The organism is Curtobacterium sp. WHRI 8282, assembly GCF_040223925.2.
Classification (GTDB): Bacteria; Actinomycetota; Actinomycetes; order Actinomycetales; family Microbacteriaceae; genus Curtobacterium; species Curtobacterium flaccumfaciens.
Genome location: NZ_JBEHCD020000003.1, coordinates 567,469 through 624,163 on the forward strand (window position 1 = coordinate 567,469; position 56,695 = coordinate 624,163).

General features: G+C 71.0%; 49 protein-coding genes and 2 tRNA genes (2 of these 51 running past the window's edge). 20 read left to right on the forward strand and 31 right to left on the reverse strand.

Going from position 1 to position 56,695, the window contains the following annotated elements; genetic code table 11:
• The 5 genes from ABRP24_RS13575 to rplU all read right to left on the reverse strand — a co-directional run.
• Window positions 1-648, reverse strand: partial view of a glutamate-5-semialdehyde dehydrogenase gene (locus ABRP24_RS13575; RefSeq protein ID WP_214558645.1) — the 5' portion only. Its footprint begins 618 nt before the window's first position; the window shows 648 of its 1,266 coding nt (coding positions 1-648); its start codon is at window positions 646-648; its stop codon lies beyond the left edge, outside the window.
• A 578-nt stretch (window positions 649-1,226) separates the two neighbouring features.
• Window positions 1,227-2,045 carry a glutamate 5-kinase gene (proB, locus tag ABRP24_RS13580; RefSeq protein ID WP_217499638.1) on the reverse strand — a complete coding sequence of 273 codons (819 nt, stop codon included), beginning with the start codon at window positions 2,043-2,045 and terminating at the stop codon, window positions 1,227-1,229.
• 7 nt (window positions 2,046-2,052) lie between these two features.
• Window positions 2,053-3,615 carry a GTPase ObgE gene (gene obgE, locus ABRP24_RS13585; RefSeq protein WP_071245029.1) on the reverse strand — a complete coding sequence of 521 codons (1,563 nt, stop codon included), beginning with the start codon at window positions 3,613-3,615 and terminating at the stop codon, window positions 2,053-2,055.
• A gap of 104 nt (window positions 3,616-3,719) precedes the next feature.
• Window positions 3,720-3,971, reverse strand: a complete 252-nt coding sequence (gene rpmA / locus ABRP24_RS13590) for a 50S ribosomal protein L27 (RefSeq protein ID WP_017885976.1) — start codon at window positions 3,969-3,971, stop codon at window positions 3,720-3,722.
• A 12-nt stretch (window positions 3,972-3,983) separates the two neighbouring features.
• Entirely contained in the window at window positions 3,984-4,292 is a 309-nt protein-coding gene (rplU, locus tag ABRP24_RS13595) for a 50S ribosomal protein L21 (protein ID WP_027464715.1), read from the reverse strand.
• Window positions 4,293-4,471: 179 nt separating this feature from the next.
• Between rplU and ABRP24_RS13600 the strand changes: the two genes are divergently transcribed.
• Window positions 4,472-4,744 (forward strand): DUF4031 domain-containing protein, encoded by a 273-nt coding sequence (locus tag ABRP24_RS13600; protein WP_349847862.1) that lies wholly within the window; start codon window positions 4,472-4,474, stop codon window positions 4,742-4,744.
• 196 nt (window positions 4,745-4,940) lie between these two features.
• Here ABRP24_RS13600 and ABRP24_RS13605 read toward each other — a convergent pair whose 3' ends face one another.
• Together ABRP24_RS13605 and ABRP24_RS13610 are read right to left on the reverse strand one after the other, a co-directional pair.
• Window positions 4,941-5,762: a hypothetical protein gene (locus ABRP24_RS13605; RefSeq protein WP_349847863.1), complete on the reverse strand. Its 822-nt coding sequence runs from the start codon at window positions 5,760-5,762 to the stop codon at window positions 4,941-4,943.
• 1 nt (window position 5,763) lies between these two features.
• Window positions 5,764-8,775 (reverse strand): Rne/Rng family ribonuclease, encoded by a 3,012-nt coding sequence (locus ABRP24_RS13610; RefSeq protein ID WP_349847864.1) that lies wholly within the window; start codon window positions 8,773-8,775, stop codon window positions 5,764-5,766.
• A 347-nt stretch (window positions 8,776-9,122) separates the two neighbouring features.
• On the opposite strand from ABRP24_RS13610, the gene ABRP24_RS13615 reads away from it, so the two are divergent.
• Window positions 9,123-9,725 (forward strand): vitamin K epoxide reductase family protein, encoded by a 603-nt coding sequence (locus tag ABRP24_RS13615; protein ID WP_071245032.1) that lies wholly within the window; start codon window positions 9,123-9,125, stop codon window positions 9,723-9,725.
• 31 nt (window positions 9,726-9,756) lie between these two features.
• On the forward strand, window positions 9,757-10,620 hold the full coding sequence (locus ABRP24_RS13620; protein WP_349847865.1) for a thioredoxin domain-containing protein: 864 nt from the start codon (window positions 9,757-9,759) through the stop codon (window positions 10,618-10,620).
• A 70-nt stretch (window positions 10,621-10,690) separates the two neighbouring features.
• Here ABRP24_RS13620 and ABRP24_RS13625 read toward each other — a convergent pair whose 3' ends face one another.
• The 5 genes from ABRP24_RS13625 to ileS are packed head-to-tail and all read right to left on the reverse strand — an operon-like array spanning window position 10,691 to window position 17,169.
• Window positions 10,691-11,539, reverse strand: coding sequence for a thioredoxin domain-containing protein (locus tag ABRP24_RS13625; protein WP_152377601.1), 849 nt, complete (start codon window positions 11,537-11,539; stop codon window positions 10,691-10,693).
• A 14-nt stretch (window positions 11,540-11,553) separates the two neighbouring features.
• Window positions 11,554-11,973 (reverse strand): nucleoside-diphosphate kinase, encoded by a 420-nt coding sequence (ndk, locus tag ABRP24_RS13630; RefSeq protein WP_017885984.1) that lies wholly within the window; start codon window positions 11,971-11,973, stop codon window positions 11,554-11,556.
• Between the two features lie 35 nt (window positions 11,974-12,008).
• Entirely contained in the window at window positions 12,009-12,425 is a 417-nt protein-coding gene (locus tag ABRP24_RS13635; RefSeq protein ID WP_051596525.1) for a DUF4233 domain-containing protein, read from the reverse strand.
• Window positions 12,422-13,915 carry a folylpolyglutamate synthase/dihydrofolate synthase family protein gene (locus ABRP24_RS13640; RefSeq protein WP_181440201.1) on the reverse strand — a complete coding sequence of 498 codons (1,494 nt, stop codon included), beginning with the start codon at window positions 13,913-13,915 and terminating at the stop codon, window positions 12,422-12,424. Before ABRP24_RS13640 ends, ABRP24_RS13635 begins: the two co-directional genes overlap by 4 nt.
• The gene (ileS, locus tag ABRP24_RS13645) at window positions 13,912-17,169 is read right to left on the reverse strand and encodes an isoleucine--tRNA ligase (RefSeq protein WP_349847866.1); all 3,258 of its coding nucleotides are present in this window, start codon (window positions 17,167-17,169) and stop codon (window positions 13,912-13,914) included. Before ileS ends, ABRP24_RS13640 begins: the two co-directional genes overlap by 4 nt.
• Window positions 17,170-17,414: 245 nt before the next feature.
• On the opposite strand from ileS, the gene ABRP24_RS13650 reads away from it, so the two are divergent.
• Window positions 17,415-18,437, forward strand: a complete 1,023-nt coding sequence (locus ABRP24_RS13650; protein WP_349847867.1) for a cation diffusion facilitator family transporter — start codon at window positions 17,415-17,417, stop codon at window positions 18,435-18,437.
• Window positions 18,438-18,699: 262 nt separating this feature from the next.
• On the opposite strand, the gene ABRP24_RS13655 is transcribed toward ABRP24_RS13650, so the two are convergent.
• Window positions 18,700-19,299, reverse strand: a complete 600-nt coding sequence (locus ABRP24_RS13655; protein WP_027464707.1) for a TetR family transcriptional regulator — start codon at window positions 19,297-19,299, stop codon at window positions 18,700-18,702.
• A 32-nt stretch (window positions 19,300-19,331) separates the two neighbouring features.
• On the opposite strand from ABRP24_RS13655, the gene ABRP24_RS13660 reads away from it, so the two are divergent.
• From ABRP24_RS13660 to ABRP24_RS13675, 4 genes are read left to right on the forward strand one after another with little or no spacing between them, the layout of a single operon-like run.
• Window positions 19,332-20,951 carry an ABC transporter substrate-binding protein gene (locus ABRP24_RS13660; RefSeq protein WP_349847868.1) on the forward strand — a complete coding sequence of 540 codons (1,620 nt, stop codon included), beginning with the start codon at window positions 19,332-19,334 and terminating at the stop codon, window positions 20,949-20,951.
• A 5-nt stretch (window positions 20,952-20,956) separates the two neighbouring features.
• Window positions 20,957-21,952, forward strand: coding sequence for an ABC transporter permease (locus ABRP24_RS13665; protein ID WP_349847869.1), 996 nt, complete (start codon window positions 20,957-20,959; stop codon window positions 21,950-21,952).
• Window positions 21,949-22,848: an ABC transporter permease gene (locus ABRP24_RS13670; RefSeq protein WP_027464704.1), complete on the forward strand. Its 900-nt coding sequence runs from the start codon at window positions 21,949-21,951 to the stop codon at window positions 22,846-22,848. The genes ABRP24_RS13665 and ABRP24_RS13670 overlap by 4 nt, the downstream gene beginning before the upstream one ends.
• Window positions 22,845-24,590: an ABC transporter ATP-binding protein gene (locus ABRP24_RS13675; protein WP_349847870.1), complete on the forward strand. Its 1,746-nt coding sequence runs from the start codon at window positions 22,845-22,847 to the stop codon at window positions 24,588-24,590. The genes ABRP24_RS13670 and ABRP24_RS13675 overlap by 4 nt, the downstream gene beginning before the upstream one ends.
• Window positions 24,591-24,740: 150 nt before the next feature.
• Here ABRP24_RS13675 and proP read toward each other — a convergent pair whose 3' ends face one another.
• Window positions 24,741-26,306, reverse strand: a complete 1,566-nt coding sequence (gene proP, locus ABRP24_RS13680; RefSeq protein ID WP_232536609.1) for a glycine betaine/L-proline transporter ProP — start codon at window positions 26,304-26,306, stop codon at window positions 24,741-24,743.
• A gap of 287 nt (window positions 26,307-26,593) precedes the next feature.
• Between proP and valS the strand changes: the two genes are divergently transcribed.
• Window positions 26,594-29,188: a valine--tRNA ligase gene (valS, locus tag ABRP24_RS13685; protein WP_301601360.1), complete on the forward strand. Its 2,595-nt coding sequence runs from the start codon at window positions 26,594-26,596 to the stop codon at window positions 29,186-29,188.
• Between the two features lie 65 nt (window positions 29,189-29,253).
• A complete protein-coding gene (locus ABRP24_RS13690; RefSeq protein WP_349847871.1) occupies window positions 29,254-29,505 on the forward strand; it encodes a hypothetical protein in 252 nt (83 codons plus the stop codon).
• Between the two features lie 131 nt (window positions 29,506-29,636).
• Here ABRP24_RS13690 and ABRP24_RS13695 read toward each other — a convergent pair whose 3' ends face one another.
• On the reverse strand, window positions 29,637-30,476 hold the full coding sequence (locus tag ABRP24_RS13695) for an alpha/beta hydrolase (protein WP_349847872.1): 840 nt from the start codon (window positions 30,474-30,476) through the stop codon (window positions 29,637-29,639).
• Between the two features lie 122 nt (window positions 30,477-30,598).
• Between ABRP24_RS13695 and ABRP24_RS13700 the strand changes: the two genes are divergently transcribed.
• Together ABRP24_RS13700 and ABRP24_RS13705 are read left to right on the forward strand one after the other, a co-directional pair.
• Window positions 30,599-31,180 carry a TetR/AcrR family transcriptional regulator gene (locus ABRP24_RS13700; RefSeq protein WP_027464700.1) on the forward strand — a complete coding sequence of 194 codons (582 nt, stop codon included), beginning with the start codon at window positions 30,599-30,601 and terminating at the stop codon, window positions 31,178-31,180.
• 274 nt (window positions 31,181-31,454) lie between these two features.
• On the forward strand, window positions 31,455-33,479 hold the full coding sequence (locus tag ABRP24_RS13705; RefSeq protein WP_214521676.1) for a M3 family metallopeptidase: 2,025 nt from the start codon (window positions 31,455-31,457) through the stop codon (window positions 33,477-33,479).
• A gap of 279 nt (window positions 33,480-33,758) precedes the next feature.
• Here the strand turns inward: ABRP24_RS13705 and clpX are convergent, their stop codons facing one another.
• Entirely contained in the window at window positions 33,759-35,039 is a 1,281-nt protein-coding gene (gene clpX / locus ABRP24_RS13710) for an ATP-dependent Clp protease ATP-binding subunit ClpX (protein WP_017886000.1), read from the reverse strand.
• A gap of 236 nt (window positions 35,040-35,275) precedes the next feature.
• On the opposite strand from clpX, the gene ABRP24_RS13715 reads away from it, so the two are divergent.
• Both ABRP24_RS13715 and ABRP24_RS13720 read left to right on the forward strand, forming a co-directional pair.
• Window positions 35,276-36,010 carry a YcnI family protein gene (locus ABRP24_RS13715; protein WP_301566805.1) on the forward strand — a complete coding sequence of 245 codons (735 nt, stop codon included), beginning with the start codon at window positions 35,276-35,278 and terminating at the stop codon, window positions 36,008-36,010.
• 50 nt (window positions 36,011-36,060) lie between these two features.
• A complete protein-coding gene (locus ABRP24_RS13720; protein ID WP_176708406.1) occupies window positions 36,061-36,669 on the forward strand; it encodes a copper resistance CopC family protein in 609 nt (202 codons plus the stop codon).
• Window positions 36,670-36,732: 63 nt separating this feature from the next.
• Here the strand turns inward: ABRP24_RS13720 and ABRP24_RS13725 are convergent, their stop codons facing one another.
• The 5 genes from ABRP24_RS13725 to ABRP24_RS13745 all read right to left on the reverse strand — a co-directional run bounded on the left by ABRP24_RS13725 (window position 36,733) and on the right by ABRP24_RS13745 (window position 40,025).
• Window positions 36,733-37,392, reverse strand: a complete 660-nt coding sequence (locus ABRP24_RS13725) for an ATP-dependent Clp protease proteolytic subunit (protein ID WP_027464696.1) — start codon at window positions 37,390-37,392, stop codon at window positions 36,733-36,735.
• A gap of 26 nt (window positions 37,393-37,418) precedes the next feature.
• Window positions 37,419-38,048: an ATP-dependent Clp protease proteolytic subunit gene (locus ABRP24_RS13730; protein ID WP_035807635.1), complete on the reverse strand. Its 630-nt coding sequence runs from the start codon at window positions 38,046-38,048 to the stop codon at window positions 37,419-37,421.
• A gap of 169 nt (window positions 38,049-38,217) precedes the next feature.
• On the reverse strand, window positions 38,218-39,525 hold the full coding sequence (tig, locus tag ABRP24_RS13735; RefSeq protein WP_027464695.1) for a trigger factor: 1,308 nt from the start codon (window positions 39,523-39,525) through the stop codon (window positions 38,218-38,220).
• 53 nt (window positions 39,526-39,578) lie between these two features.
• Window positions 39,579-39,655, reverse strand: a tRNA-Pro gene (locus ABRP24_RS13740).
• A gap of 94 nt (window positions 39,656-39,749) precedes the next feature.
• A complete protein-coding gene (locus ABRP24_RS13745; protein ID WP_349847873.1) occupies window positions 39,750-40,025 on the reverse strand; it encodes a hypothetical protein in 276 nt (91 codons plus the stop codon).
• A 54-nt stretch (window positions 40,026-40,079) separates the two neighbouring features.
• Here ABRP24_RS13745 and ABRP24_RS13750 point away from each other — a divergent pair.
• A tRNA-Gly gene (locus ABRP24_RS13750) sits at window positions 40,080-40,153 on the forward strand.
• Between the two features lie 11 nt (window positions 40,154-40,164).
• Here the strand turns inward: ABRP24_RS13750 and ABRP24_RS13755 are convergent.
• The 7 genes from ABRP24_RS13755 to ABRP24_RS13785 all read right to left on the reverse strand — a co-directional run bounded on the left by ABRP24_RS13755 (window position 40,165) and on the right by ABRP24_RS13785 (window position 49,338).
• Entirely contained in the window at window positions 40,165-40,455 is a 291-nt protein-coding gene (locus ABRP24_RS13755) for a DUF1905 domain-containing protein (RefSeq protein ID WP_349847874.1), read from the reverse strand.
• Window positions 40,456-40,733: 278 nt separating this feature from the next.
• The gene (locus ABRP24_RS13760) at window positions 40,734-41,699 is read right to left on the reverse strand and encodes an endo-beta-N-acetylglucosaminidase H (RefSeq protein WP_349847875.1); all 966 of its coding nucleotides are present in this window, start codon (window positions 41,697-41,699) and stop codon (window positions 40,734-40,736) included.
• A 40-nt stretch (window positions 41,700-41,739) separates the two neighbouring features.
• A complete protein-coding gene (locus ABRP24_RS13765) occupies window positions 41,740-44,766 on the reverse strand; it encodes a glycoside hydrolase family 38 C-terminal domain-containing protein (RefSeq protein WP_349847876.1) in 3,027 nt (1,008 codons plus the stop codon).
• Window positions 44,767-44,780: 14 nt separating this feature from the next.
• Window positions 44,781-46,178 (reverse strand): glycosyl hydrolase, encoded by a 1,398-nt coding sequence (locus ABRP24_RS13770; RefSeq protein WP_349847877.1) that lies wholly within the window; start codon window positions 46,176-46,178, stop codon window positions 44,781-44,783.
• Window positions 46,178-47,155, reverse strand: coding sequence for a carbohydrate ABC transporter permease (locus ABRP24_RS13775; RefSeq protein ID WP_196783367.1), 978 nt, complete (start codon window positions 47,153-47,155; stop codon window positions 46,178-46,180). The genes ABRP24_RS13770 and ABRP24_RS13775 overlap by 1 nt, the downstream gene beginning before the upstream one ends.
• Window positions 47,152-48,030 carry a carbohydrate ABC transporter permease gene (locus tag ABRP24_RS13780; RefSeq protein WP_027464687.1) on the reverse strand — a complete coding sequence of 293 codons (879 nt, stop codon included), beginning with the start codon at window positions 48,028-48,030 and terminating at the stop codon, window positions 47,152-47,154. The genes ABRP24_RS13775 and ABRP24_RS13780 overlap by 4 nt, the downstream gene beginning before the upstream one ends.
• Window positions 48,031-48,063: 33 nt before the next feature.
• Window positions 48,064-49,338 carry a sugar ABC transporter substrate-binding protein gene (locus ABRP24_RS13785; RefSeq protein ID WP_349847878.1) on the reverse strand — a complete coding sequence of 425 codons (1,275 nt, stop codon included), beginning with the start codon at window positions 49,336-49,338 and terminating at the stop codon, window positions 48,064-48,066.
• Window positions 49,339-49,456: 118 nt separating this feature from the next.
• Here ABRP24_RS13785 and ABRP24_RS13790 point away from each other — a divergent pair, with 118 nt between their 5' ends.
• From ABRP24_RS13790 to ABRP24_RS13805, 4 genes are all read left to right on the forward strand, one after another.
• Window positions 49,457-50,488: a LacI family DNA-binding transcriptional regulator gene (locus ABRP24_RS13790; protein WP_301600296.1), complete on the forward strand. Its 1,032-nt coding sequence runs from the start codon at window positions 49,457-49,459 to the stop codon at window positions 50,486-50,488.
• Between the two features lie 230 nt (window positions 50,489-50,718).
• Window positions 50,719-52,290 (forward strand): sensor histidine kinase, encoded by a 1,572-nt coding sequence (locus tag ABRP24_RS13795; protein ID WP_349847879.1) that lies wholly within the window; start codon window positions 50,719-50,721, stop codon window positions 52,288-52,290.
• A 39-nt stretch (window positions 52,291-52,329) separates the two neighbouring features.
• The gene (locus ABRP24_RS13800) at window positions 52,330-52,992 is read left to right on the forward strand and encodes a response regulator transcription factor (protein ID WP_027464682.1); all 663 of its coding nucleotides are present in this window, start codon (window positions 52,330-52,332) and stop codon (window positions 52,990-52,992) included.
• A 13-nt stretch (window positions 52,993-53,005) separates the two neighbouring features.
• Complete coding sequence (locus ABRP24_RS13805; protein WP_349847881.1) at window positions 53,006-53,863, forward strand: EamA family transporter; 858 nt, start codon at window positions 53,006-53,008, stop codon at window positions 53,861-53,863.
• A 67-nt stretch (window positions 53,864-53,930) separates the two neighbouring features.
• On the opposite strand, the gene ABRP24_RS13810 is transcribed toward ABRP24_RS13805, so the two are convergent.
• Both ABRP24_RS13810 and ABRP24_RS13815 read right to left on the reverse strand, forming a co-directional pair.
• Window positions 53,931-54,083, reverse strand: coding sequence for a hypothetical protein (locus ABRP24_RS13810; protein WP_017886018.1), 153 nt, complete (start codon window positions 54,081-54,083; stop codon window positions 53,931-53,933).
• A gap of 101 nt (window positions 54,084-54,184) precedes the next feature.
• Complete coding sequence (locus ABRP24_RS13815; RefSeq protein WP_035807629.1) at window positions 54,185-54,514, reverse strand: hypothetical protein; 330 nt, start codon at window positions 54,512-54,514, stop codon at window positions 54,185-54,187.
• A gap of 146 nt (window positions 54,515-54,660) precedes the next feature.
• Here ABRP24_RS13815 and ABRP24_RS13820 point away from each other — a divergent pair, with 146 nt between their 5' ends.
• The gene (locus tag ABRP24_RS13820; protein WP_349847883.1) at window positions 54,661-55,242 is read left to right on the forward strand and encodes a hypothetical protein; all 582 of its coding nucleotides are present in this window, start codon (window positions 54,661-54,663) and stop codon (window positions 55,240-55,242) included.
• 18 nt (window positions 55,243-55,260) lie between these two features.
• On the opposite strand, the gene ABRP24_RS13825 is transcribed toward ABRP24_RS13820, so the two are convergent.
• Window positions 55,261-56,695 carry the 3' portion of an ABC transporter ATP-binding protein gene (locus ABRP24_RS13825; RefSeq protein ID WP_349847885.1) on the reverse strand. It continues 227 nt past the right edge of the window, so only the last 1,435 of its 1,662 coding nucleotides appear in the window; its start codon lies beyond the right edge, outside the window; the stop codon is at window positions 55,261-55,263.

Sequence of the window (56,695 nt, forward strand, 5' to 3'; positions counted from 1 at the left end):
GGTCTGGATGAGTGCGGCGCTCCCCCGCGGGATCAGCACGTCGACCAGGCCGCGTGCGCGCATGAGCTCGGTGGCACCGGCGCGGCCGAACTCGTCGATGGTCTGCACCAGGTCGCGGGGCAGGCCGACCGACTCGACCGCGTCCTGGATCCGGGCGACGAGCACGGCGTTCGTGTGCTGGGCCGCCGATCCGCCACGGAGCACGACGGCGTTGCCCGACTTGAGCGCGAGCGAGGCGATGTCGACGGTGACGTTCGGGCGTGCCTCGTAGATCGCCCCGACGACACCGAACGGCACGCGCACCTGGGTGAGCTGGAGTCCGTTCGGCAGCTGCGACCCGCGCACGTGCTCCCCCACGGGGTCGGTCAGCCCGACGACGTGCTCGACCGCGGCGGCGAGGGCTTCGATCCGGCCGGGGTCGAGTCGCAGCCGGTCGAGCAGCCCGGACGAGAGTCCGCCGTCCTCGCCGGCGATGAGGTCGTCGTGGTTCGCGGCGACGATCTCGTCGGTCGCGGCACGCACAGCCGCGGCGATCGCGCCGAGGGCCGCGTCCTTGACGGCGGTCGTCGCGGTCGCGAGCGCCGACGAGGCGGCCCGAGCGGCCACGAGCTTGTCGGTCAGGGTCGGGGCGGGCGCGATCGACGACATGGACCGATTGTAGGTCCGCCCCTCGGTTCGTGACGGGCGTTCCGGACACTCGCCGTGCCTCCGGGCCCAGTCCGCCGCACCGACCGGTCACGACACGTCGCCCCCGCCCGCCGAGCGGTCACAGATCGTCGCTCCGCGCCGCCCGCACCGACGGTTCCCGACCACACGAACGCGTCGCGACGGTGAGTCGTGACCGCCTGGAGGCCCGCCACCGGTCCCGGGGACCCACACCGGGCCTCCAGGCGGTCGCGTCCACCCCGTGGGTCGGTCACGACACGTCGTCCCGCACCACGCGAGCGGTCGCAGATCGTCGCTCCGCGACGCCCGCACCGACGGTTCCCGACCACACGACCGCGTCGCGACGGGGAGTCGTGACCGCCTGGAGGCCCGCCACCGGCCCCCGGGACCCGCACCGGGCCTCCAGGCGGTCGCGTCCACCCCGTCGGTCGGTCAGGACACGTCGTCCCGCACCACGCGAGCGGTCGCAGATCGTCGCTCCGCGACGCCCGCACCGACGGTTCCCGACCAGTCGGCACCGGGCCGACGGCGAGTCGTGACCGCTCCGGGCGCAACCCGTCTCAGGGACGCGGCGCGGCGTGGAACCAGGTGCCGAGGTGTTCGCCCGCCAACGCGCGGTCGACCAGCGCCGTGTCGGTCACGAGCACCGCGGTGCCCGCCTCGGCCGCGAGCCGCGCGGCGGCGACCTTGGTCCCCGCTCCCCCGGTGCCGACGCCGGCGGTGCCGATCGAGCCGAAGGTGACCCCGGCCAGCTCGTCGCCGAACGGCACCTCGTCGATGCGGGTCGCGCCGGGCTGCTCCGGGGGTGCCGTGTAGAGCGCCTCGACGTCGGAGAGCAGCACGAGGGCGTCGGCCCCGAGCAGCCGGGCCACCAGGGCCGCCAGCCGGTCGTTGTCGCCGAAACGGATCTCGTGCGTGGCGACGGTGTCGTTCTCGTTCACGATCGGGAGCACGCGCAGGGCGAGCAAGCGGTCGATGGCGCGCTGGGCGTTCACCCGGTGTGTGGGGTTCTGCAGGTCACCGGCGGTGAGCAGGATCTGCGCCGCGACGACGCCGTGCCGATCGAGTTCCTTCTGGTACCGGAACATCAGGACGTTCTGCCCGGTGGCCGCCGCAGCCTGCTGCGTGGCGAGGTCGTCCGGACGGCCCTCGAGTCCGAGGAACGGGAACCCGGTCGCGATCGCACCGGACGACACGAGCACGACCTCGGTCCCCCGACCGTAGGCGGCGGCCAGGGCGTCCACCAGGGGGCCGATCTGGCCGGCGGCGTCACCGCTGACCGAGGACGAGCCGACCTTGACCACGATCCGCCGCGCACGCGGGATGTCCTCTCGCCGGGTGACGGGTCCGAGGTCGGTGCGGGCGGTCGTGTCGGTCATGCCGTGGTCAGTCCTTCTGGTCGCTGGTCTCGACCTGCTCGCTGGTGCCGAGCTGGTCGCTGGTCACCACGTCGTCGTCCACCCAGAGCCCGGAGACGCGCTCCTGCTCGAGCTCGGCACGGGCGGCCGCCTTGGCGTCCATCCGCTCGAAGTACTCCTCGCGCCGCTCGTTGCGGGTCGGACGCGAGGTCGCACCGATGCGGGCGTCGGTGCCACGGGCGCTCGTGATGAGCTCCGCGGTCGACGTGAGCGTGGGCTCCCAGTCGAACACCATGCCGCCGTCGCCACCGATGACGACGGTCGAGCCGGCGACGGCTCCGGCCTTGAACAGGCCGTCCTCGACGCCGAGCTTCGCGAGCCGGTCGGCCAGGTAACCGATCGCCTCTTCGTTGGTGAAGTCGGTCTGCTGCACCCAGCGCTCCGGCTTGGCGCCGCGGACGCGGTAGAAGCGGTGCTCCTCGCCACCCTCGGCGCGCACGGTGAACGGCTTCTCGTTGACCGAGCGGGGGCGGAGCACGATGCGCTCCGGCACGGGCTCGGCCGCACGGGCGGCGCGGGCCTGCTCGACGATGTCGGCCAGGGCGAAGGTCAGCTCACGGAGCCCCTTGCGGGACGCCGTGGAGATCGGGAAGACGCGGTAGCCGCGGCCCTCGAGCTCGGCGGTGACGAACTCGGCGAGCTCCTGCGCCTCGGGTACGTCGATCTTGTTCAGGGCGATGAGCTGCGGGCGCTCGAGCAGCGGCACCTGGCCCTCGGGGACCGGGTAACGCTCGAGCTCACCGAGGATGACGTCGAGGTCGCTGATCGGGTCGCGGCCCGGGTCGAGCGTGGCGCAGTCGATGACGTGGAGGAGCGCCTCGCACCGCTCGACGTGGCGCAGGAACTCGAGGCCCAGGCCCTTGCCCTCGGACGCGCCCTCGATCAGACCGGGGACGTCGGCGACGGTGAACCGGGTGTCACCGGACTCGACGACACCGAGGTTCGGGGTGAGGGTCGTGAACGGGTAGTCCGCGATCTTCGGCTTGGCGGCGGAGACGGCTGCGATGAGCGAGGACTTGCCGGCGCTCGGGAACCCGACGAGGGCGACGTCGGCGATGGTCTTCAGCTCGAGGCTGATGTCCCCCGCCCAGCCCTCGGTGCCGAGCAGCGCGAAGCCGGGGGCCTTGCGCTTCGTGGTGGAGAGCGCCGCGTTGCCGAGGCCGCCCTGTCCACCGGGGGCCACGACGACGCGCATGCCGGGCTCGGTGAGGTCGGCGATGACGTCGCCGGACTCGTCGTACACCACGGTGCCGACGGGCATCGGGAGCTCGAGGACCTCGCCGCTGACACCGCTGCGGTGGTCGCCCATGCCGGGCTGCCCGTTCTTCGACGAGCGGTGCGGGGAACGGTGGTAGCCGAGCAGCGTCGTCACCTGCGGGTCGGCGACGAGCACGATGTCACCGCCGTCACCGCCGTTGCCGCCGTCGGGCCCGGCGAGGGGCTTGAACTTCTCACGGCGGACCGACACGCAGCCGTTGCCGCCGTGCCCCGCGCTGAGGTGCAGGGTCACGCGGTCGACGAAGGTCGCCATGGGTCCACTCCTGGTGTTTCGTTGTGCCGACGGGATCGTCGGCGGGAAAAGCGAAGGAGGGGCGGGCACTCGGCCCGCCCCTCCAGCTGCAGTCGTTCGAACGACTACGCGTTGACGATGTTGATGACCTTGCGGCCACCCTTGGTGCCGAACTCGACCGAACCGGACGAGAGGGCGAACAGCGTGTCGTCGCCACCGCGGCCGACGTTGGCGCCCGGGTGGAAGTGGGTACCGCGCTGGCGGACGATGATCTCGCCGGCGTTGACGACCTCGCCACCGAAGCGCTTCACGCCGAGGCGCTGTGCGTTCGAGTCACGACCGTTGCGAGTGGAACTCGCACCCTTCTTGTGTGCCATGAGTTGACTCCCTTACGCGATCTTGGTGATCTTGACGCGGGTCAGCTCAGCGCGGAAACCCTGGCGCTTCTTGTACCCGGTCTTGTTCTTGAACTTCTGGATGATGACCTTGGGACCACGGAGGTCGTCGAGCACCTCGGCGGTGACGGTCACGTTCGCGAGCTCGGAAGCCGCCGACGTGATCTTGTCACCGTCCACGAGGAGCACGGGGGCGAGGTCGATGTTGCCCTTGTCGTCCGCCTTGGCACGGTCGATGGTCAGGATGGTGCCGACCTCGACCTTCTCCTGACGGCCGCCGGCGCGCACTACTGCGTAAACCACGTGGAAATCCTTACGTAACTCTGCTTGAGGGAAGTCTCGGGTGCCCACTTCTGCACGAGCGGCTCCCGGAAGGCCGGGCCCGATCGGCGACGCAGGCAGAACGGCCCGCTGACACCAGGGACCGAGAATACTCGATCACCCTGGGTCCGGTCAAACGGCGACACCCGTACGATTGCACGGTGACCGTGTTGATCGACCCACCGACGTGGCCCGCCCACGACACACTGTGGTCGCACCTCGTCAGTGATGAATCCTACGCGGAACTCCACGCGTTCGCTGCGCGGGCCGGTGTGCCGCGCCGTGCGTTCGACCACGACCACTACGACGTCCCGCTCGAGCGGTACGACGAACTGGTGGCCGCGGGCGCCTCGGCGGTGACCGGTCGCGAGCTCGTGCTGCGGTTGATCCGCAGTGGGCTGCGCGTGGCGCAGCGGGACAAGCGCAGCGGCTGACAGCGCGTCAGGGCGGCCGGGAGGCTCGGTTCGGGTCCGCCCGCGCGGCACCTCGCACGGCGCGTCGCCGGCTCGCAGGGCCGCGCGCACGGTGCGAGGTTCCGTACTCCGTGCGACGCGGAGACGGGCGCACCGAGTACGGAACCTCGCACGGGTCGGCGGAGGCCTCGCACCGTGCGAGGGGCCGCGGGCGGGCTCAGCGGGGCGCTGGACCGCCCCAGGGGTTCGCCGGGGGCTGCTGCTGGGGCTGCTGCTGGATCGTCGACGGCGGCACCGCGTCGGCGGGTCGGACGGTGCCCGGCATGCCCGGGGTCGTCGACGGGCCTCGTCCGCGGCGCGGTCGACCGAGCCAGAGCCAGGCCGCCGTGGCGGTCGCCAGGAGCATCACCGTGAACGGCAGACCGTTCTGCAGCGGCCGCGTGACCACGTCGATGACGAGCTGGGAAGCGCCTGCGGTGGTCGCTCCGAGCGACCCGGTGAAGACCCCGACGAGCATCAGGGCCACCGTGCCAGCGGCGCCGGCGAGGACCACGCGGAGCAGGAGCCTCGGCAGCGGACTGCGGCGGTCGATCGGCGTCAGGAACGCCAGGGCCAGGAAAGCCCCGACGTAGTACGGGAACGGCGCCACGAAGACCCCGGTCGTGAAGCTGCCGAGCAGGCTCGTGCCGGCGCCGTAGTGCCGGAACGGACTGACCACGAGCGAGGTGCCGAGCAGCCCGAAGAGCCCGGAGACGAACTCGACGAGCACCAGCGCCACCACGGCGATGAGCGCGCCGGCCGTGTTCGTCACCGAGGCTCCGGGCGCGAAGGCCCGACGCGGGTCTGCCGGGGCACGGGGCGGCCGCGGCGGGGCGTACGGCGCACCGGCACCGGGCTGACGCCCGTACTGCGGCACACCGCCCTGCTGCGGCGGCACGGGGCCACCGGGCTGCTGGGCACCCGGGCCGGGCGGTTCGGGCTGGGACCAGCCCGCACCGTAGTACCCACGCTGCTGCTGCGGGTCGCCCGGGTTCGTCACGTCAGTTCCCCAGGATCACTGCGCCGTCGGAGCCGTCGGCGTCGTCGGTCGACTCCTCCGTCGGCGTGGCCGGAGCGCTGATGCTCGGCGACGAGACCCGGCGGGAACGCGAGCGCCCCTGTCCGGGCTGCTTCGGCTCCGGGAGCGCCTGGAGCACCGAGTCGAGCAGGGACTCGGCGTCCGGGGCGACCGCACGCGGCTCGCGCTTGGGCGCCGCGGCGATCGGGATGTCCAGGATCGCGACGGTGTTGTCGGTCGGGGTCACGGTGGCGCTCGAGCTCACGCGACGGCGGGCCGGGGCCTTCGCCTTCGGTGCGGCAGCGGGCTCCGTGACGGCCGGAGCAGCGGCCTTCGGCGCGCGCGCCTCGGGCTCGACGACCACGGCGGGCTCGGCGGTTGCCGAGGACTCCGGTGCGTCCGACTGCTCGGCGGCATCGGCGGCCCCAGCCGGCGCGGCGGCCTGCTGGTCACCGTTCTGCTGGTCGCCGTTCTGCTGGTCTCCCCCGCGGCTCCCACGGCCACGACGACGACGCTTCGAACCGGTCGGCTGTTCGCCACCCGTGCTGTCCGTGCCGGTCGACGCGTCGGCCGACGACGGTGCCGTGGTCTCCGTCGCGGTCACGGCAGCCGCCGCTGCCTCTTGCTCGTCGTGCGACAGGGTCGAGGCGGCGATCCGCGACAGCGCGTTCTTCACGTCGTCCGTGATCTGGTGCGCCTGGCTGGACGCGCCGTGCGACGACCCCGACGACCCCGACGAACCGGAGTTCCCGTTGCCGTTGCCGCCGTTCCCGCCGTTGCCGGACCGGCCGTTCTCGTTGCCGTTCCCGCCACGGCCCTTGCGGCGACCCTTGCTCGGGCCCGGGTCGGCGTTGTTGTCGTTGATCTTGGCGTTGACCTCGTCGAGGGACTCGCGCAGACCGACACCGATCTTCTTGCGGGTCATCTGCACGAGGCCGAGCGAGGTGATCTCGGCGACCTGGTGTTTCGTGCGGTCACGGCTCAGGCACTCCACCAGGCGGCGGAGCACGAGGTCGCGGTTCTCCTCGAGCACCATGTCGATGAAGTCGACGACGATGATGCCGCCGATGTCCCGCAGGCGGAGCTGCCGGACGATCTCCTCGGCGGCCTCGAGGTTGTTCTTCGTGACCGTCTCCTCGAGGTTGCCGCCGGAGCCGACGAACTTGCCCGTGTTGACGTCGACGACCGTCATGGCCTCGGTGCGGTCGATGACGAGCGAACCACCGGAGGGCAGCCAGACCTTGCGGTCGAGCGCCTTGTCGATCTGCTCGTTGAGGCGGAACTCCTCGAAGGAGTCGGGGCCCTCGTACCGGACGACGCGGTCCTTGAGGTCCGGGGCGACGGCCGACAGGTACTCGTCGATGGTGCCGCCGGCGGCCTCGCCGTCGATGATCAGCTTCGTGAAGTCCTCGTTGAAGACGTCGCGGACGATCTTGATGAGCAGGTCGGGCTCGGAGTGCAGCATCACCGGGGCGTGGCCACCGGCGACCTTCTTCTGGATGGCCTCCCACTGGCTGGTCAGGCGCTGCACGTCGCGGGTGAGCTGCTCCTCGGTCGCACCCTCGGCAGCGGTGCGCACGATGACGCCCGCGTGCTCCGGCAGGACCTCCTTCAGGATCTTCTTCAGTCGGGCACGCTCGGTGTCCGGCAGCTTGCGCGAGATCCCGTTCATCGAGCCGTTCGGCACGTAGACCAGGTAGCGACCCGGCAACGAGATCTGGCTGGTGAGGCGGGCACCCTTGTGGCCGACCGGGTCCTTCGTGACCTGCACGAGGACCTTGTCGCCCGGCTTGAGCGCTGCTTCGATGCGGCGACCGTGGTTGCCGGTCTCGACGGAGTTCCAGTCGACCTCACCGGCGTAGAGCACGGCGTTCCGGCCACGACCGATGTCGACGAACGCCGCCTCCATCGAGGGCAGGACGTTCTGCACCTTGCCGAGGTAGACGTTGCCGATGAGCGACACGTTCTCGGACTTGGTGATGTAGTGCTCGGCGAGGATGCCGTCCTCGAGCACGCCGATCTCGATCGTCGACGAGCTGGAGCGGACGATCATCTGGCGGTCGACGCTCTCGCGGCGGGCGAGGAACTCGTCCTCGCTGACCACCTGACGGCGGCGTCCGGCATCGCGGCCGTCACGACGGCGCTGCTTCTTCGCCTCGAGCCGGGTCGAGCCCTTGATGCGCTGCGGCTCGGTGATGAGCTCCGGCTCGCGGCGGCGCGGCTCCTGGTGGTCGCGCGGCTCGCGGGCCTCGCGGTCGGCGCTCGAACCACGGCGACGCGAGCGACGGCGCGAGCCGCCCTGGTCGTCGCGGTCGTCACGGTCGCGATCGCGGTCGAACCGGTCCTCGCGGTCGTAGCGGTCGTCCTCGTCACGGTCGCGGTCGCGGTCACGATCACGATCACGATCACGATCACGATCACGATCGAACCGGGGCGCGCGCTGCGGCAGCTCCGGCAGCACCGGCGCGTGGAAGATCAGGCTGAGCGTGCTCGTGGCCTTCGGCACGAACGGCTCGTCAGCGGGTGCTGCGTCGTCGCTCGCCTCGGCCGTCGGTGCGGCATCGGCCGGACGGGAGGCGCGGTCCGCGTCCGCCCCGTCGGTCGCGGTCGCCGACTGGTCGCCCGTCACGACCGGCAGGTCACCGGTCAGCGTGCTCACGTCGTGCGGCTCGGCACCGCTGTCGGCGACGGCCTCGACCGCGACGGAGACCGCCCCGGTGTCGGTCGGCTCGACGGGCGACGCCGGCGAGGCCGGGGAGTCGGGCGAGTCCGGCGAATCGGGAGAGTCCGGCGAACCGGCCGACGCGACGCTGGCCGCGGGACGGGCGTCAGCGCCGCCCGTCAGCGCGAGGGTCTCGTCGGCGTGGGGTGCTTGCTCGGCGCTCCCACGGGCCTCCTGGCCGGACGACCGGGCGCGGCGACCGCCGAACAGGCGGCTCCGGCGCTTCGGCGCGTTCTCGTCGTTGGTCGTGTTGTCGTTGTTCTGCTCCACCATGGACTGGTGCACTCCTCGGCCCCACTCGCACCCTTTCGGGTGGCGGGAATTCTGTGTCGTGGCGGGCGGCGTCGACGCCCCCGCGCTCGCTGTCTCGTGATCGGTCCGCGTCAACTTCTCGTTGCGTCCGCGCCCGTTCCGGTCCGGGCACCCGGCCCGGTCCGGCTCGGCGTCGGAGTGACGCTGCCCGACCACAGTGCGCTCTCACCGCACCTGATCGTCCGGGTTCGGCCCGGTGGGGCGTCACTCGGAAAGCTCTCTTCGGTGTGCGGTTGGCCGCACGACCTCCAGGCATTATCGCATGCCGCACCCGGAAAGCACCGGAACCCGCATGCGATGATGACCGCGTGACCGCGTCTGCCCCTGCCCCCCGTCGTCCGATCGCGATGGCGGTCTTCCTGCTCGTCACCGGGATCGTCGGCCTGTTCGGCTCGTTCCGGCTCGTCCTCGACGAGTTCACGAAGTACCAGAACCCGAAGGCCGTCCTGAGCTGTGACGTGAACCCGTTCATCAACTGCTCCGACGTGATGGCCAGCTGGCAGGGGCACCTGTTCGGGTTCCCGAACCCGTTGCTCGGCGTCATGGGGTTCGTCGCCCCGATCGCCGTCGCGGTGCTGCTGCTCGCCGGGTTCCGGAACGGTTCGCGCTGGTTCTGGATCGTCTTCAACGCCGGGGTCTTCCTGGCATGGGTCTTCGTGACCTGGCTGTTCACGCAGACCGTCTTCGTCATCGGTGCCCTGTGCCCGTGGTGCATGCTCGTCTGGTCGATGACCATCCCGATGTTCTGGGTGTTCACCATCTGGAACACGGCGCAGGGTCGCTTCGGCGCCGGGGCGCAGCGCGTCGGGCGGTCGCTCCTGCCCTTCAGCTGGGCGTTCGCGCTGGCGAACTACCTGGTCATCATCGTCACGATCATCATCAAGTTCCCCGCGGTCCTCACCAGCTTCTGAGCCGTCCCCGCTGCCCCTACGCTCGGGATCGATGAGCGAGCACGAGAGCAGCAGGGCACGCCGGGACGCCGCACGGGAACGTGCGCGAGCGGCGCGGGCCGCGGAGCAGTCTCGACGCCGGCGCCTCCGCACACTCGGCATCAGCGGGATCGTCGTCGGTGGCCTCGCGGTGGTCGCGGTCGTCGTCCTGGTGATCGCGAACTCCGTGCAGCCCGCCGGGCCGGGTCCGCGGAACGCGGCGAGCGACGGCGTCCTGCTCACCGGGGTGCACGGCAGGATCGTGCCCGTCGAGACCCGGGCGGTGCCCGATGGTGGGACCCCGACGCCGACCGAGCAGGACGGCTCCAAGGCCGCGATCACGATCTACGCGGACTACATGTGCCCGTACTGCAACCAGTTCGAGACGGCCCAGATGCCCCGGATCCGACAGTGGGTCGAGGACGGCACCGCGACCCTCGAGCTGCATCCGCTCGGGCTGCTCGACCGCGTGTCGCTCGGATCGCGGTACTCCACCCGGTCGGCTGCGGCTGCCGCCTGTGTGGCGGACCACGACCCGGACGCGTTCCTGGCGTTCAACAGCTCGCTCTACGAACACCAGCCCTCGGAGAGCACGCGCGGACTCACGAACGACGAGCTGGCGTCCCTCGCGCGCCAGGCCGGGGCGACGGATCCGGCCGTGGCGCCGTGCATCACCCGGCAGGACTTCGCCGGGTGGGTCGCCGACGCCACGAACCGGGCGATGAACGACCCGGTGCCGAACTCGTCGCTCGACGGGATCACGAGCACGCCGACGATCATCGTCGACGGCGAGCAGTACAACGCGGACGGCGCGGCGTCCCTCGCCGACGTCGACGCGTTCGCGGCCTTCGTCCGGAAGCACGGCAGGGCGTCCTAGCCTTCCCCGCTCACGACGAACGGCCCCCGCTCCCGGATGGGAGCGAGGGCCGTCGGTCGTTCGGGGAGTGCTACTTCGCCGCGGCGTCGATCGCGGTGATGACGGTGCTCAGGTCGTCCAGGCGCTTGCCGTCGACGACGATCGTCGGCGTGCCGAAGCCCTGCGTGCCCGCGAGCGCCTCGTTCGTGGTGACGGCCTGCGTGGACTTCGTCACCCAACCCTTGAACTGCTCGGACGACAGGCACTCGGACAGGTCCGAACCGGTCGCGCCGCCCGCCTTGACGAGCTTCGCGATCTCGGAGTTCGTCAGGCCCTTGGTGCCCTCGGCCGGCTGGTTCTCGAAGAACTGCGTCTGCACGTCGAGGAACTTGTCCGGCGCGTAGTTCGCCACGCACATGGCGGCGTTCGCGGCACGGCTGGCGTAGCGGGAGCCCGCGTAGCTGCGGTCGAGGATCGACACCGGCTGGATCGCCAGGGTCGCGTCGCCCGACTTCACCTTGTCGAGGATCTGGTCGGAGTAGGCCGCCTCGAACTGCTTGCAGACCGGGCAGGCCCAGTCGACGTACTCGGTGACCGTCACGGCGCCGTCGCTGTTCGCCGTCGGGACCGGCGAGGCCGAACCCGTCGCGGAGACGGCCGGCGTGGTCACCGGGGTGACCTTGCCGTCCTGGCCGGTGAACTGGATCGCGCCGGTGGCCATGTTCTTCGGCCCGGCTGCGGACACCACGGGCGCGTTGTTCACGTTCACCGCGACGATCGCGATGATCGCAGCGATCGCCAGGATGCCCAGGCCGATGCCACCCTGCAGGAACCACTTGTTGCGGCGCTTGCGGCGCTTCTCGGCGTCGGCGCGCTGCCGTGCGACCTCTCGGGCGTGCTGACGCCGCTCGTTCTTGGTGGGTCGGTCGTTGTTCGTCACGTCGTCCCCGTCGCTCAGGCGAACCAGAGCGCGAGCTCGCGCGCGGCCGACTCGGGGCTGTCCGAACCGTGGACCAGGTTCTGCTGCACCTTGAGGCCCCAGTCGCGGCCGAGGTCACCACGGATGGTGCCGGGCGCGGCCGAGGTCGGGTCGGTGGTGCCGGCGAGCGAGCGGAAGCCCGCGATCGCACCGTTGCCGGCGACGCGCACGGCGACGACGGGACCGGACTGCATGAACTCGACGAGCGGCTCGAAGAACGGCTTGCCCTGGTGCTCCTCGTAGTGCGCGTCGAGCAGGTCGCGCGGTGCGGTGAGCATCTTCAGGTCGACGAGCTCGTAGCCCTTCGCCTCGATCCGGCGGAGGATCTCACCGGTCAGCTGGCGGGCGACGCCGTCGGGCTTGACGAGGACGAGGGTCTCTTCGAAGTCGGACACGCAGTACTCCCTGTGTTCGGGGTCGAATGTGGTGGTCAGTCCTCGCCCATGGCCGCTCGGCGCGCGGCGTTCTGACGGTCCAGTTGACCGCCCTTGACGAAGCAGAAGACCCACAGCGCCAGGAACACCACGGCGACCGCGAACATGAACGGTTCGATGAACCCGGTGGCGAGGATGGCCGCCTGCAGCAGCCACCCGAACCATACACCGGCCCGGTTGCCCGTCAGACGTGAGGCAGCTGCGAGGACGATGATCGCGCCGATGCCGCCACCGAAGGCCGCGGCGGGCGGCAGCGTGCCCTTGCCGAAGACGACGAGCATGGGGAAGAAGAACATGATCGCCTCGAGCACCAGCGTGATCGAGAGCAGGCTCTCCTGCGCCCCGCGTTCGCGGCGCGGCTTCCGGGTGCGCGGTGCGCGGCCCGGCCGGGAGGCCCGTGGTGCGTCCGTCACTTCGCCTCGCCTTCGCGGTGCACGAGGTCCATGACCGCGCCCACCATCACGATGGAGCCAGCGACGAGCACGAGGGCGTCCTCGGCGTCCGCCTCGTCGGCCAGGCTGCGCGCTTCCTGCAGTGCGGATGCCAGGGACGGCTCGACGACGACGCGGTCCTCGCCGACCTCGTCGACGACGACCCGGGCGAACTCGTCCGCGTCGAGCGCCCGCTCCCCCGGCGGCTGCGTCACGACGAACGTCGCGACGGTGTCCTTGAGCGCGCGGACGAACCCGCGGGCGTCCTTGTCGCCGAGGATCCCGACGACGCCGACGACGTGCTCGGACGGGAACGCGACCGGCAGCGCCTCGGCCAGGGCCTTCGCACCGTGCGGGTTGTGCGCGGCGTCGACGACGACGGTCGGGTCGGTCGCGATGGGCTGCAGGCGACCGGGGCTGGTCGTGCCGGCGATGCCCTCCGACAGGACGTCCTCGTCGAGGGCCTGGGCCCCGCGGCCGAGGAACGACTCGACCGCCGCGATCGCCACGGCGGCGTTCTCGGCCTGGTGCCGGCCGAACAGCGGCAGGAACAGGTCGTCGTAGCGGCCGGCGATGCCCTGCACGGTGATGAGCTGTCCGCCCACGGCCGGGGTGACGTCGACGACGCTGAACCCCGTACCCTCGACGGCCAGGGTGGACTCGGTGAGCTCGGCGGCGCGCTCGAGTTCGGCGAGGGCCTCGGGGACCTGTCGGCTCGACACGACGGCGGACGACGGCTTGACGATGCCCGACTTGGTGCGGGCGATCTCGGCCACGGTGGCACCGAGCTGCTTCGCGTGGTCGATCGCGATCGGCGTGAACACCGACACCTGGCTCTGCACGACGTTGGTGGAGTCCCACTCGCCGCCCATCCCGACCTCGATCACGGCGACGTCCACCGGCGCCTCGGCGAAGCACGCCAGGGCGAGCACGGTGAGCGCCTCGAAGAAGGTCAGCGGGAGTTCGCCCTTGTCGGCGAGCTCGCGGTCGGTGATCTCGAGCACCGGGGCGATGTCGTCCCAGTTCTCGACGAACCGGTCCGCGGCGATCGGCTGGCCGTCGACCACGATGCGTTCCCGGATCGACACCAGGTGCGGGCTCGTCATCAGACCGGTGCGCAGACCGTGTGCCCGGACGATGCTCTCGATGGTGCGCGCGGTCGACGTCTTGCCGTTCGTGCCCGTCACGTGGATCACCGGGTACGCCAGGTGCGGGTCGCCGAGCAGCTCGACGGCGCGGCGGGTGGCGGTCAGCCGGCGCTCGGGGGCCTGTTCGCCGATGCGGGCGTACAGGGCGGCCTCGACGCGGCGGACCTCGTCGTCGTCGCCGCCGTAGGGCACGGCGTCGGCCGGAGCGTCTCCGGAGGGGCCGACCGGGATCCGGATGCCGTCCTCGTCGCGACCGTCGAACTCGTCGTGTCCGACGAACTCCTCGTTCGCCTCGTGGCCGTCGTACTGGTCGTCGTCACTCATGCGCGTGCTACCTCCACGGATACCTTCGCACCGTCACCGACGTCGGTGGTGGTGTCGTCCGCCCCGAGGGGCTCGATCTCGACGCTCGTCGCCAGGGTCTCCCCCGCGATGAGCTCCTGGTGCGTGCGGACCGCGCCGTCGGCCGTGTCGTCCACCCGGAGGGTCAGGGCGATGCGGTCGCTGACGTCGAGGTCGGCGTCGCGGCGGGCCTGCTGGACGGCGCGGACGACGTCGCGGGCCAGCCCCTCGGCCTCGAGCTCGGGCGTGGTCACGGTGTCGAGCACGACGAAGCCGCCCTCGTCGAGGAACGCCACGGCCACCGAGGCGTCGGCCACCGTGAGGTCGAGCGAGTACTCGCCCTCGATCAGGTCGACGCCGCCGACGGTCACGCCGGAGTCGGTCGCGGTCCAGTCGCCCTTCTTGGCGGCCGGGATCACCTGCTGCACCTGCTTGCCGATGCGGGGGCCGGCGACGCGGGCGTTCACGGTGAGCTTCCGCTCGATGCCGTACTGCGCCAGCGACTCCTCGGCCTGGGCTTCGAGCACCACGCGCTTGACGTTGAGCTCGTCGCGCAGGATGTCGGCGAACGGTTCGACCGCGGCCGGGTCCGGCACCACCAGGGTCAGGGTGGCGAGGGGCAGGCGGACGCGCTTGCCGGTGGCCTTGCGGAGCGCCAGGCCCTTCGAGGCGACGTCGCGCACACGGTCCATCGCGTCGACGAGGGCGTCGTCGGCGGGGAACTCGTCGGGGTCCGGGAAGTCCGCCAGGTGGACGCTGCGCCCGCCGGTCAGGCCCTTCCAGATCTCCTCGGTGACGAGCGGCGCGAGCGGGGCGGCGACCCGGGTCAGGGTCTCGAGCACGGTGTACAGCGTGTCGAACGCCGCACGGGTCTCGGCTCCGGCGTCCGCGTCGGCCCCGGTCCAGAACTTGTCGCGCGAGCGGCGGACGTACCAGTTCGTCAGCACGTCGGCGAAGTCGCGGACGGCCTGGGCCGCGAGCGGGGTGTCGAGCGCGTCGAGGTGCGTCCGGACGTCGGTGACGAGGACCCGGGTCTTCGCGAGCAGGTACCGGTCGAGCACGTCGGTCGAGTCGGTCCGGCGCTGGGCCCGGTAGCCGTCGGGACCCGAGGCGTTCGCGTAGAGGGTGAAGAAGTAGTACGTCGACCACAGCGGAAGCATGAACTCGCGGACGCCCTGGCGGATGCCCTCTTCGGTGACGACCAGGTTGCCGCCGCGGATCACCGACGAGGACATCAGGAACCAGCGCATGGCGTCGGCGCCGTCGCGGTCGAAGACCTCGGAGACGTCCGGGTAGTTCCGGAGCGACTTCGACATCTTCTGGCCGTCCGAGCCGAGGACGATGCCGTGGCTGATGACGTTCTGGAACGCCGGCCGGTCGAACAGCGCGGTGGAGAGCACGTGCATGACGTAGAACCAGCCGCGCGTCTGCCCGATGTACTCGACGATGAAGTCGGCCGGGCTGTGCGACTCGAACCACGCAGCGTTCTCGAACGGGTAGTGCACCTGGGCGTACGGCATCGACCCGGAGTCGAACCACACGTCGAACACGTCGGTGATCCGGCGCATCGTCGAGTTGCCGGTGGGGTCGTCGGGGTTCGGCCGCGTCAGGTCGTCGATGAACGGCCGGTGCAGGTCCACTTCACCCTCGGCGTTCACCGGCAGGCGACCGAAGTCGCGCTCGATGTCGGCGAGCGAGCCGTACACGTCGGTGCGCGGGTACTCGGGGTCGTCGGACTGCCACACCGGGATCGGCGTGCCGAAGTAGCGGTTGCGCGAGACCGACCAGTCGATGGCGTTGCCCACCCACTTGCCGAACTGGCCGTCCTTGACGTTGTCCGGCACCCAGTTGATGTCCTGGTTGAGCTGGCCCATGCGGTCGCGGAGCTCGGTGACGCGGACGAACCACGACGAGACGGCCTTGTAGATGAGGGGCTTCCGGCACCGCCAGCAGTGCGGGTAGCTGTGCTCGTAGGACGCCTGGCGGAGCAGTCGCCCGGCGTCGCGGACGGCCTTCGTCAGCGGCTTGTTCGCGTCCGACCAGAGCATGCCGGCGACCTCGCCGAACTGCGACGTGAAGACGCCGCCCTCGTCGAGGGACAGCACCACGGGGATGCCGGCGGCGGCGCAGACCTCTTGGTCGTCGGCACCGTACGCCGGGGCCTGGTGCACGATGCCGGTGCCCTCACCGGTCTCGACGTACTCGGCGACCAGGATGCGCCACGCGTTCTCGTAGCCCTCGGCATCGGCCAGGAAGTCGAACAGACGCTCGTACTCGACGCCGTCGAGCTCGGTGCCCGTCAGCGTGCGCGCGACGGCGGCGAGCGCCTCGTCGCCCGAGGTGTAGCCGAGCTCCTTCGCGTGCGCGGCCACGGTGTCGGACGCGAGGAGGTACGAGGCGGAACCCGCTTCGCCACCGTCAGCCGCGCCTCCAGGCCCTGCCGGGACGACCGCGTACGCGATGTCCGGACCGACGGCCAGGGCGGCGTTCGTCGGGAGGGTCCAGGGGGTCGTCGTCCAGGCGAGTGCCCGCACGCCGGTGAGCTCGAGCGCGTCCGCGCGCGAGCCGTGCAGCGGGAACGAGACGGTGACGGACTGGTCCTGGCGCATCTTGTAGACGTCGTCGTCCATGCGCAGCTCGTGGTTGGACAGCGGCGTCTGGTCGTTCCAGCAGTACGGCAGGACCCGGAAGCCCTCGTACGCCAGACCCTTGTCCCAGAGCTGCTTCCACGCCCAGAGCACGCTCTCCATGAAGGTGACGTCGAGGGTCTTGTAGTCGTCCTCGAAGTCGACCCAGCGCGCCTGGCGGGTGACGTACTCCTGCCACTCGTCGGTGTACTGCAGCACGGACTTCTTGGCGGCGGCGTTGAAGACGTCGATGCCCATGGCGTCGATCTCGTGCTTCTCGGTGATGCCGAGCTGCCGCATCGCCTCGAGCTCCGCGGGCAGGCCGTGGGTGTCCCAGCCGAAGCGGCGGTGCACCTGCTTGCCGCGCATGGTCTGGTAGCGCGGGAAGACGTCCTTGGCGTACCCGGTCAGCAGGTGCCCGTAGTGCGGCAGGCCGTTGGCGAACGGCGGGCCGTCGTAGAAGGTCCACTCCGGGCAGCCCTGTCGCGCGTCGATGGACGCCTGGAACGTGTCGTCGCGCTTCCAGAAGGCGAGGATGCCCCGCTCGACGGCGGGGAAGCTCGGCGAGGGGACGACGCCATCGGCATCGGCGTTCAACGGGTACGGCACCGGGACTCCTTGTGGGTTCGCTCGATCTCCACGAGGACGGAAAACAGGTTCCGCGGTACCACCTCGTTTGCCGCCCAACGTGCGCTGTGCGACCGCTCTGTGTCGGGGGTGGTGACGGTCCCGAACCCGCCCGGTTCTACTGACGGAGGCGCTGGTGCGCTCCGCGTTCTTCCGGAAGCTCCCCGGTGATGGCCGGATCGACGCTCTTGGAACACGACTTTACCGGACGGGAGCATGCTTGAGTGATGCCTGTAGAAGAACGCCCCGAGTCACTCGTCACCGTCCTGATCGCGTTCGGGGCGAACCTGCTCGTCGCGATCGCGAAGACGATCGCCTCGCTCGTCTCGGGTTCGGCCTCGATGGTGGCCGAGGCGGCGCACTCCTGGGCGGACACCGGCAACGAGGTGTTCCTGCTCGTCGCGGAACGACGGGGCGGCAAGAAGCGGGACACCGCGCATCCGCTCGGGTACGGACGCGAGACGTACATCTGGTCGATGTTCGCCGCGTTCGGCCTGTTCACGGCCGGTGCGATCGTGTCGATCTACCACGGCATTTCGGAGTTCGGGGACACCGGGCCGGCCGAGGACGTCGTGCTCAACTACGTCGTGCTCGGGGTCGCGTTCCTGCTCGAGGGCACGAGCTTCCTGCAGGCGTACCGGCAGGCGCACGGTGCCGCGACCAAGCGCAAGGTCCCGGTGCTGCGGCACGTGCTGCAGTCGTCGAACCCGACGCTCCGTGCGGTGTTCGCCGAGGACGCGGCGGCGCTGATCGGCCTGGTCGTCGCGTTCCTCGGGGTGTTCCTGCACCAGGTCACCGGGCTGGCGGTGTTCGACGCGCTCGGCTCCATCGCGATCGGTGTGCTGCTCGGGGTCGTCGCGATCGTCCTGATCGACCGCAACCGCCGGTTCCTGCTCGGTCAGAGCACGTCCCCCGAACTCGAGAACGCGGTGCTCGTCGAGCTGCTGGGCCGGTCGCAGGTCGAGCGGGTCACCTACCTGCACCTGGAGTTCGTGGGGCCGTCGCGGGTGTACCTCGTCGCGGCCGTCGACCTGACCGGCAACGAGACCGAGGAGCACGTGGCGGTGCGGTTGCGTGACGTGGAGAAGTCGCTCGAGGACAGCCCGTACATCGAGGAGGCCGTCCTCACCCTGAGCTACCCCGGCGACGAGTCGTTGGTACCGACCGACGGAGACGTGCCCGAGGTCGTGCGGGACGGCACGGCTTCGGACGTGGCGTCCGGTGGGGCGGGGACCCTGCGTACGGAGTGAGCGTCAGCGGGTGTGCGGGCGTGCGGGCGGGTGTCGGGCGGGTGTCGCGGGACGCCGGCGTGTTCGTCCGACGCCGCCACGAGCTCGAGACGCCGCCGAATCCGGCGGCGTCTCGCCGGCGAGGCGGCGTTCCGCGAAGACGACGGCGTGTTCTGTGAGCGACCGACCCGCGGACGGGAGGCGCGGTGCCAGACCGCCACGAGCCTCCAGACCGACCGTCGGTCACGACCACCGCCCCGGGCACGACCGCAGGACGACGGCGTCAGCGGGCGTCGAGGCCCGCGACCACCGGGGTGAGCGCCGCCGCGACGTACTCGACGAGCGCACGGCGGCCGACCCCGTCGGTGACCCACACCCCGAACGCCGCGGCGGCGGCACCGAGCATCGCGCCGGACACCGTCTGCGGCCAGAGCGAGCGCGGCTGCTCCCCCGTGCGGCCCGCGACGAAGGCGGCGACGGCCTCGTGCTGCGCCGTCACCCGGACCGCGACGCCCGCTACCAGTTCGGGCCCGATGCCCATCACCTCGGCCTGCGCGACGGCCCACGGCACCCGCTCGGGGTCGTGGGCACGGGCTGCGGCGAGGAGCGCCTGCTCGACGGCCCGGACGACGCTCGGCTCGGTCGACGCGGCGAGGTACCCGGGCAGCCCGGCGACGGCGGCGTCGAGTTCGAGCCACATCACGTCGGCCTTCGCCGGGAAGTAGTTGAAGAACGTCGCGCGGCTGACCCCGGCGCGGGCGGCGATCTGGTCGACCGTGGTGCGTCCGTACCCCTGCTCGAGGAAGAGCTCGGCGGCGGCGTCCGCGAGCACCTCGGCGCTCGAGCGTCGGGGGCGGCCACCGCGGCGGATCGGTTCGTCCATGGGCCCCAGTAAACCGCTAGACTCGGTCAGCCATGATCTTGGACTCAGTACAGAAAACCCTCACCGCAGTCGCGGGCGCCTCGGCGGTCCTGCTCGTCCTGGCTGCCTGCAGCGGACCGGGCACGAGCACCGGGAGCAGCACCCCGGTCCCGGGCGGCACGCTCACCTACGCCTCCGGCGACGCCGAACCGACCTGCCTCGACCCGCACGTCGGCGGCAACTACCCGCAGGCGCTCCTGGCGACGCAGTACATCGAGGAGCTCGTCGGGCTCGAGGACGGCAAGCCCACGCCGGAACTCGCGACGAAGTGGACCACGAGCGACGACGGGAAGACCCTGGCGTTCACCCTGCGCGACGACGTCTCCTTCACCGACGGCACCCCGTTCGACGCCGCCGCGGTCGTGGCGAACATCGAGCACGTGCAGGACCCGGCCACCGCCTCGAGCACCGGCTACCTGGCGCTGCAGTCCATCACGAAGGCGACCGCCACCGACGAGCACACCGTCACGCTGACGCTGAGCCGGCCGGACAGCGCGCTGCTCGAGTCCTTCTCGCAGCCCTGGGTGGGCATGGAGTCCCCGAAGGCGCTCGAGCGCGAGCAGGCGACGAACTGCGAGTCCCCCGTCGGCACCGGCCCGTTCCGGGTCACCGGCTGGAAGCACGGCGACCGCGTCACCCTGACGAAGAACACCGACTACTGGGGCGCGACGAAGCCGCGCCTGTCCGGCATCACGTGGCGGTTCCTGCCGGACTCGACCTCGCGCTACGCCGCGCTGCAGTCCGGCCAGGTCGACGTGATCGACAACGCCCAGCCCGACCAGCTCAAGGCCGCGTCGGCGAAGGGCGCGATCCGCGACCTCGACGCCCCGCGCCCTGGTGCCTCGAACCGGCTCGAGCTGAACTCCGGGCACGGGGTGTTCCGCGACGAGGCGGTGCGCCAGGCCTTCATCGCCGGAGCGGAAATCGACCCCGGCCTGCAGTCGCTGTTCCTCGGCACCGCGAAGCGCTCGTACTCGGTGCTCTCGAGCGCCGAGCCGCTCGCGTACTCGGAGAAGAGCCGGTTCGACTACTCCCCCACCAAGGCGAAGCAGCTCCTCGACGACGCCGGGTGGAAGGTCGGGTCGGACGGCATCCGCGAGAAGGACGGCCAGCAGCTCACCGTGACGTTCCCCGTCTCGACGAACCAGTCGGTGCCGGCCGAGCGCAGCCTGTTCCAGCAGATCCAGGCGTCCGAGAAGGCCGTCGGGTTCAAGGTCGTCCTCGACGAACTCGACCTGTCGAGCTGGTACGCCGCCCTCGCCGCGAACGAGTACGACGTCGTCAGCGCCCCGTACACGAAGGTCGGCCCCGACGTCCTGCGCATCCTGTACGACAGCGCGAGCATCGAACCGGCACCGTCCGGCTACTTCGCGAACCTCGCCCAGCTCGACGACCCCGCGCTCGACCGGCTGCTCGAGCAGGCAGCCCGCACCTCGGAGGCCGACGAGCGTGCCGACCTGTACGAGCAGGCCCAGAAAGCGATCCTGGCGAGCGACACGGCGCTCCCCCTGTACGACCAGCAGAACCACTTCCTGGTCCGCTCGGCCGTGCACGGCATCCGGACCACCCCGGTCTCGACGCCCTGGTTCGGCACCGCCTGGATCGACCGCTGACACGGATGCGATGGGTCTGGTGGGCCGTCCGGCGGCTCGCCGGGGGCATCGGCGTGCTCTGGGCCGTCGCGACGATCGTCTTCGTCGCGATCCGGCTCATCCCCGGTGACCCGGCGCTCGCGATCCTCGGCGGACCGGGCTCGCAGGCCTCGGCCGAGGCCGTCGCCCAGGTCCGCCACGAGTACGGCCTCGACCAGCCGGCCCTGGTGCAGTACGCGGTGTTCCTCGGACGCCTGGCGACCGGCCAGCTCGGGGACTCGTACGCCTTCCGCACCCCGGTCGCGACGCTCCTCGCCCAGCAGCTGCCCGTCACGCTGACGCTCGCGGTCGCCGGTCTCGTCGTCGCGTGGGTGCTGGCGATCGTCGCCGCCTGGGCCTCGACGCAGCGCGGCCGGATCGCCGCCGGGCTCACCAGCGCCCTGAGCGTCACCGCGAGCGTGATGCCGCACTTCTGGCTCGGCAGCGTGCTCATCGTGGTGTTCGCCACGTCCCTGGGGTGGGTGCCGGCGGTCAGTGACGGCACCGCTCGCGGCTGGGTGCTCCCGGTGCTGACCGTGGCCGTGCCGGTCGCCGGGTACCTGGCCGAGACCGTGCGGGACGGCGTGGTCGACGCGCAGCGTTCGGCCTTCGCACTCGCCGCCCGGGGCCGGGGCGAGACCCGCCTCGGACTGTTCGGACGGCACCTGCTCCGGCACGCCGCCCTGCCCGGGATCGCGCTGTCCGCGTGGGCCTTCGGGTCGCTCGTCTCCGGAGCCGTGGTCGTCGAGTCCGTGTTCGCCCTGCCCGGCATCGGCCGAGCCCTGGTCACCGCCGTCACCCAGCGGGACATGCCGCTCGTCGCCGGCATCGCGATGGTGTCGGCCGCCGCGTACGTCGTCGTGCTCGCCGTGGCCGACCTGGTCGAACGTGCCGTCGACCCGCGCAGCACCGCACGGAACGCGACCTCCCGCCCAGTCGACGCCCGACGCCGTGGACCCGGCCGACCGGCGGGCGCGCGGTGAGCGGGATCGCCGACCCGGGCCTCCAGACCGGAGCGCCCGGCCACCAGACCGCCGCCGGCACCGAGCGCGTCCGTGGGGGGACGCTCGGCGCCGGCGGCATCGCCGCCGGGGTTGTCGTCCTGGTCGCCGTCGTGGCGGCGGCGTGGCCCGCCCTGCTCGGCGGCGGGGACCCGCTCGCGGTGCACCCCGCAGACGCCCTGGCTGCGCCCAGCGGCGCGCACCCGTTCGGCACCGACGAGTCCGGACGCGACGTCCTGGCACGGGTGGTCGCGGGGACCCGGGCATCGCTCGTCGTCGGCGTCGCCGCGACCCTGATCGGCGGCGGCGTGGGCGTCCTGCTCGGCGTCGTCGCCGGACTCGGTGCCGGGGCCGGACGACCCGGACGCCTGCTCGACGCCGTCATCGGCCGCGTCACCGAGGTCGCGTTCGCCCTGCCGCTGCTGCTCGTCGCCCTGGTCGTCATCGCCGTGACCGGTCCGGGTCCGGTGCCGGCGGTGCTCGCGGTCGGGTTCGCGACCGCTCCCGGTTACGCCCGGATCGTGCGCGGCCTGGTCCGGGCCGCCCGGAGTTCGCAGGTGGTCGAGACGGCGGTGCTGCTCGGCCGCTCCCCCGCCCGCACCGTGGTCCGGCACGTGCTGCCGACGGCGCTCTGGCCCGTCGTCGCCGTCGCCACGCTCGGGGTCGGGCAGGCGGTCGTGTGGGCCTCGGCGCTGAGCTACCTCGGGGTCGGCACGCCCCCGCCCGCGCCGGAGTGGGGCGCGATGCTCGCCGACGGTCGCACGTACCTGCAGACCGCGCCGTGGATGAGCACCTTCCCCGGACTCGCGATCGTGGTGCTCGCGACCGCCGTCACCGTGCTCGGCCGCGCGATCCGACGGACCGGGGCCGCGCGGTGAGCGCCGTCCTCGACGTCCGCGGGCTCACCGTCGCCATCGGCGGCACCCCGATCGTCAATGGTGTCGACCTGCGCGTCGACGCCGGCGAGTGCGTCGCCCTGGTCGGGGCGTCCGGGTCTGGCAAGACCGTCACCGCCCGAGCCGTGCTCGGCCTGTCCGCGCCCGGCGCCGCCGTGCACGCCGACGTGTTCGCGGTCGACGGCGTCGACGTCGGCGGGTACACGGAGCGGCGGTGGCGCCGGCTGCGGGGATCGCGGGTCGGCTACGTCGGCCAGGAGGCCCTGGGCGCGTTGGACCCGCTGCGCCCCGTCGGGCGCGAGGTCGCCGACAGCCTCCGCCTGCACACCGAGATGCGTGCGGCCGAGCGCGTGGACGCCGTGCGCGAGGCCCTGGCCGCGGTGGGCCTCGACCCGGACACCGCGACCGACGGCCGGCTCGCCGGAACGCTGTCGGGTGGGATGCGTCAGCGGGCCCTCATAGCCGCGGCGACCGTCGGGTCCCCCGCGCTGCTGGTCGCCGACGAACCGACGACGGCGCTCGACGCCGGGGTCGCCGTCACCGTGATGGAGCAGCTGCGGGCGGCGCAGACCCGGGGTGCCGGACTGCTCGTCATCACGCACGACCTGGGGCTCGTCGCGGGGTGGGCCGACCGGGTCGCCGTCGTGCACGAGGGCCGGATCGTCGAGCACGGCGCGGTCGCCGAGGTCTTCGCGGCCCCGACGCACCCCGCGACCTGGGCGCTGGTGCGCGCGGCCGGTGCTGCCGCGGCGCCCGGCGCTGCGTCGCCCGCTGCCGCGGCGCCCGGCGCTGCGTCGCCCGCTGCCGCGGCGCCCGCCGCTGCGTCGCCCGCTGCCGTTCGGTGCGAGGTTCCGGATGCCGTGCGAGGCGTCGAGGCTCCCACGGGAGCCGGATCCTCGCACGGTTCGGAGCCGACCTCGCACGGTGCGAGGGGGGTGCTCGCGGCGCAGGGGCTCTCGCGGGAGTACGACGGGATGCTCGCGGTGGACGACGTGTCGTTCGGGCTCGTGCGCGGCCGGGTGCTCGGGGTGATCGGCGCCTCGGGCTCGGGCAAGACGACGCTCGCGCGGATGCTCCTCGGGCTCGAGACGCCCGACGCCGGCACGGTCACGCTCGACGACGACCCCTGGGTCCCGCTGCCCGAGCGCGAGCGACGCCCCCGACGGCACCGGGTCGCGGCCGTCGTGCAGGACCCGGGCGCGACGTTCGACGAACGGTGGAACGTCGAGCGGGTCCTCGCCGACGCGTTCTCGCGCGGTGACGAACGGCGGGCACGCGGTGCGCTCGGCGAACGGGTCGACGCGGCACTGCGGCAGGTCGACCTCGACCCCGTGCTGCGGTCCCGCTCCCCCCGCACCCTGTCCGGCGGGCAACGACAGCGGCTCGCGATCGCCCGTGCGCTGGCGACCGACCCCGAGGTGATCGTGCTCGACGAACCGGTGACCGCCCTCGACGCGACCGTGCAGGACGCCGTGCTGCGGCTGCTCGAACGGCTCCGCGACGAGACCGGGGTGGCGATGGTGTTCGTGTCGCACGACCTGCGGGCGGTCCGGCGGATGGCCGACGACGTGCTCGTGGTGCACCGCGGCGCGGTCGTCGAGCACGGCCCCGCCGCCGAGGTCTTCGCGCGCCCGGCGCACCCCGTGACCGCGCGGCTGCTGCACGCCGCGGAGCGGCTGGCAGCAGGCCCCGCCGCGGGGACCGCATCCGGCCTCACGGGCTGAGCGACACTCCACGCGCGCTCGCGCCCGTGGACTGTCGCTGCGCGCGTGACGTCACCGACGGCCCTGGAACGGCCAGGAGGCCCGGGGCGCGTTCCGAGACGGAACGTGCCCCGGGCCTCCTGGCCGGGTTGCCGCGAGGCGGCCCCGTGGTCAGGAACCGGAGGGTTCCTTCTGCGCTGCGTCGGCCGAGATGATCGGGATCTCGCTCGTCGAGAAGTCCTTCGCCCAGTCGGACTGCGCGAGCTCCGACGTCGGGTCGTTGTAGTCCTCGATGACGCCGGCGATCTCGTCCTCGGAGCCGACCGTCGGGCCGGAGCCCATGAGCGGGCTCGCGGCGGTCTCCTTGGTGAAGTACACCGCGACCAGGCCGATCACGGCGGCGAGCATCAGGTAGAACGCGGGGATGTCCTCGGCCCAGCCGTACCCGGCGTCCTTCGCGGCGTTGATGAGCGCGGCGGTCGCGAGCGGGGTGGTCCCGCCGAAGAGCGACACCGACACGTTGAACGCGATCGCCAGGGCGCCGTAGCGGATGATCGTCGGGAACAGCGCGGGCAGCGTCGACGGCATGGTCGATGTGAACGTGACCAGCACGACGCCGAGGATCAGCAGGCCGGCGAAGACGCCGACGCCGGTGCCGGTCTGGACCAGCTTGAGGGCCGGCCAGGACAGCAGGATGAAGCCGATGCAGCCGGCGGCGAGCACCGGACGGCGCCCGAACCTGTCGGAGAGTCGGCCGCCGAAGGTGATGACGACCATCATGAGCAGCATCACGATGACGATGAGGATCAGGCCGAACGTGGCGTTCTGGCCGAGGTTCTGCTCGAGGTAGGTCGGCATGTAGGACAGCAGCATGTAGTCGGTCACGTTGAAGACCAGGACCAGGCCGATGCAGATGATGAGCGAGCGCCAGTTCTCGGCGAAGAGCTTGAGGAACGGGGTCTTCTGGCCCTCGCGCTCGGCGGCCTGCTCCTGCTGCTTCTGGAACGCCGGGGTCTCCTCGAGTTTGAGGCGCAGGTAGAGGCCGATCAGCCCGAGGGGGCCCGCGACGATGAACGGGATGCGCCAGCCCCAGCTGAGCAGGGCGTCCTCGGACAGGCCGAACTGCAGGCCGGTGACGATCGAGGCGCCGAGCACGTAGCCGGCGAGGGTGCCGAACTCGAGCCACGAGCCCATGAAGCCACGGCGCTTGTCGGGCGAGTACTCGGCGATGAAGGTCGCGGCACCGCCGTACTCACCACCGGTCGAGAAGCCCTGCACGAAGCGGGCGACGAGCAGCAGGACCGGGGCCCAGAAACCGATCGTGTCGTACGACGGGATCAGGCCGATCATGAGCGTGCCGGCGGCCATCAGGATCATCGTCAGCGCGAGGACCTTCTGGCGGCCGATCTTGTCGCCGATCGGGCCGAACACGGCACCACCGATCGGGCGCACGATGAACGCGGCGGCGAAGAAGCCGAACGTGGCGACGATGTTCGCGGCCGGGTCGCCCTGCGGCAGGAACACCTGCGAGATGGTGACCGTCAGGTACGCGAAGATGCCGAAGTCGAACCACTCCATGGCGTTGCCGAGCGCGGCAGCCGCGACGGCACGCTTGAGCAGCGACTCCTCGACGACGGTGACGTCGTCCTTCGTCAGATCGCGACGAGCGCGCTTCGCGGCGCCCTTCGTGCGCAACGGCCGATCGCCGTGCGGGTGGGGTGCGTTGTTCGGTGCCAAGTCGTTCCTCCGGGGTGCGGTGCTTCCTTCGGGCGTCCGGCGGACGGCGACGTTGCAGCTCCTGCGAACCCTGCGCTCGCCGGACAAACCCAGGAAGACTAGCAGGATCCGGGCGTGTCCGACAGTTCCGTGTGCTAGACGCTGCTCGGTGATGGCCGCGTCTGACCGGTCGTCCGGCTGCATGCGCGTGCGCGGCCGCTACGATTGGGGCACCGCGCGTCAGGCGCGGAACACTCAGGCACCTCATCACGGACTCGGTGCCGCACACACGTACGGAAGGCACACCCATGACCAAGCCCATGCCCGAGAAGCCGAGCGTCGACGGACTGGAGCAGGTCTGGGGGCCCGTCTGGGAACAGGACGGCACCTACCGCTTCGACCGCGACGCCGCCGGTCACCGCGACGCCGTCTGGTCGATCGACACCCCGCCGCCCACCGCCTCCGGCTCGCTGCACATCGGGCACGTGTTCTCGTACACGCACACCGACCTCAAGGCCCGGTTCGAGCGCATGCGCGGCAAGCACGTGTTCTACCCGATGGGCTGGGACGACAACGGTCTGCCCACCGAGCGCCGTGTGCAGAACTACTACGGCGTCCGCTGCGACCCGACCCTGCCGTACGACCCCGAGTTCACGCCGCCGTTCGAGGGCGGGGACGGCAAGTCCTCGAAGGCCGCCGACCAGCTGCCGGTGTCGCGCCGCAACTTCATCGAGCTGTGCGAGCGCCTGACCGTGCAGGACGAGCAGCAGTTCGAGGAGCTCTTCCGCACGCTCGGCCTGTCGGTCGACTGGACCCAGTCGTACCGCACCATCGACGACACCTCGCGGGCAAGTGCCCAGCGCGCGTTCCTGCGCAACCTCGAGCGCGGCGAGGCCTACCAGGCCGACGCCCCGACCCTGTGGGACGTCACGTTCCGCACCGCGGTCGCGCAGGCCGAGCTCGAGGACAAGGAGATGCCCGGCGCGTACCACGGCATCGCCTTCCACCGCACCGACGGCGGCGACGACGTCGTCATCCAGACCACCCGCCCCGAGCTCCTGCCCGCATGCGTCGCCCTGGTGGCCCACCCGGACGACGAGCGGTTCCAGGACCTCTTCGGCACCACGGTCCGCTCCCCCCTGTTCGACGTCGAGGTCCCGGTGCTCGCACACCACCTGGCGCAGAAGGACAAGGGCGCCGGCATCGCGATGGTCTGCACCTTCGGTGACACCACCGACGTCGTGTGGTGGCGCGAGCTGCAGCTGCCGAACCGCGCGATCATCGGCTTCGACGGCCGCGTGCGTTCCGACGAGCCCGCCTGGATCGAGTCGGCGACGGGCCGGGAGCTCTACGCCGAGATGGCCGGCAAGACCGTGTTCTCGGCGAAGAAGGTCGTCGTCGACGCCCTGACCGAGTCCGGCGAGCTGATCGGTGACGTCAAGACCATCCAGCACCCGGTGAAGTTCTTCGAGAAGGGCGACAAGCCCCTCGAGATCGTGTCGACCCGTCAGTGGTACATCGTCAACGGTGCGCGCGACGAGCAGCTGAAGAGCACGCTCCGCCAGCGCGGCGAGGAGATCGCGTTCCACCCGGACTTCATGCGCGTCCGCTACGACAACTGGGTCGGTGGCCTGTCCGGTGACTGGCTCATCTCGCGCCAGCGCTTCTTCGGCGTGCCGCTGCCCGTCTGGTACCCGCTCGACGCCGACGGCAACCCGGTGTTCGACCAGCCGATCGTACCGACCGAGGCACAGCTGCCCGTCGACCCGGCCTCCGAGCCCGCCCCCGGCTTCACCGAGGACCAGCGCGGCGTGCCCGGCGGGTTCCAGGGCGAACTCGACGTCATGGACACCTGGGCCACCTCGTCGCTGACCCCGCAGCTCGCGGGCAAGTGGGAGACCGACCCGGCGCTGTACGACCTGGTGTACCCGTACGACGTCCGCCCGCAGGCGCAGGACATCATCCGCACCTGGCTGTTCACGACCGTGCTCCGCAGCCAGCTCGAAGCCGACGTGGTGCCGTGGAAGCACGCCTCCATCTCCGGCTTCATCGTCGATCCCGACCGCAAGAAGATGTCGAAGTCGAAGGGCAACGTCGTCACGCCGCTGTCGATCCTCGAGCAGCACGGCGCCGACGCGGTCCGCTACTGGGCGGCCTCGTCCAAGCTCGGTACCGACGCGGCGTTCGACCCGCAGAACCCGAAGCAGATCAAGGTCGGCCGTCGTCTGGCGATCAAGGTGCTCAACGCGGCGAAGTTCGTCTACGGCTTCCCGCTGCCCGAGGGCGCCACGAGCGTCACCGAGGCCCTCGACGTCGACATGCTCGCCGAGCTCGGTGCCGTCGTCGAGCAGGCCACCGCGGCGTTCGACGGGTTCGACCACGCCCGTGCCCTCGAGATCACCGAGCGCTTCTTCTGGACGTTCTGCGACGACTACCTCGAGCTCGTGAAGGAGCGTGCGTACGGCACCGCGTCCGACGCGACGCACGAGACGCAGGCGAGCGCGGTCCTGGCGCTGCGCGGCGCGATCGACGTGCTGCTCCGACTGCTGGCACCGTTCCTCCCGTACGCGACGGAAGAAGTGTGGGCCTGGACCCACGACACCAGCGTGCACCGGGCCTCCTGGCCGACCGCGGCCGACCTGCCGACCGACGCGGCCCCCACCGGGCTGCTCGCGGCCGTCGGGCAGGCGCTCATCGGGATCCGCGGGGCGAAGACGGCGGCGAAGGCCTCGCAGAAGACGCCCGTGACGCGTGCCGTCGTCGCGGCGCCCGCCGAGACGCGGGTGCTCATCGAGCGCGCGGCGGTCGACCTGGCGGCCGTCGGCCGCATCGAGAACCTGTCGTTCGTCGACGGCGACGAGCTCGCCGTCACCGAGATCGAGCTCGCGGAGCAGCAGGCGTAACGTCGGCTCTCCGGGCCGGGTCGCGTCGGCGACCCGGCCCGTCAACCACCGGATCGGAGGCACGGATGCAGTTGGGCACACGCTGGAACGTGGGCGGGGAGCCGCCTGCGCGACTGCCCGAGACGATGGTCGTCGCCGTGCGCGGGGTCGAGGACGAGCTCGCGGCGGAGTCCGTCGACACGGCGACGTGGGGCTGGACCCTGACCTTCCTGGAGGGCAAGCCGATCGTCGAGCTCGACGACGGCACCTCGATCCACCTCGACGCGCTCGGGCACGCCCAGGTGACGAACCCCGACGACGCGGGCGAAGAGGGCTAGCGCGCGGCGCGCGCTGCGCGGTTTGGTTCGCTTGGAGTGCAGAAATGGTCGGGTCCCCGTTGGGGACCCGACCATTCCTACTCACGATGCGGGCGCCCCCGCCGGGGAGCGCCCGCGTGATCGCCGAGGGATCAGGACTCGGCGAGCCAGGTGCCGAGGACCTCGTTCACCTCGGCGGTGTGCGTGGTGAGCAGGCCGTGCGGGGCGCCCTCGATCTCGACGTACTTCGCCGCGGGCAGTGCCTGGGTGAAGCGTCGGCCGGTGGCGTCGATGGGCAGGATGTTGTCCGACGTGCCGTGCACGATCAGGGCGGGGACGGTGACCTTCGGGATGTCCTGGCGGAAGTCGGTCGGCCAGGTCAGGGGTGCAGCCGCGGACGCGATGGAGCCGGAGCCGGCCGCGATGTTCCAGGCGTTGCGGAACTGCTCCTCGGAGATGCGGGTGCCGAGGTTCTCCGACAGGTTGAAGAAGTCCTGGTAGAAGTTCGTGAAGTACGCGTAGCGGTCCTTCGCCACGTCGGCGGCGATGCCCTCGAAGAACGACATCGGGCCGGCACCGTCGGGGTTGTCGTCGGTGATGGCGAGGAACGGCTCGAGCGAGGCGAGGAACGCGACCTTCGCGATCCGGTCCTCACCGTGGCGGCCGATGTAGCGGGCGATCTCGCCGGTGCCCATCGAGAAGCCGACGAGGATCACGTCGCGCAGGTCGAGGGTCGTCAGGACCGTGTGCAGGTCGTCGGCGAAGGTGTCGTAGTCGTAGCCGGTGGACGGCTGCGAGGACTGGCCAAAGCCGCGGCGGTCGTACGTGATGACGCGGTAGCCGGCCTCGAGGAGCATCGGGACCTGCCCCTCCCACGAGTTGCCGTCGAGGGGGAAGCCGTGGATCAGCACGATCGGCTGCCCCTGGCCCTTGTCCTCGTAGTGGAGTTCGATGTCGACGCTGTTCTCGGTTCCGACGGTGATGGCACCCATGATCGTTCCTTCCCTGAGTATCGCGGAGAACGATCGTTCTCCGCCGATGTGGACTACAGTAGAGAACGCCCGTTCCCGGCGCAAGTCGAGAACGGTGAACACTCAGGGAACGGGGTACACACATGGCCACCAGCACCGTCGAGCCGGACGTCCGAGCACACATCGTCGAGGTCGCGGACCAGCTGTTCTACACGCGCGGGATCCAGTCCGTGGGGATGGACGAGATCCGCACGGGCGCAGGGGTCTCCCTCAAGAAGCTGTACGCGGCGTTCCCCGGCAAGGAGCAGCTCATCGCCGCGGTGCTCGCCGGCCGCCACGACATGTGGGAGCAGGGTGTGCACGGCGCGGTCGAGGCTGCGGCCAGCCCGCGCGACAAGCTCCTGGCGGTCTACGACTTCCTCGAGTCGTGGTTCGGCGACGACACGTTCCGCGGCTGCGGGTTCATCAACGCGTTCGGCGAGCTCGGCGCGACCTCGCCCGCGGTCGCCGAGATCGCGCGCGAGCACAAGGACTCATTCCAGCAGTTCGTGCAGCGGCTCACCGCCGAGGTCGTCGCCGACCCCGAGCACGCCGAGGAACTCGCCGCACAGCTCGCACTGCTCGCCGAGGGCGCGCAGACCACCGCGGCCATCGCCGGCACCACGGCTCCCGCCGCGCACGCGCGCCGTGCCGCGGTGACCCTGATCGACGCCGCGATGCGCTGACACGCGACGCGGGGCGGACGGGAGGCCCGTGGCGGCGGCGCCACGGGCCTCCCGTCCGCCCGCTGGTCGCGCCGGGCACGGGTGCGCTCGCCGGGCCGTTCCGGGCGTACCTGGTCGTTCCGGGTGCGGGTGCGCCCGCCGGGCCGTTCCGGGCGTACCTGGTCGTTCCGGGCGTACCGGGTCGGTTCTTTCGACCAGGTACGCCCGATTCCGCTTCCCAGTCCGGGTGTCATGGGAAGGAACGGACTCCAGCACCCGTGCATAGGGTGGGCAGATGGCAACCCCGTTCGACGTCCCGAGCACCCTCCCCTACGCCCTGCCGCCCTTCGGCGACGTGCGACTCGAGCACTACCGACCGGCGTTCGAGGCCGGCATGGCCGAGCAGCGCGCCGAGGTCGAGGCCATCGCCACCGACCCGCACGCCCCGACGGTCGAGAACACCCTGGTCGCACTCGAGCGATCCGGGCAGCTGCTGACCCGCGTCAGCCACGTGTTCTTCACGCTGTCGTCGGCAGACTCGACCCCGGAGCTGCACGACCTCGAGGCCGAGGTCTCCCCGCTCCTCGCCGCCCACCGCGACGCGATCACGCTCGACTCCCGCCTGTACGCCCGCGTGCAGGAGGTGCGGAGCGGTGCGGAGGCCGCCGGGCTGACCGGTGAGGCGCTGCGCCTGGTCGAGCGGACCCACGCCGAGATGACCTTGGCGGGCGCCGGCCTCGACGACGCGGGCAAGGAGCGCCTGACCGCGATCAACCAGGAGCTCTCGACCCTCACAACGACCTTCGAGCGGAACCTGCTCGAGGACACCAACGACTCCGCCGTGCACGTGACGAACGAAGACGAGCTCGAAGGGCTCGACGACGGGGCGAAGTCCGCCGCGGCCGCCGCTGCCGCGGACCGAGGCCTGGACGGCTGGCTCATCACGCTGCCGCTCTACACCGGACACCCGTGGCTGTCGTCACTGGCGAACCGTGACCTGCGCGAGCGGATCATGCGTGCCTCGCTCGCCCGCGGTCGTCGCGGCAACGAGTACGACAACCGCGACGTGCTGCTCCGCATCGTCCGGCTCCGCGCCGAGCGCGCCGAGCTGCTCGGGTTCCCGAACCACGCCGCCGTGGTCACCGCCGACGAGACGGCGAAGACCCCCGAGGCCGTCGACGGGCTGCTGTCCTCGCTCGTCGGCGCCGCGGCACGGAACGCTGACGACGAGCGTGCGGTCCGGTCGCGCACGGTCGGGTTCGACATCGAGTCGTGGGACTGGGCGTACGCCACCGAGATCCTGCGCGGCGAGCAGTTCGCCGCGGACAGCACCGCGCTCCGCCCGTACTTCGAGGCCGACCGGGTCCTGCACGACGGGGTCTTCCACGCCGCCGGCGCCCTGTACGGTCTGACCTTCACCGAGCGCCCGGACCTGCACGGCTACAACGACGAGGTCCGGGTGTTCGAGGTCACCGGCGACGACGGCGAGCCGGTGGGGCTGTACCTGCTCGACCTCTACACGCGTGACGGCAAGCGCGGCGGCGCGTGGATGAACCCGGTCGTCGAGCAGTCCGAACTGCTCGGCACCCTGCCCGTCGTGGTCAACAACCTCAACGTCGCGAAGCCGTCCGCCGGCTCCCCCACCCTGCTCATCCAGGACGAGGTCGAGACGCTCTTCCACGAGTTCGGCCACGCCCTGCACGGCCTCATCGCCCGCACCACCTACCCGCGGTTCTCCGGCACGAACGTCGAGCGGGACTTCGTCGAGTTCCCGAGCCAGGTGAACGAGATGTGGCTGTCGTGGCCGTCCGTGCTGGCGAACTACGCGAAGCACCACGAGACCGGAGCGCCCCTGCCGCCCGAGCTCGTCCTGGGGCTCAGCGAGTCCGAGGGGTTCAACGAGGGCTTCGGCACGACCGAGTACCTCGCCGCCGCACTGCTCGACCAGGCGTGGCACCGGCTCTCGGCAGCCGACGCCGCAGCGGTGACGTCCGTCGAGGACTTCGAGCGTTCGGCGTTGGAGTCCGCCGGCATCGCCGTCGAGGCCGTGCCGCCGCGCTACTCGTCGACGTACTTCGCGCACACGTTCTCGGGCGGGTACGACGCCGGGTACTACGGGTACATCTGGTCCGAGGTGCTCGACGCCGACACCGTGGAGTGGTTCCGCGACAACGGCGGGCTGGACCGTGCGGCTGGTCGACGCTTCGCGGAACGCCTGCTCGGGGTCGGCGGGGCGAAGGACCCGCTCGAGGCGTACCGGGACTTCCGCGGCCGCGACGCCGAGGTCGGCCCGCTGCTGCGGCGCCGCGGGCTGGAGTAGGCGCGGCGGCGCCACCGCGGCCGCAGGCGCCGGCCGGGGCCGCGGGACTGGGGCCGGGGGCCGGGGGCCGGGGGCCGCGGCGGCGGCGGCGGCGGCGGCGGCGGCGCGGGCACCGTACGCACAACCAAAGTCACCCCGAACCGCGCAACCGCGTTGTTCGGGGTGACTTTGGTTGTGCGCAGCGCTCCCGCGCCGGACGGCACGGCACGGCACCGCACGAACGACGAAGGCCCGCACCGATCACGGTGCGGGCCTTCACGCTGAAGACGACGAAGCGGGCTACGCCGACTTCTCGACGCGCTTGGCCCGGGGCCGCGGCACGATCGTCGGCGCCGCGTTCTCGAGCACGGACTCGCGGGTGATCACCACGCGGGCGACGTCGTCGTCGGACGGGACGTCGAACATCACCGGGCCGAGGACCTCTTCGAGGATCGCCCGGAGCCCACGGGCACCCGTCTGGCGCAGCACCGCGAGGTCGGCGATGGCCTCGAGCGCACCCTGGTCGAACTCGAGCTCGACGCCGTCGATCTGGAACATCCGCTGGTACTGCTTCACCAGCGCGTTCTTCGGCTCGGTCAGGATCTGCATGAGCGCCGCCTGGTCGAGCTGCGACACCGTGGTGACGACGGGCAGACGACCGATGAACTCTGGGATCAGACCGAACTTGTGCAGGTCTTCCGGCAGCACCTCGGAGTACAGGTCCTGGTGGTCGGTCGCGCTGTGCAGGGGTGCTCCGAAGCCGATCCCGCGCTTGCCGACGCGCGAGGACACGATGTCCTCGAGCCCGGCGAACGCACCCGCCACGATGAACAGCACGTTCGTCGTGTCGATCTGGATGAACTCCTGGTGCGGGTGCTTGCGGCCGCCCTGCGGCGGGACCGAGGCGACCGTGCCCTCGAGGATCTTGAGCAGCGCCTGCTGCACGCCTTCGCCCGAGACGTCGCGGGTGATCGACGGGTTCTCGGCCTTGCGGGCGATCTTGTCGACCTCGTCGATGTAGATGATGCCGGTCTCGGCGCGCTTCACGTCGTAGTCGGCGGCCTGGATGAGCTTGAGGAGGATGTTCTCGACGTCCTCGCCGACGTAGCCGGCCTCGGTCAGGGCGGTGGCGTCCGCGACGGCGAACGGCACGTTGAGACGCTTGGCCAGCGTCTGCGCCAGGTACGTCTTGCCGCAGCCGGTCGGGCCGATGAGCAGGATGTTCGACTTGGCGATCTCGATGTCGTCGCGGTCTTCGGCGGCGGTGATCTGCCCCTGCGCCCGGATGCGCTTGTAGTGGTTGTAGACGGCCACGGCGAGGGCGCGCTTCGCCGGGTCCTGCCCGATGACGTACTCCTGCAGGAAGTCGAAGATCTCCCGCGGCTTGGGCAGTTCGAAGTCCCCGCTCGAGGTGTCCTCGCCGGCTTCGGCCAGACGTTCCTCGATGATCTCGTTGCAGAGCTCGACGCACTCGTCGCAGATGTAGACGCCCGGTCCGGCGATGAGCTGCTGGACCTGCTTCTGGCTCTTGCCGCAGAACGAGCACTTGAGGAGATCGCCGCTCTCTCCGATGCGTGCCATTCCCGTGCCTCCCTGATTGGACATGCCGGCCGCGCTGTCGCACCACCGCTGGTGCACCGCTGCTGGTGGGCACCTCGTCGTGGACACGAGCCTAACCGCAACCGGTGACACCGACCGCGATGCCCCTCCGGAATCCGCCCGCGCGTTCGCCCAGGGCGTGCGAGCCTGCTACGGTGATCCGGACTTCTCTACATCTTGTAGAACAGCAGGTGCAGAACCACCCCGGAAGGAACCCCATGCAGAAGCGTCTCGCCGCCGGCGGCGCCGTCACCCTCGGTGTCGCAGCCGTCATCGTCCTCGGCAGCGCCACGGCGGCCAGCGCACACGTGTCCGCCACGGCCACGTCGACCGCAGCGAACTCGTACACCACGGCGACCTTCTCGGTCCCGCACGGCTGCGACGGCTCCCCCACGACGAAGATCCAGTTCCAGGTGCCGGAGTCCGTCATCGAGGTCACGCCGACCGTGAACCCGAACTGGACGATCACGAAGGCGACCGAGCCCTACACCGACCCGTCGGCCTCGGCATCGGCATCGGACGAGGACCACGCCGAGACGGCCGCCGAGCGCGTCACCAGCGTCACGTACACCGCGAAGACCCCCCTGCCCGCCGACGAGCGCGACACCTTCGCGCTCTCGTTCTCGCTGCCGGACGGCAAGGCCGGTGACCTGGTCGAGTTCCCCGCGATCCAGACCTGCGAGAAGGGCAGCGTCGAGTGGAACCAGGAGCAGAAGGCCGGCGAAGCCGAGCCCGAGCACCCGGCCCCCTCGATCACGCTGACCGCCGCCGAGGCGACGGACGACGACGGTGACCCCATCGCCGCGACCCCGTCGGCCGAGGCCGCCGGCACGACCGCGTCGAGCGACCCCGACCTGGTCGGCCGCTTCCTCGGCCTCGGCGGCCTGGTGCTCGGCGCCGTCGCCCTGGTCGTCGCCGTCGCCGGCACGCGTCGTCGGAGCTCCGCCAAGTGACACAGCGCGGCTCGCGTCGGCCCCGGCCTCGGTCCTCTGCCTGGAGGCTCGTGGCCGGGACCGCCGCGGCCGTCGCGATCGCCGGTGGCGCGGTCCTCGGGCTCGCCGGTCCGGCCAGCGCGCACAACTACCTGATCTCGTCCGACCCGGAGGTCGGCGGCACCCTGACCGAGCTGCCGAAGACGTTCGACATCACGACGAACGACAAGCTGCTCGACATCGGCGACTCGGGGTCGGGCTTCGCGTTCCGCATCGTCGGCCCCGACGGCAGGTACTACGAGGACGGCTGCGTCGACGTCGAGGGGCCGTCGATGACCACGACCGCCGCACTCGGCGACTCGGGCAAGTACACCGTCGAGTGGCAGATCGTCTCCGCCGACGGGCACACCGTCTCCGACGAGTACCCCTTCACCTGGAAGGCGCCGTCGGGCTTCACCCCGGCCTCGGGTGCGGCGAAGCCCCCGACCTGCGCCACCGCTGGTGACGACGACGCCGGCTCGGACACCACCACCGGCACCGCCTCGGGATCGAGCGACTCGGCGGCGTCCGACGCGATCTGGATCGGCGCCGGTGGCGTCGTGCTGGTCGGCGTGGTCGTCGCGGTGCTGCTGCTCCTGCGCCGCAAGCCGGCCCCGGAGTCCGACGACACCGAGGACTGACCACCGCGCAGCGACGAAGGCCCCGCACCGTTCGGTGCGGGGCCTTCGTCGTTCCTGCTGGTGCTACTTGACGAGCGCCGGCAGGTTCTTGCGGCTGGTGAGGACCTGGTCGATCAGGCCGTACTCCACGGCTTCCTGCGCGGACATGATCTTGTCGCGCTCGATGTCGTGGTTGATCTCCTCCGGCGTCTTGTTGGAGTGCTTCGACAGCGTCTCCTCGAGCCAGGTACGCATGCGGAGGATCTCCGCCGCCTGGATCTCGATGTCGGACGCCTGACCGCCACCCTGCTGGGTCGCGGGCTGGTGGATCAGCACACGGGCGTTCGGCAGCGCGAGGCGCTTGCCGGGGGTGCCACCGGCGAGCAGCACCGACGCGGCCGAGGCAGCCTGGCCGAGGCAGACCGTCTGGATCTGCGGACGGATGTACTGCATCGTGTCGTAGATCGCCGTCATCGCGGTGAACGAGCCACCGGGCGAGTTGATGTACATCACGATGTCGCGGTCGGGGTCCATCGACTCGAGCACGAGCAGCTGGGCCATGACGTCGTCAGCCGACGCGTCGTCGACCTGCACGCCGAGGAACACGATGCGGTCCTCGAACAGCTTGGCGTACGGGTCCTGGCGCTTGTAGCCGTAGGCCGTGCGCTCTTCGAAGCTCGGCAGGATGTACCGATTGGACGGAGCCGGGACGTTCTGCGCGCCACCGAGCATGGGGAGATGCATTCTCGTTTCCTTTTCTTCGGTGGTGATCAGGACTGGGCGTCGGGCTCGGCTGCGCTGGTGGGCGTCTCGCCGTCGCCGACGGTGCCACCACCGCCGATGACCTCGGCGCTCGAGGCGCGGAGGTGGTCGACGAAGCCGTACTCGAGCGCTTCCTGCGCCGTGAACCAGTTGTCGCGGTCGTTGTCCTTGAGGATCTGCTCGACCGACTTGCCGGTCTGCTCGGCCGTGAGCTCCGCCATGCGCTGCTTCATGTCGAGGATGACCTTGGCCTGCGTCTGGATGTCGGCAGCGGTGCCGCCGAAGCCACCGGACGGCTGGTGGAGCAGCACGCGCGCGTTCGGCGTGATGTAGCGCTTGCCGGGCGTGCCGGAGGACAGCAGGAACTGTCCCATCGACGCGGCGAGGCCGATACCCACGGTGACGATGTCGTTCGGGACGAACTGCATCGTGTCGTAGATCGCCATGCCGGCGGTGATCGAACCACCGGGCGAGTTGATGTAGAGGTAGATGTCCTTCTCAGGGTCCTCGGCGGCGAGCAGCAGCAGCTTGGCTGCGATCTCGTTCGAGTTGTCGTCGCGGACCTCGGAGCCGAGCCACACGATCCGGTCTCTCAGAAGGCGGTCAAAAACACTGGGGTTCAGTGTTGCTTCGGCCATGGAAAAGCTCCCGTTCAGTTGTCGCTTGTTGTCGAACTTATCGGGTGCAACGCACCAGTTCTCGTCTGTTCGCCGACAGCAATGCGGTGGTGCGGAAAACACGAGACGGGAGGCACGGTGCCAGCTGGCACCGTGCCTCCCGTCTTGCATGCTGGTGGCGTCGAGATCGTTACTCGGCGTCCCCTGCCGGCTCCTGCGCGACGCCCGCCGTGAAGGCGGACAGGTCGACTGCGTCGCCGTTGGTGTCCTTGACGGTCACCTTGGACAGGACGGTCGCGACCGCCTTCGAACGGGCGACCTCGCCGACCATGCCGGGGATCTGGCCGTTCTGGTCGATGACCTTGATGAACTCGGCCGGCTCCATGCCGTACTGCGCGGCGGCCTGGATGAGGTACTGGGTCAGTTCCTCCTGCGAGACCTGGATCTCTTCCTTCTCGGCGATCGCGTCGAGGAGGATCTGCGAGCGGAAGGCGGTCTCGCTGGACTCGGAGACCTCCTTGCGGTGCTCCTCGTCCTCGAGGCGGTTCTCCTGCTCGAGGTGACGGTGCACCTCGTCGGCGATGAGCTGCTCCGAGATCGGGATGTTGACGTCCTCGGTGAGCTTCTCGACGAGCTTGTCGCGAGCCGCGGCGCCCTGACCGAAGGTCTTGGACTTCGCGATCTGCTCCTTGAGGTCAGCCTTGAGCTCGTCGATGGTGTCGAACTGGCTGGCGATCTGGGCGAACTCGTCGTCGGCCTCGGGGAGCTCGCGCTCCTTGACGGCGGTGACGGTGACGGCGATCTGGGCGGTCTCGCCCTCGCGGTCGCCACCGACGAGCTTCGACTCGAAGGTCGTCGACTCACCGGCGGTCAGGGACTCGAGCGCCTCGTCGATGCCCTCGAGCAGGTCGCCGGAGCCGATCTCGTAGGAGACGCCGGTGGCCGAGTCGACCTCGTCGTCGCCGATGCTGGCGGTGAGGTCGATCTGCGCGAAGTCGCCGGTCTTCGCCGGACGGTCGACCGTCACGAGCGTGCCGAAGCGGGTGCGGAGGTTCTGCAGCTCCTCTTCGATCTCGTCGTCCGACACCTCGACGGCGTCGACGGTGAGCTCGTAGGAGGAGTAGTCCGGCAGGTCGAACTCGGGGCGGACGTCGACCTCGAAGGTGAGGACGAGGTCGCCGGTGAAGTCCGCGACGTTCGGCAGTTCGGCGACGTCGGCCTCGGCACGGCCGAGGATGCGCAGCTCCTGCTCTTCGACCGCCTGGCGGTAGAAGTTGTCGATGGCGTCACCGACGGCGTGGTTCAGGACCTCGCCGCGGCCGACGCGCTGGTCGACGATCGCCGGCGGGACCTTGCCCTTGCGGAAGCCGGGGATGTTGATCTGCTCGGCGATGTGCTTGTAGGCGTGGTCGATGCTCGGCTTGAGATCGTCCGGCGTCACGTTCACGGTGAGCTTGACGCGGGTGTCGCTCACCTTGTCGACGGTGCTGGTGGCCAAGGGATGTTCTCCTGTTGGTTGACGTTCGTGTGGTCGGTGGTGCTCGGAGGACCTGGTCGGGGCGACAGGATTTGAACCTGCGACCTCCCGCTCCCAAAGCGGGCGCTCTACCAAGCTGAGCTACGCCCCGTTGCTTCGTGCCAGGGATCAGCCGCGCACGCTGAGGGGCGCATGCGACCCCGGTGAGTCTAGCGGTCCGACGGCGCGCTGTTCCCGGGGGTTGCTCAGTCGTCCTCCGCGGCGCGTCGCAGACCCCGCCGCCACCGGATCCCGACGGCCACCTGGACCCCGAGTGCGGCCACCGCGAGCAGCAGTCCGACGGCGATCCGCCAGACGTGCAGCAGCGCGTGTGCGGGCTGCGACTGCGGGTCGCCGAACAGATCGGGGCGCAGGGACAGGACCGCGGCGGCGAGGACCACCAGCACATAGGAGACCACCCGCGACCAGCGGATGGTGCGCTCCGCACCGGCGTCCGGCTTCGGGATGACGCGCGTCGGCATGTCGGTGCTCGTTCGTCCGCTACGATGGTCGGGCTGCGCGTGGTGCGCAGGCGCGGGGATGTAGCTCAATGGTAGAGCCCCAGTCTTCCAAACTGGCTACGCGGGTTCGATTCCCGTCATCCCCTCCACAACCTTTCCGTCAGGGGTCGGCGAACCCCAGGGTGATCTCCGGGGAGTCGCCGAGATCCACCCGGGCACGCTTCCGCTCCGCCGCACGCAACGGCACGAGGTACCCGCCGTCCTTCGGGAACAGCGACGTCGTCCACGTCACCGAGCCGATCGTCACGCGCGCCGGGATCACACCCCACCCGTAGGTGAGCACCGGCGCGAGGTCAGCGATGACCTCGGCGGCGTCCGGCGGCACGACGGCGAAGAAGAACGGTGACGGGCCGCGCCACTCGATCACCTCGCCGCGGAACTCGAGCTCCATGCGGCGATCGTACGGCCGCGGACCTCGCACGGTGCGAGGGGCGCCGAACTTCGTGCGAGGTTCCGCACTCGGTGCGACGGGCGCGGGCTCGCACCGAGTGCGCAACCTCGCACCAGGCGAACCCTGGGCCCCGACCTCGCACCAGGCGAACCCTGGGCCCCGCCCTCGCACCACGCCGCGTGAGCCCGGACCAGCGGGACCCGGACGACGGACGCGCCCCGCGCCTCCAGGCCGGAGCCGGGGAGCACGGGGCGCGAGCCGCCGTCAGGACGGACGCGTCAGCGGTACGACGCGTCCTGTCCGTAGAGCACCTTCGTGAAGGAGGAGACGTAGGCGGACTCGTCGCCTCCCGGCAGGTTGTACGTCATGAAGACGCCGTACCCGTCGGCCTTCGTGCGCTGTGCGAGCGACACCGCGGTGGCCTGCGGGGTGTTCTGGATGTCGACCGCGGCGGCGGACAGCTTCGACTTCGGCAGGCCCGGGATCGTCGGCGCCGTGTAGGTGCCGTAGTACGGGTTCCAGGCGTAGTCGAGCTTGCCGCCGATCGACGGGTTCGCCGTCTTCAGGGCGTCGGACGACGGGCCGATGTCGTAGAACGAGATGATCTTGCCCGGCATGTCCGCCCGCAGGGCACTGATGAGCCAGCCGATGGACTGCTGGTTCGGCTGCGGGGTGCCGTTCACGCCGTAGTCGGAGTACTCGTCGTCCAGGTCGACGCCGTCGAGTCCGTACTTCTTGACCGTCGCCGAGACCTGCGCCGCGAAGTCCCGCGCCGCGGCCTTCGTCGGGAAGTTCGCGAGGCCGGCTCCCTGGTGGTTGCCGAGCACCGAGAGCGTGACCTTGATGCCCTTGGCCTGCAGCGGGCGGATCTGCGTGGCGGCCTGGTCGAGGGTCCGCTGCACGTTCTCGTTCTTGTACAGGACCGCCTTGCCGTCCTCGTAGTTGATGTTCGCGGCGAAGATGATCGCCACGTCGAACGCGTTCGCGCCGTTCGCCAACGTGTACCGACCGACGTTGGCGAGCTCGTCGTTGTTCACCTCGACGTAGGCGATGCTCGTCGGCCCCGACTTGGCGGGCGCAGCGTGGTGACCGTGACCGTGCCCACCGCCGTGGGACGCACCGTGCCCGTGCCCGTGGCTGGACCCGGACGAGGAGGGCGCCGCGGATGCTGCGGCGGGCACCAGTGGTGCCGCGAGCATGGCGACCAGTGCGGTCGCGATGCTGAACTTCGTGGACTGCTTCATGTGGTTCCTCCTTGGGTGGGACGGTCGGTCAGTCGGTCGGTCAGTTGCGCGGGAACCGGAAGGTGCGGACCTCGTAGGCGTCGACGGCGAACGAGGACGCGGCCGCTTCGGCCGACGCCTCGGCGACACCGAGCGGTTCCTCGAGCAGGGTCACCTCGACGGCAGCGCCGAAGGTCGCCTCGTCGGCCGAGACCGCGATGGCCCCGGTCCCCCGCTGCCCGGACGGCTCGTAGACGCGCACGACCAGGTCGCCCGACCGGTCATCGGCGAGCTTGACACTCGACAGCACGACGTCGCCCGACACCTGCACCAGCGGCTCGAAGCCGTGCGCGCCCGTGATCGTCCGCGCGCCCGCGTTCATCCGCACGCCGGCCGACGTAGCTCCGAGCTGGTCGGTGCCGATGACGATGCCGTACCGGTGCGTCTGCACGCCCTGGTCGGTCTCGGGGTCCGGGAACCGCGGTGCCCGCAGCAGCGACAGCCGCACGGTGGTGGTGACGTGCCCGTCGACGGCGTCGCGCGTGGTGTCGAAGCCGTGGATCGAGTCGTTCACGAGCGCGACACCGAAGCCGGGCTCGGCCACCAGCACGTAGCGGTGCATCGAGGTCTCGAACTTCGCGGCCTCCCACGAGGTGTTCGTGTGCGTCACCCGCTTCTGCGCGCCGAACTGCGTCTCGGCGACGGTGTGCTCGGCGCGGACGTCGAGCGGGAACGCCACCTTGAGGAACTTCTCGGTCTCGTGCCAGTCGGTCACCTGGTCGAACTCCAGGGTGCGGGACCCCGGCGCCAGGACGATCTCCTGCGTCACCGTCGAGTCACCGAACGCTCGGGACACGACGACCCGTGCGACCCCGGACTCGTCGACCGACGCGGTCAGCCCGGTGGTCGACACGAGGTCCTCGACGCGGTTGCGGTAGTACCGGTCGACGTCCCACGCGTCCCACATGTTCGGGAAGTCCTGGTGCAGCTGCAGCAGGTTCGCCGCCTGGCCGGCCGCGATCGCCTCGCGCCCGCTCGCCAGGTCGACGGCGCTCGTCACGAGCCCCTGCGCGTCGACGATGACCCGCACCAGGTCGTTCGCCAGCACGTACCCGCCGTCCCGCTCGGTCAGGGACACGGCGGTCGCCGCCGCCACGTCGGTCGCCAGGACGGCACCCTGCGCGGGTGCACCGGCCTGGAGGAACGGGGCCGGGTTCACGACGACGGCCGCGTCCCCGGTGCCGGCGAGCGCCGAGAGCGCCTGGTCGATGATCGTGGTCAGCGTCGCGGCCGTCTCGGCGTACCGCTCGACCGCTTCGCGGTGCACCCACGCGATCGAGGTGCCCGGCAGGATGTCGTGGAACTGCTGGAGCAGGACCTGCTGCCACAGGGCGTCGAGCTCGTCGTACGGGTAGGCGAAGTCGGTGCGGGCGGCGGCGGTCGCGGCCCAGAGCTCGGCTTCGATGAGCAGCTGCTCGCACCGGCGGTTGCCCTGCTTCGTGCCGTGCTGCGACGTGAGTGTGGCCCGGTGCAGCTCGAGGTACAGCTCCCCCACCCACACGGGCGGATCGGTCAGTTCGGACTTCGCCCGGTCGAAGAACGTGTCCGGGTGCTCCCAGCGGACCTTCGCGCTGCCCTCGAGGTCCGCCAACCGTGCGGCGGTGCCGGTCATCTCGCGGGTGGTGCCACCGCCGCCGTCGCCCCAGCCGACCGGGGCGATCGAGCCGGTGGCCAGTCGGTTCTCGCGGAACTGGCGGGAGGCCTTCGCGACCTCGCTGCCGGACAACCGCGAGTTGTAGGTGTCCATCGACGGGAAGTGCGAGAACACCCGTGACCCGTCGATGCCCTCCCACAGGAACGTGTGGTGCGGGAACTTGTTGACCTGGTTCCACGAGATCTTCTGCGTGAAGAACCACTCGAAGCCCGCACGGCGCATGAGCTGCGGCAGTGCCGGCGAGTACCCGAAGCTGTCCGGCAGCCAGACGCCCTTGGGTCGGATGCCGAACTCGCGCTCGAAGAACCGCTGGCCCTGCGAGAACTGCCGGACGATGCTCTCGCCGGTCGGCATCACGGTGTCGGACTCGACCCACATGCCGCCGATCGGCAGGAACCGGCCGGCCTCGACCGCGGCCTTGACCCGGGCGTAGACCTCGGGGCGGTGCTCCTTGATCCACGCGTACTGCTGCGCGCTCGACATGCCGTACAGGAAGTCGTCGGTCTGGTCGATGAGCTCGGTCATGGTCGACGTGGTGCGGGCGACCTTGCGGATGGTCTCGCGCACGGGCCAGAGCCAGGCGGAGTCGATGTGGGCGTGCCCGACGGCCGAGATCGTGTGCGCCGAGGCCTCGGCGGGAGCGGCCAGCACCTCGGCGAGCGCCGCACGGGCGTCTCCGGCGGTCTCCGGGATGTGCTGCAGGTCGAGCGCGTCGAGGGCGTCGTCGAGGGCCTGCAGGATCCGCATGCGCCGGGGCCCGGCGGGCAGCTCGGCCTGCAGTTCGAGCAGGACGTCGATGTCGAGGGCGAGTTCGTGCACCTCGGACTCGAAGACGGCGAGCTCCATCCGGCGGGTGGCGTAGAGGCGCTTCGAGGACGAGGTCTGCACGTCGCCCTCCTGCGTCGGCAGGAAGGGGTGGTAGTCGAGCAGGACGGGGTTCGACGCGGCCTCGACGAACAGTTCGACGGTCTCGCCGCCCTCGGCCCGCTCGGTGACCAGGACCCACTGGTTGCGCGGGTTGATCGACTTCACGGGGGTGCCGTCGGCCAGGTACACGAGTCCCTCGCACTGGAACCCGGGCATGTTCTTGTCGAAGCCGAGGTCGATCACGGCCTCCACCCGGCGTCCGGCCCACTCGGTCGGCACGGTCCCGGTCAGCCGGAACCACGTCGTGCCCCAGGCCGCGCCCCACGGGGTGCCGACCTCGTAGGGCTCGAAGGTGAGCGCGAGCCCCTCGGTCGGCGGGACCGGCTCCCCCGGCAACTCGTGCCAGTCGGCCTGGAGGGCCGTCGTGGTCGCGTGCACCGCGGGGGTGATCCGCTCGTCGAGCACCCGTCGGGCGCGTCCGGTGGTGAGGGGGATGTCGTCGTGCATGGGGCCTTCCGGGGTCAGGGCGTGGTCGCCGGGTGGGCGACGCGGACGGTGGTGGTGTCGAGGTCGGAGGGCACGTCGACGCAGCGGTCGATGCCGCGGGCAGCCAGCAGCGCGGTGTCCGACTGTCGGGAGCGCAGGACGACCTGGGGGCCGCGGCCGTCCGGTGCGGCCTCGGCCAGGGCGAGCCAGGCGGCGGCGAACCGACCGCCGGGGGCGCAGTCGGCGCGGGTGCCGTGCCGGTCGGTGCCGTCGGACAGCACGTCGTCGAGGACGAGCGCGGTGGCCGACGGTGCGGCGCGGGCATCGCGGGTGTGCTCGGCGCGGGCGAGGGCGGCGAACGCCTCGCCGGCGGGCTTCAGCCGTCCGTCGTTCGTGAACAGCCCGAGGTCGTACTCGAGCTCCGGGAAGTCCGCGAGCGACCGGGCGACGTCGTGGGAGCACCACCACGTCACCCCGAGCACCTGCTGCGCGTCGAGGACGTGCAGGATGGTCTGCTCGGTGAACGCGGCGGCGTCGGCGGGGTCGACGACGTTGGTGGGGGCGCCGACCTCCTGCAGCCAGTTCGGCCGGGCGGGGTCGCGGTTCCAGGCCGCGGCGAGCTGGAGCAGGTACTCCCCGTGCCGCACCGACCCGGCTCCGAGGGCGCCGTGCAGGGCCGCCGAGCCGTTGAACACCCACGAGTGCGTGACCGTGGCGTCACCGTGGTCCGCCGCGTGCTCGGGGCCGAAGGGCTGGGCGTCGTCGTACCAGGCCGCGTCGTACTGCGCGACGGTGACCAGTGGCCCGGGGCGCGACCCGGTGGCGGACGGGACCGACGAGGCGGGGTCGAGCCGCGCCTCCAGGCCGACCGACACGGACGACGCGGCCGACGCCGACGACCCGTCCGACAGCCCCGCCCGCGCCGCCGCGACCATCGCCGCCGCCCACGCGTGCCCCTGCTCCGCCGTGATCGCGTGCGGTGCGGGGTGCGGCGCGTGTGCGAACTGGTTGACCTCGTTGCCGATGGTGATGCCGAGCAGGTTGGGCTTGTCGGCGACCGCTCCGGCGAGCGCCCGGACGTACGCGGCGGTCGACGCGACCACGTCCGGGTCGGTGAACATGTTGCGGCGGTGCCAGCTGTCCAGCCAGGACGGCACGAAGTCGAAGCTCGACAGGTGCCCCTGCAGGGCGTCCACGTTGACGTCGAGTCCGAACGAGCCGGCGAGGTCGACGACCGTCGCGACGTCGTCGAGGGCCTGCTGCCGGATGAGCGTCCGGTTCGGCTGGACGACCGGCCAGAGCGGGAAGATCCGCACGTGGTCGGCGCCGATCGACGCGATGGCCTCGAGGTCCCTGGCGGTGTCCGACCGCGAGAAGTCGAGCCACGAGTGGAACCAGCCGACCGAGGGCGTGTAGTTGACCCCGAAGCGCATCAGCCCTTCACACCGCCCTCTTCGACGCCCTTGAAGAAGAAGCGCTGCAGGACGGCGAAGATCACGGCGATCGGGATGAAGGCGATCATGGTGCCGGCCGCGATCATCCGCTGGTCGGTGGCGAATGTGCCCTGCAGGTACTGCAACCCGACGGTCAGGGTGAGGTTCTCGGGCGACTGCAGCACGATGAGCGGCCAGAGGAAGTCGTCCCACGCACCGATGAACGAGAAGATCGCGATGACCGCGATGGTCCCCTGCACGGCGGGCAGCGAGATGTAGCGCAGACGCTGCAGGGCGTTCGCACCGTCCATCACCGCGGCCTGGTCGATCTCCTCGGGGATCTGCCGGAACGCGTTGAACATCAGCAGGACGTTGAGCGCCGCGATCATGCCGGGCAGGGCGACGCCGACCAGGTTGTCGGCGAGGCCGAGGTCCTTCACGGTGACGAACTGCGAGATGATCGTCGCCTCGCCGGGCAGCACGAGGGTGCCGAGGAACAGGCCGAGCACGAGCTTCCGGTGCCGCCACTGCAGACGGGCGAGGGCGAACCCGGCCAGGGTCGCGAACACGATGTTGCCGAGCACGTCGATCGCGGCGACGAGCAGTGAGTTGCCGATGTACCGCCACACCGGGATCGCGGCGGCGACCTTCAGGTAGTTCTCGATGGTCGGTTCGGACGGGATGAACGACGGGTTCGCCGTGTAGATGTCCTCACCGGCGCCCTTGAGCGACGTGGACAGCTGCCACAGGAACGGGCCGATCGTGATGAAGAGCACCACGATGAGCAGGACGTAGCGGACGACCTTCTCGCGGGTGGACATGACGCCCCAGACCGCGCGGCGCCGCTTGCGTCCGTCGCGTCCGTTCTGCCTGGAGGCCCGTCCCGCGCCCGTCGCGCCGGTCACGTCCGGCGTCGGGCTGGCTGCCCCCTGCGCGCCGCCGATGACGGGTTCGGTCGTGCTGGTCGTGTTCGTCACTTGTCCGCCTTGCTGTTCATCCGGGCGAGGGCGAGCATCGGCACGAGCGTCACGACGAAGAGCAGGAGGCTCAGGGCGGACGCGTAACCGAGGTTGCCGGTGAAGCCGCGGGCGTACTGCTGGATGAGCATGACGAGGGAGTTGTCCTGCCCGCCGGGCCCGCCGGTGCCGTTCGTGAGGATGTAGAGCTCGCTGAACACCCGGAGCGCGGAGACGCACACCAGGATCCCGACGAGCGTCATGGTGCCGCGGACCCCGGGCATCGTGACCGACCAGAAGCGCCGGACCGCGCCGGCGCCGTCGAGCGCGGCGGCCTCGTGCAGGTCCTTGCCGACGTTCCCGAGGGCGGCCAGGAAGATGATCATGTAGTAGCCGAGCCCCTTCCACACCGTCAGGCTGATGGCGCTGAGGAGCAGCAGCCACCGGTCGGTCAGGAACGGGACGCTGCCCTGCACGACGCCGAGGGCCTGCGCCATCTCGTTGATGACGCCGCGGTCGTCGAGGATCCACGTCCAGATGAGCCCGACGACCACCGCGGACGCGATGACCGGCGTGTAGAACGCGGTGCGGAAGAACGCGATCCCGGGCAGCTTCTGCTGCACGAGCACCGCGATGAGGAGCGGGAGGACCGTCAGCAGCGGCAGGCACACCGCCATGTAGATGACGCTGTTGAGCAGCGCCTCCCACACCTGCGGATCAGCGAGCAGGGTCTCGAAGTTCTGGACCCCGACCCACTGGCTGACGCCGCCGAGCGGGCTGGCGTTCGTGAACGACAACCGGACCGTGTTGATCGAGGGCCACAGGCTGAACGCGACGAGCCAGATCAGTGCCGGCAGGACGAGCAACCAGGGCGTGTACCAGCGGTTCGCACGCATGACGATCCTCCCTCTTCCTTCTCCGGGGCCGGATCAGCCGTTGGCCAGCAGGCTGTTCATCTTGGTCTGGGCGGTCTGCAGCGCCTTCTCGGGCGCCACCTGGCCCTTCATCGCGAGGGCGATCTGCTGGTCGAGGAAGTCCGTCATCGCGGAGTTCGCCTCGACCGGGTTGATGACCTTCGCCGTCTTCAGGGCCGCGTTCGCCAGGACCCGGGCCTCGCCGTTCACGGTGCCGTCGTCCTTCGAGAAGTACGGGTCGGACTGCGACGACGTGGTGGACGGGAAGATGTTGACCTCGTGGGCGAACGCCTCCTGGTTCTTCGCGTTCGTCATGAACTTCGCGAAGGCCTCGGCGGTGGCGAGGTGCTTCGACTTGCTCGAGACCGACAGCCCCTGCACGTAGAGCGGCGGGGTGTCGAGTGCGGGGCTGACGGTGACCTTGCCCTTGAGCGACGGGTTGTTCTTCTCGAAGTCGGCGAGCGAGGTGGCCCCACCGGTGGTCCAGGCGACCTTGGCCTGCGTGAACAGGGTGGAGTTGCCGAGGTAGTCGCTGTTCAGCACGTTGGAGGGCATGTAGCCGTCCTGGTACGCGTCCTTGTAGCGGTCGATCAGGTCGGCGGCCTTCGACGAGTCGGCGAAGGTGAACTTCGTGCCGTCGGCGTTGAGCACCTTGACGCCGGCGAGCGTGAAGTCACCGAGGCCGGGCTTCCGGCTCATCAGGTAGTCGGTCGGGCAGTTGTCGTGCATGGTCTTCGCCTGCGTGAACAGCTCGTCGGTGGTCTTCGGCGGGTTCTTCGCGTCGAGGCCGCACTTGGCGAACATCGTCGAGTTCCAGTAGTTCACGTCGGTGTTGAGGTACCAGGGGTACCCGAACGTGCCGTCCACTCCCTTGTACTTGTACGAGTCCAACGCGCCGGCGACGTACGTGCTGGCGAGCTTCGAGTCGTCCTTCGCGACGTCCTGCAGGAACCCGCGCTTCGCGAGCGGCAGGGCGATGTCCGGCGGCAGGTTGATCACGTCGGGCAGGCTGTTCGACGAGGCCTGGCTGAGCACCTTGTCGGCGTACCCGTCGCCGGGCTGGTCCTGCAGCTTGACCTTCGCGTCCGGGTGGGCCTGCTCGAAGTCCTTGATGACCCCGTTGAGGTACCCCGTGTAGGTCGGCGTGAGCGCCCAGGTCTGCAGGGTGATGGTGCCGCTGATCTCGCCGCCGCCGTTGTCGGCCGCGTTCCCGCCGCTCGAGCAGCCGGTCAGGACGAGCGCCGTGGCGGCGGCCGTCGCGAGCAGCGCGGTGGCGCGGCCCCTCGTCATGCGTGTGGTGGTCCTCATGGCGTCTGACTCCCTCGTCATAGCTGAACCGGTTCAGCAGCAGTCACCGAACCCGTGTGTGGCAGCCACTGTGGATGACTAAAGCGCTATAGTCAACCCCGTGGCCACCAAGCGTCGAACGACGATCGCCGACATCGCCGCGCGGGCCGGCGTGTCCATCAGCGCGGTGTCGTTCGCGTTGAACGACCGCCCCGGTGTCTCCGACGAGACCCGTCGCCGCGTGCGCGAGATCGCCCGCGAGCTGGACTGGCAGCCGCACACCGCGGCCCGGGCACTCGGCGGCGCGAAGGCCGGTTCCATCGGGTTCGTGCTGAACCGCCCGGCCCGGACCCTGGGCACGGAGTCGTTCTTCGGCGACCTGATCTCCGGCATCCAGCTCGGGCTCGCCGGCACCCACGTCGGCATGAACCTGCTCGTCGCGCGTGATGCCGAGGAAGAACTCGAGACCTACCGGGACTGGTGGCGCGGACACCGTGTCGACGGCGTGATCGTGATCGACCCCCGTCGCGACGACGCCCGGCTCGCCCTGCTCGCCGACCTCGGCATGCCGACCGTCGTCGTCGGCTCGCACCCCTCCCCCGAAGGCGCCGCCCCCACGGTCTGGATCGACGACTCGGACGCCACCGACACCGTTCTCCGGTACCTGCACGCCCTCGGGCACCGACGCATCGCGCACGTCGCCGGGCGGCCCGAGTTCGAGCACACCGCCATGCGCATGGACCGGCTCCGGGCCTTCGCTGCCGACGAGGGGCTCGACGACGCGGTCTCGGTACCGACGGACTACTCGGCCGAGGCCGGTGCGAGTGCCACCCGCACCCTGCTGTCGAGGAGCGCCCGACCGACCGCGATCATCTACGACAACGACGTGCTCGCCGTCGCCGGGCTGGGCGTGGCGAGCGAGATGGGCGTCGCAGTGCCCGGTGACGTCTCGATCGTGTCCTTCGACGACTCGGCGATGATCCGGCTCGTCCGGCCGGCGATCACCTCGCTCACCCGCGACACGGTCGAGCTCGGACAGCGTGCGGCAACCCTGTTGCGCGCGCAGATCGACGCCAGCGCCCCGCTCCCGTCCCGCCCGGGCCCCTCGCTCACCCTGAGCGTCCGCGAGTCCACCGGCCGCACCCCCGCCTGACCCTGCTGCCCCGGCTGCCCCGGCTGCCTCGCGTGACACGGTGCGAGGTTCCGGATACCGTGCAGCGGCTCCTGCCCAGCACTGACTCCGGAACCTCGCACGGGACAGTGATCCACGGGCACGATGAGCGGGCGTGGATCGAGTGGCCTGTGGAAGAGGGGGGATAACCCCACCCGGGGTGGGGAGAGGGCAGGATGGGGGAACGGCTCCGCGATCGCGAGGCTGGATGCATGACCGACACCGACCGCCTCGACCAGGCGCGAACCGTCCCGCTGGACGACGTCACGCCTTCGCCCGACCAGGCCCAGACCGTCCCGCTGGGCGACTCCGTGCCCCCTGGAGCCACCAAGCCGATGCCCCAGTACCCGCGCCAGCACCACCAGGACCCCCAGGACGCCCCGCAGTCCCCGCCGGCGTCGTGGAGCGCCACCCCGCGGGTCGGGTCCGGCCCGGTCGGTGGTTCCGGTCGCGGGTCCGGTACGACCGCCGGGCAGTTCTACCGCGACGCGTGGAAGCGCCTGCCGCGTGACTTCGGCTACATGGCGCTCACCGCCGTGCTGCTCTGCACGCTGTACTTCGCGTTCCCGACGGCGATCTTCGGTGGCGGGTTCCGAGACCTGTTCAACCCCTTCGTCCTGCTCATGTTCTTCATCGCGCTGTTCGTGGCGCGGTGGCTCGGACAGTTCGAGAAGCTCCGGATGAGCTGGGCCGACCCGAGGCCGATCCGCCCGGTGGACTGGACGCCCCGCTGGCAGCAGAACTGGTGGACCCGCACGGGGTCGGCCGTCGCCAACCCGCACTACTGGCTCTACCTGCTGCACGCCGCGGTCGTGTACCCGCTCGTCGCGGTCGTGACCGTCGGGGCCGGCGCACTGCTGATCCTCGGGTTCACCTGGCCGGTCGTCGTGGCGGGTGCCTGGGCGTTCGGCGGTGTGGGTGGGTTGTCGTACCCGAGCTGGGACTACGGCGTGGTGGTCGGCATCGGTGTCGCCGGGTTGCTGTCGATGGCCGCCTCGGTCGTGCTCTTCCCGCTCTGGGCCCGCGGGTCCGTCCTGGCGCACTACTGGGTCGACTTCGGCCTGCTGGGCGGCTTCCGGGCCGAGCAACTCGAGCAGCGGGTCGCAGGTCTGCAGGCCTCCCGCGCCGGTGCCGTCACCGCCGAGGGGCAGGCACTCCGCCAGATCGAGCGCGACCTGCACGACGGCCCGCAACAGCGGCTGGTGCGACTCCGCATGGACCTGTCCGCCGCCGAGCGCGCCTTCGAGAAGGACCCCGAGAAGGCCAAGCAGCTCATCGGTGAGGCATCCGAGCACGCCCAGGACGCCCTCGACGAACTGCGCGCACTGTCACGCGGCTTCGCTCCGCCGATCTTGCTCGACCGCGGACTCGTCGCGGCGCTCGAGGCACTGGTCGCCCGCACCCCGATCCCGGTGGGCCTGGACGTCCGGCTGCCCGAGGGCCTGGAGCTCGCCACGGAGATCCAGCGCAACGTGTACTTCACGGTGAGCGAGCTCCTGACGAACACCATGAAGCACGCCGGCGCCACCACCGCCGGGGTGTACCTCGGCCTGGTCGTCGACGCCTCGGGCCTCTGGTACCTGACCGTCAGCGTCACCGACGACGGCCGGGGTGGTGCCCGACCGCAGCAGGGCCACGGGATCGAGGGCTTGATCGGCCGCATGCGGGCCCTCGACGGCGACCTGGTCGTCTCGAGCCCCGAGGGCGGCCCGACCGAGGCCACCGCCCGGATCCCCCTCGGTGCCCTGAACGGCGTCCCGACGGCGGCGAACCAGCGGTCGTGACCCCACGGGAGCGTCCGCGCTCCCACTAGGCTGGTCGGCATGACAGACGGCCCGGATGCAGCACGCATCCGGGCCGTCGTCGTCGACGACGCCGTCCTGCTGCGCGAGGGCCTGGCCCGCGTGCTCGACGAGGCCGGCATCGACGTCATCGGGCAGTACTCCGACGCCCGGGCCTTCCTGGCAACCCTGCCCGAGGGCGCACCCGACGTCGTGGTGATGGACGTGCGGATGCCGCCGACCTTCACCGACGAGGGCGTCCGCGCCGCCGTCGAGACCCGCCGGATCGCCCCACGGACGGGCGTGCTCCTGCTCTCCCAGTACGTCGAGGCCACCTACGCCGAGGACGTCCTCGCCGCCGGCGCGACCGGCATCGGCTACCTGCTCAAGGACCGCGTCACCCGGCTCGAGGAGATCGACGACGCCGTCCGCCGCATCGCCGCCGGGGGCACCGTGCTCGACCCCGAGGTCGTCACGCAGCTGATGAGCCGCCGCCGCGACCCGCTCGCAGCCCTGACCCCGCGCGAGCGTGACGTGCTCGGGCTGATGGCCGAGGGCCGCACGAACGCCGCGATCGCCCGCGCCCTGGTGATCGGCACCGGTGCCGTCGAGAAGCACGTGTCGAGCATCTTCGGCAAGCTCGCACTCGAGGACACCGGAGAGGACCACCGCCGCGTCCTCGCCGTCCTCGCCTACCTCGGATGAGCCGAGCCCGAGGATGAACCGGGTGCCTGCGCCCCTGCTGGCCCTCACCGCGATGGTGTCCGTCCAGCTCGGCGCCGCGATCGCGAAGACCCACTTCGACGACGTCGGCGCGGTCGGGGCCGCCACGCTGCGGCTCGTCATCGGCGCCGTCGTGCTCGCCCTGGTGATCCGTCCCCGCGTCCGGCACTGGACGCGGGCGCAGTGGCTCGGTGCGGTCGGGCTCGGCCTGGCGCTCGGCGGCATGAACGTCTTCATCTACCTGTCGTTCGCGAGCATCCCGATCGGGGTCGCCGTGACGATCGAGTTCCTCGGGCCGCTCGCCCTGTCGCTCGTGCACACCCGGCGCTGGCGCGACGCACTGTGGGCCGTGCTGGCGCTCGCCGGGGTCGTGCTGCTCGGCGTCGGCCCGACCGCGGTGACCGAGGTGGGCGGTGTCGTCTGGGCGGTCCTGGCCGCCGGGTGCTGGGCGGGCTACATCGTGATGAACCGGCACGTCGGCGCCGCGATCCCCGGTGTCGACGGGCTCGTCGTGTCGATGATGGTCGCGATGCTCGTGTCGTTGCCGTTCGGGCTCCGGTCCGCGGTCGACGGCGTCCTGCGCGAACCGACGCTCCTGATCGTCTTCGGTGCCGTCGCCGTGCTGTCCAGCGTGCTGCCGTACGCGCTCGAGATGCTCGCGCTCCGCCGGATGCCGACGCGGGTGTTCGGCGTGCTGCAGAGCCTCGGCCCGGCGATCGCTGCCCTGGCCGGCCTGGTGGTGCTGGCCGAGGGGCTGTCGGTGCTCGAGACGGTCGCCCTGGCGTGCGTCACCGCGGCGAGCGTCGGCGTGACGCTGTCGGCGCGTCGCCGACGCGGCGGACCGGTGGGGTGAACGAAGAGGAGGCCCGGATCACGTCCGCCGGGAGCGGTGCGTGATCCGGGCCTCCGGAGAAGACCGTCTACTCGTCGCGCAGGAAGTCTGCGTACGTGGGTTCCGACTGCTCGCCCGACAGCAGGGCTGGATCGTTGATCCGACGCTCGACGTAGGCGCTGATGACCTCGGGCGGGGTGAGCACGTGGGCGACCCAGGACGGCACCGCTGCGTTCTTCATGGTGCCTCCTTCTGGGACAGGGGTCCGGACCGAATGCCTCGATCAGTGAGTTACTTGCTGACCCCGTGTTCGCTAAACCATCCTCGGGGTGCGGGCGGAAGTCAACGCAGTGCGTTCTGCGGACTCCGGTTCGCGCTGTCCCGGTCGGCACGGAGCGTGCGGTGCTTCACCGCGGAGCGCCACACCCACGCCTCGGCCTGCTGCCCGAACTGCGCCCACTCCACCAGCACGGCATCGCGGGTCCAGCTCTTCGCGAAGGCCTTCACCCGGACGTGGAAGGTCGGGAACTGGATCCACGCCCAGACCGGCTTCGGGGTGACGGCGTGGCAGACGTCGCCGCCGCGGGCGTCCTCGGACAGGGAGTACGCGCGCGGACGCTCGACCTCCGGGTGTTCCGGGGGCTGCCACCGGTTCTCGCGACGCCGTCCCACGACTGTATTCGAACGTGTGTTCGAACGACAGTCAAGTCGACCGCGTCGTCTGGACGAGCACCCGGGGCCGGACGGGCGTGTCGTCGGGGCACCGAACGGCGGGGAGCGTGTTCCGCTGGCGGGGTCCCGGGGCATAGGGTGCGGGCATGCAGAGCAGCACGGGGGTACGGGTGGTGTCGGCGGCCGCGGTCGTGGCGGCGCTGGTGTTCGGAGCGGCCGGACTGGTCGGGACGGTCTGGTTGGCGCCCTGGGACCTGCCCCGCGGGTTGCTCCTCGGCGCCACGGTCGTCGCCGGCATCGCCGCAGTCGTCGTGCTCGTCGCCGCGGTGCGCGCTCGGGACCGCCGGGCGCTCACGTTCGCGGTGTCCGTGCTCGCGTTCGCGCTCGTGTCGCTGGTTCCCGGACTGTTGATCGACGTGTTCCTCGTCGTCGCACAGGCGGCGCTCGTGGCCTTCGGTGTCGTCACCGTCCGGAGTGAGCCGGGAGTGCAGCGGGCCTTCGGCTGGATCGTCACGGTGGCGGCCGCGGCGTGGTTCGTCACCGCGCTGCTGTCGGAGACCGTTCTCCTCACGGCGCTCCCGCAGGAGTCGCTCGGCGTGGCCATCGCGGTCCCGGGGCTGCTGCAGACCGTCGCCTACCTGGCCGCGGCGACGCTCGTCGCGGTGCCGCTGCTGCGCCCGGTCGGCCGCGGTGTCGGCGTGCTGTGGGCCTCGGCCGAGGTGCGCTGACCCGGACTCCCGCCCGCCTCAGCCTGCGCGGGCCGCCAGTCGCTCGGAGCGTCGGCGTGCCTGCTCCCCGGGGTCCGGCACCGGGGCGGCCTGGATGAGTCGTCGTGTGTACGGGTCCTGGGGCGAGCGCAAGATGGCGTCGCGCGTCCCGTGTTCGGCGACCCGGCCGCCGTGCAGCACGACGACCCGGTCGCACAGGGTGTCGACCACGGCGAGGTCGTGCGTGACGAACAGGCACGCGAACCCGAGGCGCTCCTGCAGCTCGCGGAACACGTCGAGCACGCGGGCCTGCACCGACACGTCGAGCGCACTCGTCGGCTCGTCGGCGATCAGGAGCGCGGGGTCGAGGGCCACCGCGCGGGCGATCGCGACGCGTTGCCGTTGGCCACCGGAGAGTTCGTGCGGGTAGCGCTCGGCGTAGCCGCCGTCGAGACCGACGTCGGCGAGGAGCCGCTCGACCCGCTCCTCGACCTGCACCGCCGGCAGCCGGAGGATCTGGCGGAGCGGCTCGGCGACGGTCTGCCCGACCGTGTACCGGGGGTTGAGCGACCGGAGCGGGTTCTGGAACACCACGCCGACGTGCTGGCGCATCTGCCGGCGGGCGGCTCGTCGTGCGCCGGCGACGTCGGTGCCGTCGACGACCACCGAGCCCGAGGTGATCGGCGCGAGGCCGACCGCGGCCCGGCCGATGGTGGTCTTGCCGCTGCCGGACTCCCCCACCAGGCCGACGATCTCGCCACGGCCGACGGTGAACGACACGTCGTCGACGGCACGGAAGCGCCCGCGCAGGGCGCCGCCGTACTCGACCACGAGGTGCCGGACGTCCAGCACGACGGCCGGGGGCTCCGTGGCGGAGCCGAGCCGGGCCTCCTGGCCGGACCCGGTGCCCATCCGCGGGACCGCAGCGAGGAGTTCCCGCGTGTAGTCGGCGGACGGTGCGGCGAAGACCGCCGCTGCGGTGCCGGTCTCGACGACGCGTCCGCGGCGCATCACGACCACGCGGTCGGCGAGGTCCGCGACGACACCCATGTCGTGGGTGATGAGCAGGATCGCGGTGCCGGTGCGCTCGCGCAGCGCGCGGAGGACGTCCAGCACCTCGGCCTGCACCGTGACGTCGAGGGCGGTCGTCGGCTCGTCCGCGATGAGCAGGTCCGGGTCGGCGGCGAGCGCCATCGCGATCATCACGCGCTGGGCCTGCCCGCCGGAGAGTTCGTGCGGGTACTGGCCCAGGCGGCGTTCGGGTTCGGGGACCTCCACGGCGCGGAGCAGCTCGAGCGAGCGCTCCCGGACGGCGGCGCGGTCGTGCGTGCCGTCGGTGCGTCGGACGGCCTCGGCGAGCTGGAACCCGATGGTGAACACCGGGTTCAGCGCCGCGGACGGGTCCTGGAAGATCATCGACACGCTGCGGCCCCGGGCCGTCCGGAGGGTGCGCTCGTCGGTGCCGATGACCTCG

Excerpts from the sequence above, each read along its gene's own strand:
- obgE (WP_071245029.1), bottom strand. The coding sequence starts at position 3,615 with ATGGCGACCTTCGTCGACCGCGTGACCCTGCACCTCAGCGCGGGGCAC.
- ABRP24_RS13785 (WP_349847878.1), bottom strand. The coding sequence starts at position 49,338 with ATGACGAGGGGCCGCGCCACCGCGCTGCTCGCGACGGCCGCCGCCACG.
- ABRP24_RS13650 (WP_349847867.1), top strand. The coding sequence starts at position 17,415 with ATGCCTGTAGAAGAACGCCCCGAGTCACTCGTCACCGTCCTGATCGCG.
- ABRP24_RS13755 (WP_349847874.1), bottom strand. The coding sequence starts at position 40,455 with ATGGAGCTCGAGTTCCGCGGCGAGGTGATCGAGTGGCGCGGCCCGTCA.
- ABRP24_RS13765 (WP_349847876.1), bottom strand. The coding sequence starts at position 44,766 with ATGCACGACGACATCCCCCTCACCACCGGACGCGCCCGACGGGTGCTC.
- ABRP24_RS13620 (WP_349847865.1), top strand. The coding sequence starts at position 9,757 with ATGAGCGAGCACGAGAGCAGCAGGGCACGCCGGGACGCCGCACGGGAA.
- ABRP24_RS13695 (WP_349847872.1), bottom strand. The coding sequence starts at position 30,476 with ATGGGTGCCATCACCGTCGGAACCGAGAACAGCGTCGACATCGAACTC.
- ABRP24_RS13640 (WP_181440201.1), bottom strand. The coding sequence starts at position 13,915 with ATGAGTGACGACGACCAGTACGACGGCCACGAGGCGAACGAGGAGTTC.
- ABRP24_RS13705 (WP_214521676.1), top strand. The coding sequence starts at position 31,455 with ATGGCAACCCCGTTCGACGTCCCGAGCACCCTCCCCTACGCCCTGCCG.
- ABRP24_RS13820 (WP_349847883.1), top strand. The coding sequence starts at position 54,661 with ATGCAGAGCAGCACGGGGGTACGGGTGGTGTCGGCGGCCGCGGTCGTG.
- proB (WP_217499638.1), bottom strand. The coding sequence starts at position 2,045 with ATGACCGACACGACCGCCCGCACCGACCTCGGACCCGTCACCCGGCGA.
- ABRP24_RS13690 (WP_349847871.1), top strand. The coding sequence starts at position 29,254 with ATGCAGTTGGGCACACGCTGGAACGTGGGCGGGGAGCCGCCTGCGCGA.
- ABRP24_RS13655 (WP_027464707.1), bottom strand. The coding sequence starts at position 19,299 with ATGGACGAACCGATCCGCCGCGGTGGCCGCCCCCGACGCTCGAGCGCC.
- ABRP24_RS13715 (WP_301566805.1), top strand. The coding sequence starts at position 35,276 with ATGCAGAAGCGTCTCGCCGCCGGCGGCGCCGTCACCCTCGGTGTCGCA.
- ABRP24_RS13665 (WP_349847869.1), top strand. The coding sequence starts at position 20,957 with ATGCGATGGGTCTGGTGGGCCGTCCGGCGGCTCGCCGGGGGCATCGGC.
- ABRP24_RS13730 (WP_035807635.1), bottom strand. The coding sequence starts at position 38,048 with ATGGCCGAAGCAACACTGAACCCCAGTGTTTTTGACCGCCTTCTGAGA.
- ABRP24_RS13810 (WP_017886018.1), bottom strand. The coding sequence starts at position 54,083 with ATGAAGAACGCAGCGGTGCCGTCCTGGGTCGCCCACGTGCTCACCCCG.
- ABRP24_RS13795 (WP_349847879.1), top strand. The coding sequence starts at position 50,719 with ATGACCGACACCGACCGCCTCGACCAGGCGCGAACCGTCCCGCTGGAC.
- ABRP24_RS13760 (WP_349847875.1), bottom strand. The coding sequence starts at position 41,699 with ATGAAGCAGTCCACGAAGTTCAGCATCGCGACCGCACTGGTCGCCATG.
- ABRP24_RS13610 (WP_349847864.1), bottom strand. The coding sequence starts at position 8,775 with ATGGTGGAGCAGAACAACGACAACACGACCAACGACGAGAACGCGCCG.
- ABRP24_RS13800 (WP_027464682.1), top strand. The coding sequence starts at position 52,330 with ATGACAGACGGCCCGGATGCAGCACGCATCCGGGCCGTCGTCGTCGAC.
- ABRP24_RS13780 (WP_027464687.1), bottom strand. The coding sequence starts at position 48,030 with ATGCGTGCGAACCGCTGGTACACGCCCTGGTTGCTCGTCCTGCCGGCA.
- ABRP24_RS13805 (WP_349847881.1), top strand. The coding sequence starts at position 53,006 with ATGAACCGGGTGCCTGCGCCCCTGCTGGCCCTCACCGCGATGGTGTCC.
- valS (WP_301601360.1), top strand. The coding sequence starts at position 26,594 with ATGACCAAGCCCATGCCCGAGAAGCCGAGCGTCGACGGACTGGAGCAG.
- ABRP24_RS13770 (WP_349847877.1), bottom strand. The coding sequence starts at position 46,178 with ATGCGCTTCGGGGTCAACTACACGCCCTCGGTCGGCTGGTTCCACTCG.
- ABRP24_RS13725 (WP_027464696.1), bottom strand. The coding sequence starts at position 37,392 with ATGCATCTCCCCATGCTCGGTGGCGCGCAGAACGTCCCGGCTCCGTCC.
- ABRP24_RS13700 (WP_027464700.1), top strand. The coding sequence starts at position 30,599 with ATGGCCACCAGCACCGTCGAGCCGGACGTCCGAGCACACATCGTCGAG.
- clpX (WP_017886000.1), bottom strand. The coding sequence starts at position 35,039 with ATGGCACGCATCGGAGAGAGCGGCGATCTCCTCAAGTGCTCGTTCTGC.
- rpmA (WP_017885976.1), bottom strand. The coding sequence starts at position 3,971 with ATGGCACACAAGAAGGGTGCGAGTTCCACTCGCAACGGTCGTGACTCG.
- ABRP24_RS13660 (WP_349847868.1), top strand. The coding sequence starts at position 19,332 with ATGATCTTGGACTCAGTACAGAAAACCCTCACCGCAGTCGCGGGCGCC.
- ABRP24_RS13745 (WP_349847873.1), bottom strand. The coding sequence starts at position 40,025 with ATGCCGACGCGCGTCATCCCGAAGCCGGACGCCGGTGCGGAGCGCACC.